This is a genomic window from Curtobacterium sp. MCBA15_007 (assembly GCF_001864905.1).
GTDB classification, from domain to species: domain Bacteria; phylum Actinomycetota; class Actinomycetes; order Actinomycetales; family Microbacteriaceae; genus Curtobacterium; species Curtobacterium poinsettiae.
In genome coordinates this window covers 94854-151650 of the sequence record NZ_MJGM01000008.1, presented here as the reverse complement: position 1 = coordinate 151650, position 56797 = coordinate 94854, and the positions used below count along the sequence as shown (strand labels likewise).

General features: G+C 71.0%; 59 protein-coding genes (1 of these 59 running past the window's edge). 37 read left to right on the top strand and 22 right to left on the bottom strand.

Features of this window, described 5'->3' with window-relative positions; all coding sequences use genetic code 11:
- The 3 genes from BIU95_RS05645 to BIU95_RS05635 all read right to left on the bottom strand — a co-directional run.
- On the bottom strand, nt 1–2301 hold the 5' end (the start) of the coding sequence (locus BIU95_RS05645; RefSeq protein WP_071250844.1) for a DUF6531 domain-containing protein. Its footprint begins 3048 nt before the window's first position; the window shows 2301 of its 5349 coding nt (coding positions 1–2301); the start codon lies at nt 2299–2301; its stop codon lies off the left edge, out of view.
- Between the two features lie 137 nt (nt 2302–2438).
- Complete coding sequence (locus BIU95_RS05640) at nt 2439–2897, bottom strand: SufE family protein (protein ID WP_056068489.1); 459 nt, start codon at nt 2895–2897, stop codon at nt 2439–2441.
- Nucleotides 2894–3805 carry a sulfurtransferase gene (locus BIU95_RS05635; protein ID WP_017886117.1) on the bottom strand — a complete coding sequence of 304 codons (912 nt, stop codon included), beginning with the start codon at nt 3803–3805 and terminating at the stop codon, nt 2894–2896. Before BIU95_RS05635 ends, BIU95_RS05640 begins: the two co-directional genes overlap by 4 nt.
- A gap of 211 nt (nt 3806–4016) precedes the next feature.
- Here BIU95_RS05635 and zapE point away from each other — a divergent pair, with 211 nt between their 5' ends.
- Together zapE and BIU95_RS05625 are read left to right on the top strand one after the other, a co-directional pair.
- A complete protein-coding gene (zapE, locus tag BIU95_RS05630; RefSeq protein WP_231564026.1) occupies nt 4017–4967 on the top strand; it encodes a cell division protein ZapE in 951 nt (316 codons plus the stop codon).
- A gap of 241 nt (nt 4968–5208) precedes the next feature.
- Nucleotides 5209–6453 carry an ammonium transporter gene (locus tag BIU95_RS05625; RefSeq protein ID WP_017886119.1) on the top strand — a complete coding sequence of 415 codons (1245 nt, stop codon included), beginning with the start codon at nt 5209–5211 and terminating at the stop codon, nt 6451–6453.
- A gap of 267 nt (nt 6454–6720) precedes the next feature.
- On the opposite strand, the gene BIU95_RS05620 is transcribed toward BIU95_RS05625, so the two are convergent.
- The gene (locus BIU95_RS05620; protein WP_031259266.1) at nt 6721–7692 is read right to left on the bottom strand and encodes an aldo/keto reductase; all 972 of its coding nucleotides are present in this window, start codon (nt 7690–7692) and stop codon (nt 6721–6723) included.
- 99 nt (nt 7693–7791) lie between these two features.
- On the opposite strand from BIU95_RS05620, the gene BIU95_RS05615 reads away from it, so the two are divergent.
- The gene (locus tag BIU95_RS05615; protein WP_042537067.1) at nt 7792–8199 is read left to right on the top strand and encodes a ChaB family protein; all 408 of its coding nucleotides are present in this window, start codon (nt 7792–7794) and stop codon (nt 8197–8199) included.
- A gap of 69 nt (nt 8200–8268) precedes the next feature.
- Entirely contained in the window at nt 8269–9237 is a 969-nt protein-coding gene (locus BIU95_RS05610; RefSeq protein ID WP_083389259.1) for a beta-ketoacyl-ACP synthase III, read from the top strand.
- Nucleotides 9238–9388: 151 nt separating this feature from the next.
- Here the strand turns inward: BIU95_RS05610 and BIU95_RS05605 are convergent, their stop codons facing one another.
- Entirely contained in the window at nt 9389–10264 is an 876-nt protein-coding gene (locus BIU95_RS05605; protein WP_175470725.1) for a hypothetical protein, read from the bottom strand.
- Between the two features lie 20 nt (nt 10265–10284).
- On the opposite strand from BIU95_RS05605, the gene BIU95_RS05600 reads away from it, so the two are divergent.
- Complete coding sequence (locus tag BIU95_RS05600) at nt 10285–10950, top strand: hypothetical protein (RefSeq protein ID WP_139179669.1); 666 nt, start codon at nt 10285–10287, stop codon at nt 10948–10950.
- 14 nt (nt 10951–10964) lie between these two features.
- Here the strand turns inward: BIU95_RS05600 and BIU95_RS05595 are convergent, their stop codons facing one another.
- The 5 genes from BIU95_RS05595 to BIU95_RS05575 all read right to left on the bottom strand — a co-directional run bounded on the left by BIU95_RS05595 (nt 10965) and on the right by BIU95_RS05575 (nt 15304).
- Nucleotides 10965–11888: a hypothetical protein gene (locus tag BIU95_RS05595; protein WP_071250840.1), complete on the bottom strand. Its 924-nt coding sequence runs from the start codon at nt 11886–11888 to the stop codon at nt 10965–10967.
- A gap of 255 nt (nt 11889–12143) precedes the next feature.
- A complete protein-coding gene (fliW, locus tag BIU95_RS05590) occupies nt 12144–12512 on the bottom strand; it encodes a flagellar assembly protein FliW (RefSeq protein WP_071250838.1) in 369 nt (122 codons plus the stop codon).
- Nucleotides 12509–13390 carry a flagellar hook-associated protein FlgL gene (flgL, locus tag BIU95_RS05585; RefSeq protein WP_071250837.1) on the bottom strand — a complete coding sequence of 294 codons (882 nt, stop codon included), beginning with the start codon at nt 13388–13390 and terminating at the stop codon, nt 12509–12511. Before flgL ends, fliW begins: the two co-directional genes overlap by 4 nt.
- Before the next feature lie 2 nt (nt 13391–13392).
- The gene (flgK, locus tag BIU95_RS05580) at nt 13393–14814 is read right to left on the bottom strand and encodes a flagellar hook-associated protein FlgK (RefSeq protein ID WP_071250835.1); all 1422 of its coding nucleotides are present in this window, start codon (nt 14812–14814) and stop codon (nt 13393–13395) included.
- A 4-nt stretch (nt 14815–14818) separates the two neighbouring features.
- Entirely contained in the window at nt 14819–15304 is a 486-nt protein-coding gene (locus BIU95_RS05575; RefSeq protein WP_017886129.1) for a flagellar protein FlgN, read from the bottom strand.
- A gap of 442 nt (nt 15305–15746) precedes the next feature.
- Between BIU95_RS05575 and BIU95_RS05570 the strand changes: the two genes are divergently transcribed.
- The 20 genes from BIU95_RS05570 to BIU95_RS05480 all read left to right on the top strand — a co-directional run bounded on the left by BIU95_RS05570 (nt 15747) and on the right by BIU95_RS05480 (nt 31532).
- Nucleotides 15747–16562, top strand: coding sequence for a sigma-70 family RNA polymerase sigma factor (locus tag BIU95_RS05570; protein WP_040419087.1), 816 nt, complete (start codon nt 15747–15749; stop codon nt 16560–16562).
- A gap of 118 nt (nt 16563–16680) precedes the next feature.
- Nucleotides 16681–17520: a flagellin gene (locus tag BIU95_RS05565; RefSeq protein WP_031259268.1), complete on the top strand. Its 840-nt coding sequence runs from the start codon at nt 16681–16683 to the stop codon at nt 17518–17520.
- Nucleotides 17521–17624: 104 nt separating this feature from the next.
- Nucleotides 17625–19013 carry a flagellar filament capping protein FliD gene (gene fliD / locus BIU95_RS05560; RefSeq protein ID WP_254783276.1) on the top strand — a complete coding sequence of 463 codons (1389 nt, stop codon included), beginning with the start codon at nt 17625–17627 and terminating at the stop codon, nt 19011–19013.
- A gap of 11 nt (nt 19014–19024) precedes the next feature.
- Nucleotides 19025–19498, top strand: a complete 474-nt coding sequence (fliS, locus tag BIU95_RS05555; protein WP_017886133.1) for a flagellar export chaperone FliS — start codon at nt 19025–19027, stop codon at nt 19496–19498.
- Nucleotides 19488–19790, top strand: coding sequence for a hypothetical protein (locus tag BIU95_RS05550; protein WP_071250828.1), 303 nt, complete (start codon nt 19488–19490; stop codon nt 19788–19790). Before fliS ends, BIU95_RS05550 begins: the two co-directional genes overlap by 11 nt.
- Nucleotides 19791–20037: 247 nt before the next feature.
- Nucleotides 20038–20382, top strand: coding sequence for a flagellar basal body protein (locus BIU95_RS05545; RefSeq protein WP_017886135.1), 345 nt, complete (start codon nt 20038–20040; stop codon nt 20380–20382).
- Entirely contained in the window at nt 20379–20774 is a 396-nt protein-coding gene (locus BIU95_RS05540) for a flagellar basal body rod protein FlgC (RefSeq protein WP_017886136.1), read from the top strand. The genes BIU95_RS05545 and BIU95_RS05540 overlap by 4 nt, the downstream gene beginning before the upstream one ends.
- A gap of 38 nt (nt 20775–20812) precedes the next feature.
- Nucleotides 20813–21109 (top strand): flagellar hook-basal body complex protein FliE, encoded by a 297-nt coding sequence (gene fliE, locus BIU95_RS05535; RefSeq protein ID WP_139179673.1) that lies wholly within the window; start codon nt 20813–20815, stop codon nt 21107–21109.
- Nucleotides 21109–22779 (top strand): flagellar basal-body MS-ring/collar protein FliF, encoded by a 1671-nt coding sequence (gene fliF, locus BIU95_RS05530; RefSeq protein WP_017886138.1) that lies wholly within the window; start codon nt 21109–21111, stop codon nt 22777–22779. Before fliE ends, fliF begins: the two co-directional genes overlap by 1 nt.
- Nucleotides 22780–22787: 8 nt before the next feature.
- On the top strand, nt 22788–23828 hold the full coding sequence (gene fliG, locus BIU95_RS05525; protein WP_042537259.1) for a flagellar motor switch protein FliG: 1041 nt from the start codon (nt 22788–22790) through the stop codon (nt 23826–23828).
- Nucleotides 23821–24495, top strand: coding sequence for a hypothetical protein (locus tag BIU95_RS05520; RefSeq protein WP_071250827.1), 675 nt, complete (start codon nt 23821–23823; stop codon nt 24493–24495). The genes fliG and BIU95_RS05520 overlap by 8 nt, the downstream gene beginning before the upstream one ends.
- On the top strand, nt 24492–25835 hold the full coding sequence (locus BIU95_RS05515) for a FliI/YscN family ATPase (RefSeq protein WP_071250826.1): 1344 nt from the start codon (nt 24492–24494) through the stop codon (nt 25833–25835). The genes BIU95_RS05520 and BIU95_RS05515 overlap by 4 nt, the downstream gene beginning before the upstream one ends.
- Complete coding sequence (locus BIU95_RS05510; protein ID WP_056068510.1) at nt 25835–26266, top strand: flagellar FliJ family protein; 432 nt, start codon at nt 25835–25837, stop codon at nt 26264–26266. The genes BIU95_RS05515 and BIU95_RS05510 overlap by 1 nt, the downstream gene beginning before the upstream one ends.
- The gene (locus BIU95_RS05505) at nt 26263–27000 is read left to right on the top strand and encodes a C40 family peptidase (protein ID WP_083389257.1); all 738 of its coding nucleotides are present in this window, start codon (nt 26263–26265) and stop codon (nt 26998–27000) included. The genes BIU95_RS05510 and BIU95_RS05505 overlap by 4 nt, the downstream gene beginning before the upstream one ends.
- The gene (locus tag BIU95_RS05500) at nt 26997–28385 is read left to right on the top strand and encodes a flagellar hook-length control protein FliK (RefSeq protein ID WP_071250825.1); all 1389 of its coding nucleotides are present in this window, start codon (nt 26997–26999) and stop codon (nt 28383–28385) included. The genes BIU95_RS05505 and BIU95_RS05500 overlap by 4 nt, the downstream gene beginning before the upstream one ends.
- Before the next feature lie 25 nt (nt 28386–28410).
- On the top strand, nt 28411–28854 hold the full coding sequence (locus BIU95_RS05495; RefSeq protein WP_042537086.1) for a flagellar hook assembly protein FlgD: 444 nt from the start codon (nt 28411–28413) through the stop codon (nt 28852–28854).
- A 50-nt stretch (nt 28855–28904) separates the two neighbouring features.
- Entirely contained in the window at nt 28905–30080 is a 1176-nt protein-coding gene (locus BIU95_RS05490) for a flagellar hook protein FlgE (protein ID WP_017887465.1), read from the top strand.
- Between the two features lie 175 nt (nt 30081–30255).
- Nucleotides 30256–30429: a hypothetical protein gene (locus tag BIU95_RS18570; RefSeq protein WP_161598065.1), complete on the top strand. Its 174-nt coding sequence runs from the start codon at nt 30256–30258 to the stop codon at nt 30427–30429.
- Nucleotides 30430–30507: 78 nt separating this feature from the next.
- Nucleotides 30508–30861: a helix-turn-helix transcriptional regulator gene (locus BIU95_RS05485; protein ID WP_071250824.1), complete on the top strand. Its 354-nt coding sequence runs from the start codon at nt 30508–30510 to the stop codon at nt 30859–30861.
- A complete protein-coding gene (locus BIU95_RS05480; RefSeq protein WP_017887462.1) occupies nt 30858–31532 on the top strand; it encodes a cation transporter in 675 nt (224 codons plus the stop codon). Before BIU95_RS05485 ends, BIU95_RS05480 begins: the two co-directional genes overlap by 4 nt.
- A 25-nt stretch (nt 31533–31557) precedes the next feature.
- On the opposite strand, the gene BIU95_RS05475 is transcribed toward BIU95_RS05480, so the two are convergent.
- From BIU95_RS05475 to BIU95_RS05440, 8 genes are all read right to left on the bottom strand, one after another.
- Nucleotides 31558–31854 (bottom strand): helix-turn-helix transcriptional regulator, encoded by a 297-nt coding sequence (locus tag BIU95_RS05475; protein ID WP_017887461.1) that lies wholly within the window; start codon nt 31852–31854, stop codon nt 31558–31560.
- A 120-nt stretch (nt 31855–31974) separates the two neighbouring features.
- Entirely contained in the window at nt 31975–32130 is a 156-nt protein-coding gene (locus BIU95_RS05470) for a hypothetical protein (protein WP_017887460.1), read from the bottom strand.
- An 89-nt stretch (nt 32131–32219) separates the two neighbouring features.
- Nucleotides 32220–33092 carry a pentapeptide repeat-containing protein gene (locus BIU95_RS05465; protein WP_017887459.1) on the bottom strand — a complete coding sequence of 291 codons (873 nt, stop codon included), beginning with the start codon at nt 33090–33092 and terminating at the stop codon, nt 32220–32222.
- A 265-nt stretch (nt 33093–33357) separates the two neighbouring features.
- Nucleotides 33358–34959, bottom strand: a complete 1602-nt coding sequence (locus BIU95_RS05460; RefSeq protein ID WP_031259878.1) for a Na+/H+ antiporter — start codon at nt 34957–34959, stop codon at nt 33358–33360.
- A gap of 149 nt (nt 34960–35108) precedes the next feature.
- A complete protein-coding gene (locus tag BIU95_RS05455; RefSeq protein WP_017887457.1) occupies nt 35109–36242 on the bottom strand; it encodes a DUF475 domain-containing protein in 1134 nt (377 codons plus the stop codon).
- A gap of 214 nt (nt 36243–36456) precedes the next feature.
- Complete coding sequence (locus tag BIU95_RS05450) at nt 36457–38025, bottom strand: UDP-N-acetylglucosamine 1-carboxyvinyltransferase (RefSeq protein ID WP_017887456.1); 1569 nt, start codon at nt 38023–38025, stop codon at nt 36457–36459.
- Nucleotides 38026–38133: 108 nt separating this feature from the next.
- Entirely contained in the window at nt 38134–38808 is a 675-nt protein-coding gene (locus BIU95_RS05445; RefSeq protein WP_017887455.1) for an ABC transporter ATP-binding protein, read from the bottom strand.
- Nucleotides 38805–39890 carry an FtsX-like permease family protein gene (locus BIU95_RS05440; RefSeq protein WP_017887454.1) on the bottom strand — a complete coding sequence of 362 codons (1086 nt, stop codon included), beginning with the start codon at nt 39888–39890 and terminating at the stop codon, nt 38805–38807. Before BIU95_RS05440 ends, BIU95_RS05445 begins: the two co-directional genes overlap by 4 nt.
- Nucleotides 39891–40041: 151 nt before the next feature.
- Between BIU95_RS05440 and BIU95_RS05435 the strand changes: the two genes are divergently transcribed.
- Together BIU95_RS05435 and BIU95_RS05430 are read left to right on the top strand one after the other, a co-directional pair.
- A complete protein-coding gene (locus BIU95_RS05435; protein ID WP_017887453.1) occupies nt 40042–41220 on the top strand; it encodes a sensor histidine kinase in 1179 nt (392 codons plus the stop codon).
- On the top strand, nt 41217–41837 hold the full coding sequence (locus BIU95_RS05430; RefSeq protein ID WP_042537093.1) for a response regulator transcription factor: 621 nt from the start codon (nt 41217–41219) through the stop codon (nt 41835–41837). Before BIU95_RS05435 ends, BIU95_RS05430 begins: the two co-directional genes overlap by 4 nt.
- Nucleotides 41838–41922: 85 nt before the next feature.
- On the opposite strand, the gene BIU95_RS05425 is transcribed toward BIU95_RS05430, so the two are convergent.
- Both BIU95_RS05425 and BIU95_RS05420 read right to left on the bottom strand, forming a co-directional pair.
- The gene (locus BIU95_RS05425; protein ID WP_071250823.1) at nt 41923–43395 is read right to left on the bottom strand and encodes a GH32 C-terminal domain-containing protein; all 1473 of its coding nucleotides are present in this window, start codon (nt 43393–43395) and stop codon (nt 41923–41925) included.
- A complete protein-coding gene (locus BIU95_RS05420; protein WP_071250820.1) occupies nt 43396–44439 on the bottom strand; it encodes a LacI family DNA-binding transcriptional regulator in 1044 nt (347 codons plus the stop codon).
- Between the two features lie 137 nt (nt 44440–44576).
- Here BIU95_RS05420 and BIU95_RS05415 point away from each other — a divergent pair, with 137 nt between their 5' ends.
- The 7 genes from BIU95_RS05415 (at nt 44577) to BIU95_RS05385 (ending at nt 52748) form a co-directional block, all read left to right on the top strand.
- Nucleotides 44577–45980: a sugar ABC transporter substrate-binding protein gene (locus tag BIU95_RS05415; RefSeq protein WP_017887449.1), complete on the top strand. Its 1404-nt coding sequence runs from the start codon at nt 44577–44579 to the stop codon at nt 45978–45980.
- Nucleotides 45980–46927 (top strand): carbohydrate ABC transporter permease, encoded by a 948-nt coding sequence (locus tag BIU95_RS05410; RefSeq protein WP_017887448.1) that lies wholly within the window; start codon nt 45980–45982, stop codon nt 46925–46927. Before BIU95_RS05415 ends, BIU95_RS05410 begins: the two co-directional genes overlap by 1 nt.
- 41 nt (nt 46928–46968) lie before the next feature.
- Nucleotides 46969–47832, top strand: coding sequence for a carbohydrate ABC transporter permease (locus BIU95_RS05405; protein ID WP_231564022.1), 864 nt, complete (start codon nt 46969–46971; stop codon nt 47830–47832).
- Nucleotides 47829–49166: a glycoside hydrolase family 32 protein gene (locus tag BIU95_RS05400; protein ID WP_071250814.1), complete on the top strand. Its 1338-nt coding sequence runs from the start codon at nt 47829–47831 to the stop codon at nt 49164–49166. Before BIU95_RS05405 ends, BIU95_RS05400 begins: the two co-directional genes overlap by 4 nt.
- Nucleotides 49163–50122, top strand: coding sequence for a carbohydrate kinase (locus BIU95_RS05395; RefSeq protein WP_083389255.1), 960 nt, complete (start codon nt 49163–49165; stop codon nt 50120–50122). Before BIU95_RS05400 ends, BIU95_RS05395 begins: the two co-directional genes overlap by 4 nt.
- Nucleotides 50112–51716 (top strand): glycoside hydrolase family 32 protein, encoded by a 1605-nt coding sequence (locus BIU95_RS05390; protein ID WP_071250813.1) that lies wholly within the window; start codon nt 50112–50114, stop codon nt 51714–51716. The genes BIU95_RS05395 and BIU95_RS05390 overlap by 11 nt, the downstream gene beginning before the upstream one ends.
- 189 nt (nt 51717–51905) lie before the next feature.
- The gene (locus BIU95_RS05385) at nt 51906–52748 is read left to right on the top strand and encodes an alpha/beta hydrolase (RefSeq protein ID WP_071250812.1); all 843 of its coding nucleotides are present in this window, start codon (nt 51906–51908) and stop codon (nt 52746–52748) included.
- Nucleotides 52749–52761: 13 nt separating this feature from the next.
- Here the strand turns inward: BIU95_RS05385 and BIU95_RS05380 are convergent, their stop codons facing one another.
- Nucleotides 52762–52959 carry a hypothetical protein gene (locus BIU95_RS05380; protein WP_139179668.1) on the bottom strand — a complete coding sequence of 66 codons (198 nt, stop codon included), beginning with the start codon at nt 52957–52959 and terminating at the stop codon, nt 52762–52764.
- A gap of 560 nt (nt 52960–53519) precedes the next feature.
- A complete protein-coding gene (locus BIU95_RS05375; RefSeq protein ID WP_071250807.1) occupies nt 53520–54599 on the bottom strand; it encodes a hypothetical protein in 1080 nt (359 codons plus the stop codon).
- Between the two features lie 128 nt (nt 54600–54727).
- On the opposite strand from BIU95_RS05375, the gene BIU95_RS05370 reads away from it, so the two are divergent.
- Genes BIU95_RS05370 through BIU95_RS05360 form a run of 3 tightly spaced genes read left to right on the top strand, consistent with a single transcriptional unit; the run spans nt 54728 to nt 56797 of the window.
- Nucleotides 54728–55030: a flagellar FlbD family protein gene (locus BIU95_RS05370; RefSeq protein WP_042537105.1), complete on the top strand. Its 303-nt coding sequence runs from the start codon at nt 54728–54730 to the stop codon at nt 55028–55030.
- Nucleotide 55031: 1 nt separating this feature from the next.
- Entirely contained in the window at nt 55032–55865 is an 834-nt protein-coding gene (locus BIU95_RS05365; protein WP_042537107.1) for a motility protein A, read from the top strand.
- Between the two features lie 2 nt (nt 55866–55867).
- On the top strand, nt 55868–56797 hold the full coding sequence (locus BIU95_RS05360) for a flagellar motor protein MotB (RefSeq protein WP_017887438.1): 930 nt from the start codon (nt 55868–55870) through the stop codon (nt 56795–56797).

Below are 56797 nucleotides of genomic sequence, written 5' to 3'. Positions count from 1 at the left end.
CGTGGTGGACACGATCTCGCCGTGCTGGCCGTAGGTGACCTCGGTGCGCGCACCGGTCGGGTCGATCGTCGCCGTGACCCGACCGCCGTCGCCGTGCTCGAACCGCCACAGCCCGCCGTCCGGGTCCTCACGCGCGGTGAGCAGTCCGGCGGCGTCGTAGCGGTACCGGGTCCGGTTGCCGAGCGGTGTGACCGCCTCGATGATCCGGCCTCCAGGGTCGCGGACCAACTGCGCGGTGTCACCGACGGCGTTCTCGACCCCGATGAGCTCACCGGACGCATCGTGGTGGAAGGAGACGACCACGCCCATCGGATCGGTCGTCCCCACGAGCAGGCCGTCCCGCCACTCGAGCAGCGTGCGACCGCCGACAGGGTCGATGACGACGGAGGGGTTCCGGTCCTCGCCCGCGTACTCGTACTCGACCACCCCGCCGTTCGCGGTGACCACCGTGGTCATGCGGTCCTGCTCGTCGTACCCGAAGGTCAGGTCGGCGCCCTCCGGTGTCACGGTCCGGGCGCGCCGTCCCCGCTCGTCGTACCCATGGACGGTCACCTGGCCGTCGCGCTCGGTCACCGAGACGAGGTTGCCGTGCGGGTCGTACGACATCGACTGGCGCTGCCCGTCGGTGTCGATGATCCCGACGACGCGGCCCTTCCGGTCGGCGATCCAGGTGTTCGCGTGGGCCCCGTCGACGTCCGCCACCGAGGTGACCCGCCCCCGCAGGTACGTGAACCGGACCTGTCGACCGAACGGTGTGCGCTGCTCGACGACCCGGCCGCGGTCGTCGTAGGTGTTCTCGCACTCGACGACCCCCGTCGCCGCGGTCACTCGGTCGATCAGCCCGTCCGCGTTCCAGCGGTACACGCGACTGCCGACGGCATCGGTCGTCCGGACCAGCCGGCGGGCGTCGTCGTAGTGGTACTCGACGCGTCGCCCGTCCGACGCCGTCACCGACGCCACCCGGTCGCCGCGGTACTCGATGTCGACGAACCGCCCGAACACGTGCGAGAGCCGGGTGATCCGGTCGTGCTCGTCGCGTCGCACGGTCACGGCGGTGCCCGCTCCACGCGCACAGCTCAGCCACAGTCCGGACGGCGTGAACGCCCACCGACCGCCGGCGTTGTCCCGCACGACGAGCGAGTCCTGCTCGGCCCGGAGCCACAGGTCCTCGTCGACGCCGCGGCCCCACCCGTCCCCCTGTCGCGGGAAGTCGACCTGCCGACCGTCGTCGAGCACGACCGAAGCAACATCGTCGCTGACCTCGAGCCGGATGTCGAGGATCGAGGACCAGCCGAGCCCGAACACCCCGATGCGGCCGTCGAGCGAGTTGTACATCCGGGTGAGCCGGAGCGACGCAGCCTGCCCCGCGAAGGACAGGTCGGTCTCGGGCTCGAGGAAGTTCCCTGTCGCGGTGTTCACGGGGTCGTCGGCGAACCCGTTGGTCGGGGGCGTTCCCATCGCCGAGAAGGGTCCGATGGTGAAGTCGTCACGTCCGGCGTCGATCCCCGCCGAGGACAGGGCGGCCGCGATCGCCGCGTCCGACAGCGTCGCGGGCCCGGCACCACCACCGGCGGCCTCGAACTGCGCGGCGACGGTGCCCGCCCAGTCGGCGTCCTGCCCGTTCGCCGTGAGCCAGTCGTTCACCGCGGTCAGCAGCGACTGGGCGTTCAGGGTGCCCCAGCAGGGGTTGCACTCGGCCTCGTAGTCGCTCAGGGCGTTGCGGAACGTGGAGACGGCGCTCGACAGGTCCGAGTCGAGCGTCCGGGTGTTCGCCTCGAAGGAGCGGAGGTCTTCGGGGACGGCCGACGACGTCCCACCGCTGGTCCCACCACCCGCGGGGATCTCGCGGCCCTTGACGCTGACCTCCTCCGCCTGCAGTCGCGGCTCCGGCTCGGGCTCCGGCGGCTTCGGGTCGTCGCCCCCGCCGAACCACGTCGAGACCTCGTGCCCGGCAGCGACGAGGAGGTTCTCCTCGCGTTCACGCTTGCGGGCGTCCCACGCCTTCGCCTGCTTCCGCCGGTCGTCCTCGTCCTTCGCGGCGTCGCGGAGCTCCTGCACGAACCCCGACAGGCTCTGCAACGACTCGACGAGCTTCGTCGCGCTGCGCGCACCGATGTCGGCGTTGTCCGCGAAGACCTCGGAGAAGTACCCCCGGAACTCTGCACTCGCGGTCGTCACCGACGACGACCGCGATCCGGACTGGCCGCCGATCGACGACGCGAGCGCCGTCGAAGCCGATTTGAGCGTGTCCGCCGCGCCGTACGAGTAGCCGGTCGGATCGTTCCCGTGGATCTTCGCCATCGTCAATTCCCCCCATGGTGCTGACCGGCCCATCCTGGCACGGCCAGCGACTGAAATGCCAGAGGACTGGCTGAACCGACGGACGGGAGGCCCGTGGCGGTGTCGCCACGGGCCTCCCGTCCGTCAGTGGGTCGCGTCTACGCGACCGCAGCCTGCACCTGCCGCTGGACGCGACCGAGCATGCCCACCATGCCGCGGATCCGCAGCGGGCTGACCGCCTCGGACAGGCCGATGGTCAACGGGTAGTCCGTCGGGACGGCGAGCACCTGCTCGACGGTCAGGCCGGACAGGCCCTGCGCCAGGATCGAGGCGAAGCCGCGGGTGGTCGGTGCCTCGCGCGGTGCGGTGGCGTGCATCCGGACGACGTCCGGGTCGTCGCCGTCCTCGCCCACCGTCACGGTGATGAAGACGGGGGACTGGCACTCCTCGACGCGTTCGAGTTCGTCCTCGTGCCCCTGCAGGCGCTCGGGCAGCGCCGGCAGCTCGTTCGAGAACTCCAGGAGGAGCTGCAGGCGGTCCTTCTGGCCCAGGGCGAGGAAGTCGTCGCGGATCTCGGCGAGGGTGGCGGGGAGTGTGGCGTCGGTGCTGGCGTTCATCGGTTCGGAACCGTACCCGGCTCGGATCCCTGCACGATGGGGACGCGGACGGCGCTGCCCCACTCGGTCCACGAACCGTCGTAGTTGCGGACGTCGGCGTAGCCGAGCAGGTGCTGCAGGACGAACCAGGTGTGGCTCGAACGCTCACCGATGCGGCAGTACGCGATGACCTGGTCGGCGTCACCGATGCCGGCGCCCTCGCGGTAGATCGCGTCGAGTTCAGCGCGCGACCGGAAGGTGCCGTCGGGCGCCGCCGCCGTGGCCCAGGGGATGTTCACCGCGGTGGGGACGTGCCCGCCGCGCAGCGCGCCCTCTTCCGGGTAGTCGGGCGCGGTCGTGCGCTCCCCGCTGTACTCCGGGGCGCTCCGGACGTCGATGAGCGGCTTGCCGAGGTGCGCGAGGACGTCGTCCTTGAAGGCACGGACGGGCTCGTCGTGGCGCTCGACGACGGGGTAGTCGACGGGCGTCACGGGGGTCTCGTCGGTGGTCAGGGCGCGGTCCTCGGCGATCCACTTGGCGCGGCCGCCGTCGAGCAGGCGGACGTCCTGGTGGCCGAACAGGGTGAACACCCAGAGGGCGTACGCGGCCCACCAGTTGTTCTTGTCGCCGTAGATCACGACGGTGGTGTCGCGGCCGATGCCCTTGCCGCCGAGGAGCTCGGCGAACGCGGCGCCGTCGATGTAGTCGCGCTGCACCGGGTCGTTGAGGTCGGTGTGCCAGTCGACCTTCACAGCGCCGGGGATGTGTCCGGTCTCGTAGAGCAGGACGTCCTCGTCGGACTCGACGACCACCAGGTCGGGCGCGCCGGCACCGGCGTCCAGTTGCTCCTGCAGCCACTCGGTGGAGACGAGGCGCTCCGGGTGCGCGTAGGCGGCGAACTGCTCGGACGGGTCGACCGGTGCGGTCATCGGGGGTACCTCCAGGGGTGCGGGGGAGCGTGGTGCTGGGGAGCGTGCTGCTGGCGCCGGACTAGGATCGGGCGTCGGTGCCTGTGGGCAACGGTACGCGGACGTACCGTGCCCCTGACGCAACGTGACACCCCACGACATGCTTCCCGGAAGGGTCCCCCGATTGCCCGCTCACCTCGTCGACCGTGATCCCCGGGTGACCCCGCAGCAGATGGCCGCGGCGCTCGTGCCCCCGCCGCAGTTCACGGACGCGTCGTTCGACTCGTACCGGCCGGACCCGGACTACGCCTCGCAGGCCTCGGTCCGCGATGCCGTCGCCGCCTTCGTGACCGCAGGGCCCGCCGAGGCCCCACGGCGCGGGCTGTTCGGGAGGCGCAAGCAGTCGGCGGAACCGTCGGCCAAGTCCGGGGTCTACCTGGACGGCGGCTTCGGTGTCGGCAAGACCCACCTGCTCGCGGCGGCGTACCACGCGGCCACCGGGCGGAAGACCTTCGGCACCTTCATCGAGTACACCGCGCTCGTCGGGGCACTGGGGTTCCAGGGGACGGTCGACCTGCTCCGCGGCACCGACCTGGTGTGCATCGACGAGTTCGAGCTCGACGACCCGGGCGACACGATGGTGATGACCCGGCTCATCAAGGAACTGACCGAGACGGGCACCCGCTTCGCCGCGACGTCGAACACGCCGCCGGGGGCGCTCGGCGAAGGACGCTTCGCCGCGCAGGACTTCCTGCGCGAGATCCAGGCGATGTCCGACCGCTTCGACACCATGCGCATCGACGGCCTCGACTACCGCCGACGTGCGGTGGACGAGTCCGCTGCCGTCGTCGACGACGTCGCCGGGTTGCTGCCCACGGGCGCGGTCACGCTCGACGACTTCGGAGCGGTGGTGGCGCACCTGGGTTCCGTGCACCCGTCGAAGTACGTCGCGCTGGTCGAGGACCTGGACGCCGTCGGACTGACCGACGTCCGGGCGTTCACCGACCAGACCGACGCGCTGCGCTGGGTCGCCCTGGTGGACCGGCTGTACGACGCGCAGGTGCGGATCGTCGCCTCGGGGACCCCGCTCGACCAGGTGTACCCCGACGTGATGCTCGAGGGCGGCTACCGCAAGAAGTACCTGCGCGCGGCGTCCCGCGTCGTGGCGCTCACCCGCGCCTGAACGTCGCTCCCTGCCCGGACCGATCTGTCCACGGCGGTCTCCTGCCCCTCGCGCAGGGGACATCGGGCCGCTGGAAACACGACGTTTACAAACGGCGCGGTCGCGTTACATCCGCGAAACAGTTCGTGCTCCCTCGTGAAACCTCGCCTCGCCAGACTCGGTGACACCCGAGGCGGTCCAAGAGCCGCTCGTGCAATCGAGAGGTGAACAGATGCTTGATCAGGGCCAGACAGGCTTCATCATGATCATGGCTGCGCTGGTGTTGTTCATGACACCCGGCCTGGCCTTCTTCTACGGCGGTTTGGTGAAGGCGAAGTCCGTCATCTCCATGATGATGATGTCCTTCGGTGCGATCGCGCTCGTCGGCGTCCTCTGGGTGCTGTACGGCTACGCGATCGCCTTCGCCAACACGGGGCCGCACACGGCCGTCAGCGGCGTCGTCGGGTTCTTCAGCATCGACTGGAACCAGATCGGCCTCGGCCAGGCGTTCGAACAGTCCCAGGCCACCACGCTCGCCGCCACCTACCCCGACCTCGCCTTCGTCGGCTTCCAGGCCACCTTCGCGATCATCACCGTCGCGCTCATCTCCGGCGCCATCGCCGACCGCGCCAAGTTCGGCGCGTGGATGGTCTTCGCCGGCATCTGGGTCACGGTCGTCTACTTCCCGGTCGCCTCGTGGGTCTTCAACCTGACCTCCGGTTGGGCCGCCACGTGGGGCGTCATCGACTTCGCCGGTGGCACCGCGGTGCACATCAACGCCGGTGCGGCGGGTCTCGCCCTGGCGATCGTCCTCGGCAAGCGCGTCGGCTTCGCCAAGGGCGCGCACAAGCCGCACAACCCGCCCTTCGTCCTGCTCGGTGCCGCCATCCTGTGGTTCGGCTGGTTCGGCTTCAACGCCGGCTCCGCCGGTGCCGCGAACGGCGTCGCGTCGCTCGCCTGGATCAACACGCTCGCCGCTCCCGCAGCCGCGGTCCTCGGCTGGTTGCTCGTCGAGAAGCTCAAGGACGGCAAGGCCACCTCTGTCGGTGCCGCCTCGGGTGCCGTCACCGGCCTGGTCGCGATCACCCCGGCCTGTGCCAACCTGACCCCGGGCTGGGGCATCCTGCTCGGCTTCCTCGCCGGCATCGTCTGCTGCTTCGCCATCGACTGGAAGTACCGCCTGGGCTTCGACGACTCGCTCGACGTGGTCGGCGTGCACCTGGTCGGCGGCATCTTCGGCACCCTGTTCCTCGGGTTCTTCGCCAACGACACCGGCCTGATCTACTCCGGCTCGTTCGAGCAGCTCGGCAAGCAGGCGGCCGCAGCCGGTGCCGTCGGCGCCTACTCGTTCGTCCTGGCCTTCCTCATCGGCTGGATCATCGAGAAGACCATGGGCTTCCGCGTCAAGACCGAGGACGAGGTCGCGGGCATCGACACCGCCGTCCACGGCGAGGAGGGCTACGTCCTGTACGAGCAGACCGACGACAGCCCGGTCAGCGTCCGCTAGTCACCAGGCACTACCCGTACGACGACGGGCCCCGCGCACACAGCAGCGCGGGGCCCGTCGTCGTGTCGCTGGGTCGCGTGTTCGACGTGACCACGGACGGGAGGCTCTCCACCGGTCACGGTCGGTCCGCCGCTGGCGCGTCGGCACGGAAGCGGCTTCGGAGGCGCGGTGCGGGTCGGACCCGCACCGCGCCTCCAGGCAGCTGGTCGCGTCAGCGACCCGTTGGTTCCGTTGGTTCCGCCGGTTCGGTTGGTTCCGCCGGCGACGTCACCAGGCGTAGTCCTCCGGCGAGGTCGTGTGCCCCGGGAAGATCTCGTCGAGCCGGTCGAGTGCACGCTGGTCGAGGCGGATGTCGACAGCGCGGACCGCGGACTCCCACTGCTCCATCGTGCGCGGGCCGGTGATCGGCGCGGTGACGCCGGGCTGGTGCAGCAGCCAAGCGAGGGCGAGCTCCCCGGGGGTGTGCCCGAGTTCCTTCGCGAAGGACTCGTACGCGGTGAGCTGGTCACGGTGCGAATCGACGTACTCGGCGCTGCGGCCGGACAGGCGACGCGAGCCGTTCTCCGTCTTCTCGATGACGCCGCCGAGCAGGCCGCCCTGCAGCGGCGACCACGGGATCACGCCGAGGCCGTACGCACGGGCGGCGGGCAGGACCTCGCGCTCGACGTCGCGGACCACGAGGTTGTAGATCGACTGCTCGCTGACCAGGCCGAAGGTGTTGCGGCGCTTCGCGGCCTCCTGCGCCTGGGCGATGTGCCAGCCGGCGAAGTTCGACGAGCCGACGTAGAGCACCTTGCCCTGCTGCACGGCGACGTCGATCGCCTGCCAGATCTCGTCCCACGGCGTCGCACGGTCGACGTGGTGGAACTGGTACAGGTCGATGTGGTCGGTCTGCAGCCGCTGCAGACTCGCGTCGAGCGACTGCCGGATGTTCAGGGCGCTGAGCTTGCCGCCGTTCGGCCAGTCGATCATCTCGCCGTAGACCTTCGTGGCGAGGACGGTCTTCTCGCGACGCCCGCCGCCCTCGGCGAACCAGCGGCCGATGATCTCCTCGGTGGCACCCTTGCCCACCGAGCCGCCGTACCCGTTGGCGGTGTCGAAGAAGTTGACGCCGAGCTCGTGGGCCCGGTCCATGATCGCGTGCGAGTCGTCCTCGCTGGTCTCCGGGCCGAAGTTCATCGTGCCGAGCACTGCTCGTGAAACCGACAGCCCTGTCCGTCCGAGGTGTGTGTAGTCCATGAGACGGGTCTACTCGTGACGCGCTGGTGGCGCCAGGCCCTGGGAGTACCGGTCGAGGGGTGGGGAGTAGTCAGGGAGGACCACTCGAGAGGAGCAGCCATGCCAGCCAAGGACGAGATCCCCAGCACCCTGCAGCGGTCCCCGGAGCACGCGCAGGAGATCTTCGAGAAGGCGCTCGACTCGGCGAACGAGTCGTACGGACCGGGCGAGCGCGCGCACCGCACCGCGTTCGCCGCGGTGAAGCACGAGTACGAGAAGGTCGGCGACCACTGGGAGGAGAAGGAGTCCTCCGGCCCGTCCGACTCCGGTGCCGCGGGTTCGCGTGGTGCTGGCTCGGACTCATCCGGGAAGACCGAGGGCGGTGTCGACGCGAACGCCTCGAAGGCACACCTGATGGACGTCGCGAAGCGGCTCGACGTGCGCGGCCGGTCGAAGATGAACAAGGACGAGCTGGTCGACGCGATCGGCAAGGCCAACGACCGTGCGACCGCCGCCGCGCGGAAGTGACGGTGCGAGGCGGGGCCTGCATTCCTCGGCAGGCATGCTGGCTCGGGGCGAGGGGGTAACGTGCCGACGGTGAACATCCCAGCACTCCGTGGCAGCCGGATCCTCGGGTTCGGACACCACCAGCCCGAACGCATCCTGACCAACGACGAACTGTCGACGATGGTCGACACGAACGACGAGTGGATCCGCACCCGCACCGGCATCCAGACCCGACGGATCGCCGGGCCCGACGACACCGTCACGTCGATGGCGATCGAGGCCGGCCGCCGTGCCCTCGCCGACGCCGGGGTGTCGCCCTCGGCCGTCGGACTCGTCATCGTCGCGTCCACCACGCACCAGGACCGCGCTCCGTACACGGCCGGCCGGGTCGCCGCCGCACTCGGCATGACGAACGGCCCAGCGCCGATCGACATCAACACCGCGTGCAGTGGCTTCGAGTACGCGCTCGGGCTCGCCGACCAGTCCATCCGGACCGGCTCGGCCGACGTCGCGCTCGTGATCGGGTCCGAGGTGCTGTCCGGCATCGCCGACTGGACCGACCGGTCGACCTGTGTGCTCGTCGGTGACGGAGCCGGCGCCGCCGTGCTCGGTGTCGCCGAGACGCCCGAGATCGGGCCGGTGTCGTGGGGGAGCGTGCCGCACCTGCTCGATGCCGTCCGCGTGGAGGGGTCGCCGGGGCGCTTCAACCAGGAGGGCCGCTCGATCTACCGCTGGGCCATCACCGAGGCGGAGGGACACGCCCGCAAGGTCGTCCAAGCCGCGGGGCTCTCGATGGACGACATCGAGGTGTTCGCGTTCCACCAGGCGAACCTGCGGATCATCGAGCCGCTCGTGACCGCGCTCGGCGGGGAGTCCAAGTTCGTCATCCGCGACGTCGTCGAGTCCGGGAACACCTCGGCGGCGAGTGTGCCGCTCGGGCTGTCGAAGGCGTGGGAGCGTGGTGACCTGCCCGAGGGCGTGCCGGCGCTGCTGTTCGGCTTCGGGGGCGGGTTCGCGCACGCTGGACAGGTCGTGACGACGCCCGTGCGGTCCTTCTAGGACACGGCCTGCAACAGACACAGACACAGACGCAGGAACGGCCCGGGCACGCTGCCCGGGCCGTTCCGGTGTCAGTGCTTGGTGCCCTGGTCCGGCGCTTCGTGCCGGGGTTCAGGGCGTCGTGCCGGGGGTGAGCGCGTCGTGCCGGGGTTCAGCGTTTCGTGCCGTGGTCGTCGTTGCCCGGCTCGGTCCAGAGGTCCTGGTCCTTGCCCGCGCCACGCTTCCACGGCAGGGCACACCGGGTCTTCTCGGCCGCGGGGGTCACGGTCAGGACGATCGGGAACTGCGCCGGCGGCATGCCGAAGCCCGTCCGCGACGCCTGGATGACCTTGCGACCCAGCGCGTGGTTGCCGAGGCCACCGACGGCCGCGCCGATGCCGAACGGCAGGGCCCGACCGAGCACCGACCCGCCCTGTCGGATGGCGAAGCGCTTGATGAACTGGTCTCGGACCTGTCCGCCGATGCCGTTCACCATCTGCTTCGGGAGGGACGAGGTCACCATCTCGCCCCAGAACGCGGTCCGGACCTGGCCACCGGCGATCTGTCCACCGAGTTGCTTGATCAGCTGCGTCCCCGGGGCGCCGAGGATCATCGCCATCACCAGGGTGCGAGCGCGCTCGGGGTCGTCCAGGGCGATCCCGTGCACCTCGGTCACCGACTGGGCGAACAGCGCCGTGGTCTCGAGGAACCCGATCGTCTCCGCACCGCTCAGTCCGAGCGCGGCAACCATCCCGACGCCCGGGATCACGGCGCTCGCACCGACCGCGGCACCACCGGTCGTCACGGCCGTGAGGTACTGCCGCTCGAGGATCTGGATGACCTCGGCCGGCGTGGCGTCGGGCTTGCGGCGGCGGATCGCCTTGACGTGCGCCACGACCGCCGGCCGCTGCACACTGATGGCGCGGTCGAGCAACTTGACCCATCCTGCGGGTTGGTGCGGTTGCGGGGTTCTGGAGTCGTCTGACGTGGGGGAGACCTGGGCGTTCGGCAGCGGCACGATCGCCTGGTCCTTCGGGGAGCGGGCCATGCGCTCACCGTACGCCGGGCATGTGGGAGGCTCGCTGGATGGACGGCGACCGGACAGCGCGACCCCTCGACGCCGTTCGCCGCGCGGCCGGGTTCCTGCCCGTCCACGAGGTCACCGCCCTCGCACCGGACGTCCGCGTGCTCGACCCCGGGTCCGTCCTGATCGGGGCGGGCGTGACCGTCCTGCCCGGAGCCGTGCTGTACCCGTCCACGACCCTGGAGACCCGCGACGGCGGCCTGATCTCGGTCGCTTCCGGAGCACGACTCGGCCCCGGGCCGGTGACCATCGTCGCGTCCGCGGCGACCGTGCACGTCGGCGAGGACGCCGAACTCGGGCCCGGACCGGTGACGATCATCGCGACGGGATCCGACGTGGTGGTGGGTGGTCGCGCTCGCCTGACGGCCGGGTGTCTCGTCGAGGGGCCGGCGTGCATCGGCTCCGGCGCGCAGGTGCTCGGGCCGGTGTCTGTCCGGGATGTCGAACTGGCAGACGGCGGCGACCACCGCGAACCCGACCCGGACCACCGCGGCGGTGTGGTCAAGGGCGCGGGGCCCGTCCGTGGTGTGCGCGTGGGGGTCGGCGAGGTCGTGGTCGGCGGGGTGCTGAACGGCCGCGGAGTCTCCGGTTCGCCGACGGTGGAGCGCCAGCGGGAGTACCACCCCGAGGCACCGCACCGCCCGCGCTGACCGTCCGTGGTGGGTCACCCGCACGGCACACCTGCGCGCCGGAGCGCAGCCCGCACCCGGTCGGGCTGCATCAGGTCGGACCAGGAGAGCCGGATGACCGCGCGGACACCGGGGCACGACCGGATGAAGTCCTCACGTCGTTTCTCGCGCCAGTGCACATCGGCGGTCGAACGCCCGTCGAGCATCACCGGGTCCTCGTACTTCGCGCGGCCGTCGACCTCGACCACGACGCCCTGGTCCGGGAACCAGAAGTCCACCACCGCCGTCTCCGATCCTGCCCGGGCGAACACGTGCTGCTGCACCGGCTCGGGCACGCCGAGCTCGCGGAACCGAACCCGGCACACCGACTCCGCCGGCGACCCCGACAGTGCCGACCCCATCGCGATCGCGATGCCCGCCTTGCTGCGGGCTGCTGTCAGCGCTGCGAACTCCGCCTCGAGGGTCGCGCGATCGCTGAGCCGACGCGAGAGCACGGAGTCGACGACGGGCAGCGCCTCGAACAACGCGCGCGTCGCAGCGACGTCGATCGCGGTCCTCGCCGGGGTCGTCGTGGGTATCGAGTCCTCGTCGATCCTGACCGCGGGCGGCCGCATCTGCGAGCCGTGCCGGACGAACCACGCGGTGACACGAGTGTGCGTCGTGGTCGGATCGGAGAGGTGCACCTTCGGCGGTGCCGCTGCGACCAACGGCAGACCGAGGACGGCGCAGGCAGACTGGTGTGAGACGACGTCCGTGTCACGGATCCGGTGCGCCGAGGCCCGGACGAGCACGTGGTGCTGCTCGCCGGGGTGCAGCCCGGCGAGGGCACCCGGGTGGACGAGGACGCCCGGACGGAGGCGTTCGAAGCGTCCGCGGCGAACGTCGCGTTCGAGGGCACGGCGTTCGGCGGAGGTCGCGCCCGATGTGCGGATCAGTTCGACGTCGTTCGCTCTGGACATGACACCAGGCTCGCCGAACGCGGAGATCCAGCACGCTCCGGACGCCGATCTGTGGAGACTCTGGCGGGGGCGACGCCCTGTGGAGGACTGACCGCCTGCAGTGCGTGTGCATGTTCCGACGATCCACGCGTCGAACGACTCGTGTGTTGTCGCCTGATGTGCGCACAACTACTGCGTGTGCATGTTCCGACGATGCACGACGCGAACGACTGGTGGAATGTCGCAGAACGGGTGCGCCCGGCGCGACCGCGCGCGCTACACCCGCGCGAGCTCCGCCCGCAGCGGCAGGTCCTGCTCCTCGAGGATGACCTGCGCGCCCACGGCGGTGCGGGCGTTCACGACGATCGGCGCGAGCAGGTTGACCGTGGTGCCGGACGCGCCGGGGTTCGCGACCACCAGCAGCATCGCGTCCGCGGGGTCGGTCAGCCCGAGCGCGGCGGCCTGCTCGTCGGTCAGCTCGGGCGCGTACGACGGCAGGTGCACCGCGGCGTCGAGCAGGAACAGTCGCGCGTCGTCGCCGACGAGCGTGAACAGCCCCTCGGCACCGTCGACGGGCGACAGGGCGAAGGCCGGCGCGGCAGCGAGTCCGAACAGCGGGACGGCGAAGGTCAGGGAGATGCTCATCGGAGGTAGTCCATCAGGGTCGGCTGCAGGACCTTCGCGGTGACGGCGAGGGCTGCCTGGTAGTTGGTCTGCTGCACCTGCAGGTCGAGGACGGCCTTGGCGAGGTCGACGTCCTCGATGCCGGCGCGGCGGCTCTCGAGCGAGACGGTCGCGGACTTCAGCGAGTCCTGCGCCGCGAGCGCGGCGGCGTGCCGGACCCCGACGTCGGCCTGGGCGCCGCGGACGGTCCCGAGCGCGCCGTCCACGTCGTTGATCCGCGCGTTCACGTTCACCCCGTTCTGCAGGTCGCTGACGATGGAGTCGATCACGGCGAACACCGAGTCGTCACCGGATCCGAAGACCGCGGTGCCGGTGGTGTCGACGCGGACGGTCGTGCCGTCACCGATCCGCCGGGACACGTCGGTGCCCGAGGCCGCCCAGCCCGTGGCCGGGTCGTGGGCGGCAGCGGCGGTCGACGACCCCGCGAACACCGAACGGGTGCCGTAGGTGGTGTTGGCTCGTGCCTCGAGGTCGGCCTTGAGCGACCGGAACTGCGTGACGAAGGCGTCGCGGTTCGTCTCGCTCATGGTTCCCGAGTTCGCGGCCTGCACCGTGAGGTCTCGGACGTTGTTGAGCACCGAGTACACGCTCGACAGCGCACTGTCGGTGGTCGCGAGCCACGCCGCGGCGTCGTCGGCGTTCCGCGAGTACTGCGCCGCAGCGGCCTGCTCCTTGCGCACCTGCATCGACGATGCGGTGCCGACCGGGTCGTCTGACGGCTTCTGGATGGCGCGCAGCGTCGTGGCCTGGTCGGTGAGCTCGGCGACCTTCGCGGCACCGGCCTGCAGCCGGGCCGAGGCGGCCGCCATCGACATCTGGGTGGTCACTCGGGTGATCACGATCAGCCCCTCCCGACGAGTCCGACTCGGTTGATGATGGTGTCGAGCATCTCGTCGACGGCGGTCAGGACGCGCGCGGCGCCCTGGTACGCGTGCTGGTAGCTCAGCAGGTTCACGTTCTCCTCGTCGAGGTCGACGCCGGCGCTCGACTGCTGCTGAGTGCGTGCGTTGGTGAGCGCGAGTCCGGTCAGCGTCGATTCCGACGTCGCCGACCGGGAGGCGGTGCCCACCCCCGTCACGAACGTCGCCCAGACCTGGTCGGCACCGTCGGACGACGCCCCGAGTCGCGCGAGCGCGTCGGCGAACGAGTCGTCGAGTTCGCCCGCCGCGTTCCGCGTCGCCAGGTCGCCGGCGTCCGTGGGGACGACGCCGAGCGCCTGGGCGGCGGGCACACCGGTCGCCAGCGAGAAGAATGGTGCGCCCGTGGTGCCGGCCGGGGTGGTCCCGGTGGTGTGCAAGGCGTTCACGGTGGTGGCGAGTCGGGTGGCCACGGCGTCGTAGGACGCGGACGCCTCGGCGAGTGCCCCGCCGGTGCCGGTGCCGGAGGCGGGCGCCAGGACGGCGAGGGCTCCGCCGATCGACCCGCCGCTCAGCCCGACGGCCCCGGCCGTGCCGGTGGTCCAGGTCAGGGTGGCCGCGGTTCCGTCGGCCAGACGCTCGCCGCCGCCGAGGGCGACCGAGCGGGCGTCGGTGCCCTGCACGAGCGGGTTGCCACCGAGGAGCACGTCGACCGTGCCGTCGGCGTTGGTCCGGGTGGTGCCGCCGGCGAGCGTCGCGATCTGCTGCGTGAGCTGGTCGCGCTGGTCGAGCAGCTCGTTGGCGGTGCCGCCCGACGCCAGTGCGGTGCGGATCCGGCCGTTCAGGTCCGCGACCTGCTCCGCGGCGCCGTTCAGCTGGGCGACCTGGCCGGTCAGGGAGCCGCGCACCGACGACCACTGCGCATCGACGGCCTTCGATCCGGCGGCCAGGGCGGAGACGACGGTGCCCGCGGCTCCGAGCACCGCGCTCGCGGCGCCGGGGTCGTCGGGGTGGCTGGCGAGCTCGCTCCAGGACGACCAGAACGCGTCCAGCTTGGCGCTCAGACCGTCCTTGCCGGGCTCGTGCAATCCGGTCTCGAGGGCGGAGAGTGCGCTGGCGCGGGCGTCGGCGTACGCCGACGAACCGGCGGCGACGCGGACGCCGGCGTCGAGCGTCAGGGACGCCAGGCGGGCGATGCCGTCGACGGAGATGCCCTGGCCGGCGAGGGCAGCGGTGCCCCGCATGAAGCCGGTCTGGGTCGCGGGGACCGAGTTCTGCGTGACGCGCTGCCGCGTGTACCCGGCGGTGCCGGCGTTGGCGATGTTCTGGCCGGTGACGTCGATGCCGGCCCGGGCCGCGGCGAGGCCGGAGTACGCCGTCGCGAGGGATCCGAAGGTGCTGACCACGGTGTTACAGCGTCCCCTCGAACAGGCGCGCGCCGTCCGCGCCGGCACCCGACGTGCCGGTGGCGTCGTAGGTGGCGGCGCCGGTGACGGTCCCGGCCAGGGTCTCCTCGGTGGCCTGGGCGGCGGCACGGAGGAACCGGTCGTTCTCGTCGCGCAGCGCGCCGATCTGGGTGGTCAGCTCGACCATCGCGGTGAGGTGCGACGACAGGATCTCGCCCCACGGGCCGTTCGGCGCCGCGGCGACGACGTCCCGCAGGGGAGCGTCGGCGGGCACGCCCCACTCCTCGGCGACCTCGGCACTCTGCGCGGCGCGCTCGAGTCCGGTGCTGCGGAGCCGGTCGAGGACCTGCTCGACCTCGCGGCTGGCGTGCGACACCCAGCGGGAGCGGCCCGCGGTGAGCAGGAGCTGCTCCTCCTCGAGCTTGAAGGTGAGCAGTTCGAGCAGCTCGCGTTCGCGCCAGAGCACGGCGGACAGGTCGTTCACGCTCATCAGCTCCTCCCAGGTGGTGGTTCGTCGGGGTGGCCCCCGGTCCGTCATCCTGCGGACACCGGGACCTATCGACTCGGTGGTCGCGACCGTAAGCCCCGGCGGCCGAGTGCCGACTCCGTACTCGCCGAGACTGTGACCCGATGAGCCCTGTCGGGGGACAAGAACGGTCGTTCCCCACCCGGAGTCCCCAGAAATGCCGACCGGATCCGGGCCCTGACACCCCCGCACTGGGGACGCATGTGGACCCACTCAGCCCATTGCCAGCCGATACATTCAGAACGCACCCCGGGGGACGCCCGGAACCGCTCGGGAACGACACGGGGTGCTCCGCTCGGAGGGACCCGGGCGGTTCTTCGGCGTACGCACCGGCCATCCGAGGCCGGCGTTCGTCGCGCCCACGGACGGGTGAGCCGACACACGTCAGGTCGACCAGGGGATGAGCATGGACCGCACCGAACGCAACGCGATGATCGTGGAGCACCTCCCGCTCGTGGGCTACATCGTGGCCGACGTCCGCTCCCGGGCGACGCACCTGGACCGCGACGACCTCGCCGCCGTCGGGTCCCTCGCCCTCGTCGCCGCGGCCGATGCGTTCGACCCCACCCTCGGCGTCCCGTTCGGCGCCTACGCCCGCACCCGGATCACCGGGGCACTGGCCGACGACATGCGCTCGGCCGACTGGGCCTCCCGCGGCACCCGCAAGCGCATCCGCGAGACCCTGGCCACGCAGGAGGCCCTGTCGGCGCGACTCGGCCGGACCGTCGGTGCGCAGGAGATCGCCGACGCGATGGGCGTCGACAAGCAGACCGCGGTGGACGCGATGAGCGACGCCGCCCGCACCGTCGCGCCCCTCGACGAGACCGTGCACGACCTGGTCGCGGCCGACCTGCCGCTCCCGGGGGACGACCTGCTCGAGACCGAGAAACGCCGGTACCTCCGCGCCGCGGTCGAGGCCCTGCCCGAGCGGATGCGCTTCATCGTCGAGGCCGTGTACTTCGGCGACCGATCGGTCACCGACGTCGCCGCCGAGCTCGGCATCACGCACTCCGCCGTCTCGCAGCAGCGCTCCGAGGCGATGCGCCTGCTCCACGACGGTCTCGCCGCCCACTACGGCGACGGCACCACCGTCGAGCCCGCCAGCCGCACCACCGCGGCCCGTCGCAGTGCGTACCTGGCCCGTGTCGCCACGAACGCCGCCGCCGGTGTCGCCCGCGCGGTGCACGACGCTGCAGCAGGACCGGCCGTCGCGGCGAGTTGAGACGTCGGCGGAAACTTCTCCGCCGATCCCCTAACGACTCCCGGCGACCGGCCGAGAGTCATCCATGTCAGCCCACGGACGGGCAGACGCACGACCCACGTTCACGGAGGAAACCACCATGGGTATGTCCATCAACACCAACCTCTCGGCACTCAACACGTACCGGAACCTGAACTCGACGCAGAACGACCTGTCGAAGTCCCTCGAGAAGCTCTCGAGCGGCCTCCGCATCAACCGTGCTGCCGACGACGCTTCCGGTCTGACGATCTCCGAGGGGCTGAAGTCCCAGGTCGGTGGCCTCACGGTCGCCGCCCGCAACGCGCAGGACGGCATCTCCGTCGTGCAGACCGCTGAAGGTGGCCTCACCGAGACCCACTCGATCCTCCAGCGCATGCGCGACCTGGCCGTCCAGGCCGGCAACGACTCGAACAACGAGGACTCGCGGAAGGCGATCACCACCGAGGTCGGCGAGCTCACCAAGGAGCTCACCCGCATCTCGGCGTCGACCAACTTCAACGGCATCAAGCTGCTCGACGGCTCCGCCGGCGCCGCAGGGGTGCTGAAGTTCCAGGTCGGCGCGAACGGTGACGCGGCGAGCCAGATCGACGTGGACCTGTCGAAGTCGAACGTGGAGTCCGTGTCGACCGCGGTCGGCGCGCTCACCTTCGACTCGGCCACGAACGCTCAGGCTGCCATCACCGCGATCGACGAGCAGATCAAGTACGTCTCCTCCGCTCGTTCGACCATCGGTGCCATCCAGAACCGCTTCGACCACGCCATCAACGTGACGAACGTGGCCAAGGAGAACCTGACGGCTGCCGGTTCGCGCATCACCGACGTCGACATGGCACAGGAGATGGTCAAGTACACGCGCGACAACATCCTGAGCCAGGCCGGCACCTCGATGCTCGCGCAGGCGAACCAGAGCACCCAGGGCGTGCTCTCGCTCCTGCGCTAGCCATCACGCGGTCCGCCCTCCGGGCCCCCTGCGGGCACGGAGGGCGGACCTCGCCGTCCTGACCACCTCCACGACGCCAGGGAGTGTCGACGATGTCCTCGTCCGTGTCCTCGAGCACCAGCCTCGCGATCGACGGTCTGGTCAGCGGTCTCAAGACGACCGACCTCATCAACTCGCTGATGAGCGTCGAGGGCGTCCCGCAGACCCTGCTCAAGAACAAGCTCACCACCACCAACTCGTTCATCTCGTCACTGCAGACGCTCAACGGGTTGATCCAGGGGCTCGCCACCAAGGCCGCGGACGCCGCGAAGGCCTCGTCGCTGGACCTCTTCGCCGCGACGAGCAGCGCTGCCGGCGTCACGGCCCTCACCGGCACCGGCGCGACCGCCGGGTCCATCAGCTTCACCGTCGGATCGACCGCCTCGGCCCAGGTCGGTGTCACGGCTGCGATGTCGACGTGGGCCAGCGATGCGCAGCCGATCACGATCGTCGGCGCGGACGGCCAGTCGACCACGGTGACGCCGGCGTCCGGCTCCCTCGACGACGTCGTGTCCGCCCTGAACAAGGCCGGTGCGGGCGTCACCGCGACGAAGGTCTCCGCCGGTACCGACGCCGACGGCACCAAGCTCTCCCGCCTGCAGCTCACGTCCGCGAAGACCGGGGCGGCCGGCGGGTTCCAGGTGTACCGGGGTGGCGCGGACGCCGTGGCAGCAGGCACCGCGACGAACGTCCTGACCGAGACCGGTGCCGCGGTCGTGACCGCGGCGACCGATGCCAGTGTCACCCTCTGGGCCGGCACCGCCGCCGCGCAGACGGTCACGAGCGCCACCAACACCTTCACGGGCCTCGTCCCCGGGGTCGACGTCACGGTGTCGAAGACCACCGCCGAGCCGGTCACCGTCACCGTCGCGCAGGACACCACGAAGGCCCAGTCCGTGGCCTCCGGGCTCGTTGACGCCATGAACGCGATCGCGGCCTACTACAAGACCAACACCACGGTGTCGAGCACGACCAGTGCCACGTCCGGCACCACGACGACCAAAGCCGGTGTCCTGACCGGCGACGGCGCCTCCCGCGACGCGGTGCAGCGCCTGACGAGCACGATGTCCGCCCCCGTCGACGGCAAGTCGCCGTCGACGATCGGCATCGTGATCATGAAGGACGGCACCTTCACCTTCGACCCCGAGGTCTTCCAGAAGGCCCTCGCGACCGACCCGAAGGCCACCCAGACGATGCTCTCCGGCGTGGCCGCCAACGTCGGCGCCGCAGCCACCGCCGCGTCCGACAAGTACGACGGCTCCGTCACGACCTCCATCACCGGCCAGCAGGCCGTCGCGAAGGACCTGACCACCCAGATCGACAGCTGGACCGACCGGTTGGCGATGCGCCGGGCCTCGCTGCAGACCCTCTACGCATCACTCGAGACCAGCCTCAGCAAGCTCCAGTCGCAGTCGAGCTGGCTCGCCAGCCAGCTCGCCTCGACGTCGAGCTGACGGGAACGACCATGACCTTCGACTTCCAGGCCGCCGCCTTCCGCCAGGCCGCCCAGCCCCGCACCGTCACCGACCAGCGACGTGCCCAGTACACGAACGAGGCCGTGCTCTCGGCGACCCCGGCCCAGCTCGTGACGATGCTCTACGACCGACTGCTGCTCGACCTGCACCGGGCCGAGGCTGCGCAGGTCGCCGCCGACTGGGCGGCGGCACGCGAACAGCTCCTGCACGCCCAGGCCATCGTGGGGGAGCTGTCCAGCACGCTCCGGATCGACGTCTGGGACGGCGGCGAGGGCCTGCTCGCCGTGTACAACTACGCGTCCACCTCGCTCATCACCGCCAACGTGCACCGCGACGTGCAGGCGACCCGCGACTGCATCCGGATCCTCGAGCCGCTGCGTCAGTCGTGGCACGAGGCGGCCGCGTCGCTGCCCGCGACGCCCGCCACGCAGCAGCCGACCGGGGGAGCCCTCGGTGTCGCCTGAGCAGCCCGACGGGCGAGCCGCCTGGGAGGCCCTGCTCACGTCCCTGGAACGCGACGCCGCCGGGCAGGCGGCCGGTTCCACGGCCGTGGCCGGGTGGTCGGAGCCAGCCGGGCTGGGACCGCTGCCGCGCGACCTGGTGGGACGGGCCTCCCGGCTGCTCGCCGCGCAGCGGGACCGCATGACGACGCTCGAGGCGGACCGCCGCTCGACGCTGGAGCACCTCGGTGCCCTGCGCGCCGTCGACGCCACGCGCGAGCCCCGCGGATCCGTGTACCTCGACGCGTCCGCCTGACCCGCGCCCCCGCACCAGTTCTGCGACAGAGCACCCGTCGACCGACGGGTGCTCTGTCGCATCTCGGGTGCTCCGCCCCGTGCAGCGCCGCCCGCCCCCCGTTCGGGGCGACGCCTAACGCGGCCGACGACGGGCTCCGATAGCGCCCCACGAGCACGGATCGCTCACCAGTTCGGCCAGGGATCGGCCACCACCGCACGGCGACGTCGTCAGCACGACGACACGCCCTGACGAGGGGGACCCTTCCGTGTTCGATTCCGTGACGAGCGTCGCGCTGCAGAGTGCACTCGACGGCCTGTCGATGCGCCAGAAGGTGATCGCGAACAACATCGCGAACATCAACACGACGAACTACCACGCCGAGAAGGTCCAGTTCGAGGACGCCCTGGCGAAGTCGATCGTGGACGGCGACGGCGCCACCACGCCGACGATGGCGCGCAGCCTCGAGCCGACGAACACGAACGGCAACAACGTCAACCTCGACGAGGAGACGCTGTCGAACATCGACACGGTGCTGCGGTACCAGTTCGCGACGCAGGCGATGAACTCCGAACTCACCAGCGTCCGTGCGGCGATGCGGACGAACTCGTGACGACCTTCGACGCGATCGGCATCGCGAGCACCGGTCTGACCGTGCACCGGAAGTGGCTCGACGCCGTCTCGGACAACATCGCCAACGCGAACACCGTGAAGTCGATGGACGACACCGCGTTCCAGGCGCGGTACGTCGAGGTGCAGGAAGGCGCCGGCGTCTCCGGTGCCTACGTCAAGGGCGCCGCGTTCGGCAGCGCCGCCGGCCGTGTCACCTACGACCCGGACAACCCGCTCGCGAACGAGGAGGGCTACGTCCGCATGCCCGACATCGACCTCGGCACGCAGATGGCGGACCTCATCATGGCCCAGCGCGGCTACCAGGCGAACGCCGCCGTGGTCGACCGTGCCAAGACCGCCTACGAGGCGGCACTGCAGATCGGGAAGAACTGATGCCCATCGACGCCGTCAACGGTGTGACCACCAACGCGATGACGAACGCACTGACCGGTGTGTCCGGCACGTCCGGCGACGTCGCCGGCGCTGCGGGCGCGACGAGCACCGACGGCAGCGGGTTCGCCGCGAGCCTCGGCAACGCCGTCGACGGGCTGCAGTCGCTGCAGAGCGACTCGAAGACCCTCGCGCTCAAGGCCGTCACCGGCAACCTCGACGACATCCACGACGCCACGATCGCCGCCACCCGCGCGCAGGTCACGCTCGAGCTCGTCTCCGCCGTCCGCAACAAGGGCGTCGACGCCTTCAACGAGATCATGAGGATGCAGGCCTGATGCCCGTCGCCGTCAAGAACGTCCTCGCGCGCCTGTCCGCGTACGTCAAGGGCTTCTCCGCCGCCCAGCGCACCATCGCGATCCTGGCGATCGCGGCACTCGTGCTCGGCGGGATCGCCCTGGCGTCCTGGCTCGGCAAGGCGTCCTACGCGCCGCTCTTCACCGGGCTCGCCGCGGCCGACGCGAGCTCCATCACAGATCAGCTGCAGACCGACGGCGTGCCGTTCCAGCTCACCGACGGCGGTGCGACGATCCTCGTGCCGCAGGCGCAGGTGTACTCCGAGCGGCTCAAGGCGGCGTCGAACGGCCTGCCGTCGTCGAACGAGGGCGGCTACTCGCTGCTCGACAAGATGGGCGTGACGAGCTCGGAGTTCCAGCAGGACGTCACGTACAAGCGTGCGATGGAGGGCGAGCTCGCCAAGACCATCGGCGCGATGGACGGCGTGCAGACCGCCACCGTGCAGCTCGCGATCCCGGAGAAGTCCGTGTTCGTGTCCGAGGAGAAGGACCCGACCGCGTCGGTGTTCATCGCGACCGAGAACGGCACGCAGCTCAGCACCGACCAGGTGCAGGCCGTCGTGCACCTGACGAGCGCCTCGGTCGAGGGCATGCAGCCCACCGACGTCTCCGTCGTCGACGCGAAGGGCCAGACCCTGTCGGCCGTGGGCACCGGTGCGACCGGCAGCGGCGCGGACCAGGCCGCCGACTACGACGCGGCGACGAGCAAGAAGATCCAGGACCTGCTCGACACCACGCTCGGGGCCGGCAACGCGACCGTCGTGGTCTCGGGGACGATGAACCAGGAGTCCGGCACCCGGACGTCGGAGAGCTACACGAGCCCGACCTCGGGCCCGGTCGCGCTGAACGAGTCGAGCACCACCGAGGAGTACGGCGCCGGTGCCGGCGCAGGGAACGGTGCCACCGGCGTCCTCGGCCCGGACAACATCGCCGTCCCGAACGGCACCGCCACGAGCGGCGCCGGCGACGACGGGTACAAGAACGAGTCGGCGACGAAGAACAACGCCGTCGACCACACCACCGAGACCACGCAGATCCCCTCGGGCGGGCTCGACCGGCAGACCATCTCGGTCGCGCTGAACTCGAAGGCCGACGCCGTGCAGAACGCGAACCTGCAGAGCATCAACGACCTGGTGTCCGCCGCTGCAGGAGTCGACCAGGCCCGTGGCGACCAGGTCAAGGTGGCGATGATGGACTTCGACACGAGTGCCTCCGACCAGGCCGCGAAGGCGCTCGAGGAGCAGCAGAAGGCCGACCAGCAGGAAGCACTGTGGTCGTCGATCCGCACCGCCGGCATCGTGATCGGCATCGTCCTGGCCGTCATCGCGATCATGTTCTTCGTCGCCCGCCGCAACCGCAAGCAGGAGCGCGAGGCCGTCGACCTCGGCGAGCTCGACGCCTTCGCCGGCGAGACGTTCCAGCTGCCCCTCGCGATGGACGGGCTCGACGACCGGGCGACGCTCGGTGCCGGTGACGCCCCGACCGCCGTGCTCTCGGCGATGCCCGCCGGGGACGCCCCGACCGAGGTGCTGACCACCGAGGAGATCACGGCCGAGCGCCGCCGTCAGGACATCTCCGCCCTGGCCGAGCGCGACCCGAAGCGCACCGCCGAGCTCCTGCGCGGGCTGCTGGACGACCGGGCGCCGGTGTGAGCGCGCTGATGCCGAGCCCCGGCGGCGGAACCGGCCCGAGCGACCGTGCCCTGACCGGCGCACAGAAGGTCGCGCTCATCCTCATGCAGATGGAGACCGAGCGCGCGAGCGCGGTGATGAAGCAGTTCACCGAGATGGAGGCCGAGGAGATCTCCGCCGAGATCGTCCGGATGCGCCGCCTCGAGGACACCGTCGTCGACCAGACCATGAGCGAGTTCCACCGCCTCACGATGAGCGGCCGCACGCAGAAGCGCGGCGGCAAGGAGACCGCCCTCGGGCTGCTCGAGGCGTCGTTCGGCGCCGAGCGGGCCGCCGGCGTGATGGACCGTCTGGCCTCGAACCTCGCCGGGCAGTCGTTCGACTTCCTCGACGACGCCGAACCCGGCCAGGTCGTCACCCTGCTCGAGGGCGAGCTACCGCAGACCATCGCCCTCGTGCTGGCGCACCTGGGCCCGGGGCAGGCCAGCGCCGTGCTCGCCGGCGTCGACGAGCGTGTCCGCACCGACGTCGCCCAGGCGTTCGCCACCATGGGCAGCGCGACGCCCGAGGCCGTCGGCATCGTGGCCGGGGTGCTGCGCCAGCGTGCCGGTGCGGTCGTCTCGCCGCGCGAGAGCGTCGAGGTCGTCGGCGGCATCGCACCCCTGGTCGACATCATCAACCGCTCCGACGTCGCGACCGAGAAGGCCGTGCTCGAGGGACTCGAGGCCCGCGACCCGGAGCTCGCCGAGGACATCCGCTCCCGCATGCTCACCTTCGAGGACATCGTGAAGCTCGAGTCCCGCGACATCCAGCAGGTGCTGCGCGGCATCGACTCCAAGATCCTCGCGACCGCCATGAAGGGCGCCGCCGGGCCGGTCGTCGAGACCATCCGCGCGAACGTGTCCGAGCGCAACCGCGAACTGCTCGACGACGAGCTGCAGGCCATGGGCCCGGTGCGGGTCTCGCAGGTCGAGGAAGCGCGTGCCGAGGTCGTCCGTTCCGTGCGGGAACTCGAGGCCCAGGGCATCGTCACCGTGCACCGCGCCGAGGAGGACGAGCTCGTTGACTGACACCGTCGTGCACCGCGTCGCCTTCCCGGCGATCACCGCCACCGCCGGACGCGACCGCGCGTCGAGCGCCGACGTCCGCGGGCACGCGGCCGGCTACACCGCCGGGCTGCGTGCTGCGCAGGCCGAGACGGACGCCCTGCGCGCCCGGCTCGAAGCCGAGCACGCCGCCCGGGTCACCGCGTCGCAGGCCGACACGGCACGCCGGATCGCGGTCCTCGACGCCGCCACGAACGCCCTGCTGTCCACGGTCGCACCCGTCCTGGCGGACGCCGAGGCATCGGTCGCGAGCGCGGCAGTCGACCTGGCCGAGGCGATCGTCGGCAACGTGGTCCGCGCCTCCAGGCCCGCACACGACGCGACCGTCCTCGACGGTCCGGACGGACCGGGCAGCCGGGAGGCCCGGATCACCTCCGGTGCCGAGGCCACCGTCCGGCGGGCGCTCGCGTCCGTCGACCGCACGGTCCCGGTGGCCGTCCGGCTCAGCCCGGCGGACGCTGCGCGCGTCGCTGGACTCGAACTGCCGATCCCGGTGATGGCGGACGGCACCCTGCTCGACGGCGACGCAGTCGTCGACCTGCCGGACGGCATCCTCGACGCGCGCATCGCGACGGCGCTCGACCGCGCACGCACGGCGCTCGGTGTCGACGCGACGGGAGCCGACCGGTGACCGCCACCCTGCTCCGCCCGCGCGGCCTCGACGAGGCGCTGCTGCGCGCCGCACCCCAGCGGGTGGGCGTCGTGACGAGCGCCGTCGGCCTGGGGCTGACGATCGCCGGGCTCGACGCCCGCGTCGGCGACGTCGTCACGGTGGGCGCCGAGGACGGCGAACAGACCGCGGTCGAGGTCGTCGCCACCGATGCCTCGGGCATCCGCTGCATGCCGCTCGGACGTCTGATCGGGGTCACCGCCGGCACACCGGCGCGTCCGACCGGCCGCCCGGTGCTCGTGCCGACCGGTTCCGGACTGTTCGGCCGGGTGCTCGACGGGCTCGGCCGGCCGATCGACGACCGCGGCCCGCTCGAAGGCCCCCGGGGCGAACCCGTCACCTGGGTCCCGCTCGACCACGACACCCCGAGCGCGATGGCGCGGACCCGCATCGACACGCCCATGCAGCTCGGCGTGCGGGTCCTCGACACCCTGACCACGGTCGGCCGTGGGCAGCGCATGGGCCTGTTCGCCGGGTCCGGCGTGGGCAAGTCCTCGCTGCTCTCGATGATCGCGCGGGGCAGCGACGCGGCCGTCAACGTCATCGCCCTGGTGGGGGAGCGCGGCCGCGAGGTCCGGGAGTTCCTGGAGGACGACCTGGGACCCGAGGGGCTCGCCCGCTCGATCGTCGTCGTGTCGACCTCGGACGAAACCGCGCTCATGCGCCTGCGTGCCGCGTTCGTGGCCACCCGCATCGCGGAGTCGTTCCGCGACGCCGGCCAGGACGTCGTGCTCATGATGGACTCACTCACGCGCGTCGCCATGGCGCAGCGCGAGATCGGCCTGTCGGTGGGGGAGCCGCCGGCCACCCGGGGCTACCCGCCGTCGACGTTCTCGGTGCTCGCCGGCCTGCTCGAGCGCGCCGGGACCGACCGCGTCGGCAGCATCACCGGCATGTACACCGTGCTGGTCGACGGCGACGACCACAACGAGCCGATCGCGGACGCCGCCCGCAGCATCCTGGACGGTCACGTCGTGCTCGACCGCAAGCTCGCGATCACCGGGCACTTCCCGTCGGTCGACGCAATCGGCTCGGTCTCCCGTGTCGCCTCGAAGGTCACCCGACCCGAGCAGCGAGCCGCGGCCACCGTGCTGCGGAAGGTGATGGCCGCGCGCGCCGGTGCCCAGGACCTGCTCGACGTCGGCGCCTACCAGCGCGGATCGAACCCCCTGGTGGACGCCGCGGTCGACCACCAGGGATCGATCGACGCCTTCCTGCGCCAGGGCATGGACGAGCGTGCCACCGCAGATGCGTCCTGGCAGCGCCTCGGCGGCCTCGTGCAGCAGCTGGGGGTGTCGTGATGGCCCGCCGTTTCCCGCTCGCCGGGCTCCTGCGCCTGCGGCACACCCAGCAGGACCGTGCCGCCGCCACGCTCGCCACCGCGAACGAGCGTGTGCGTGACGCGGCCGACGCCCGGATCGCCGCACGCCGGAGCCTCGCCGACAGCGAGGACGCCCAACCGATCCAGGACGCCGCCACCCTGAGCGCCGTCGCCGCAGCACGTGCCGCGACGCGCGGGATGCTCGAGGAGCTCGACGCCGTCGTGCAGAACCGCCGCGCGGACGCCGACCGGGCGCAGCAGGACTACACCGCCGCCCGCCGTGCCGCCGTCGGACTCGAGAAGCTCGAGGGCAAGCACACCGAGCAGCAGGCGGCCGAGGAACTCCGGACCGAACAGAACGCCCTCGACGAGATCGCGGCACGACGCCGCACGGAAGGTGGTGCCCGATGAGTGTCGAAGCGGTGCTCTCCCGGATCTCGGAGATCCGGTCCCAGATCGACACGCTGCGCGGCGGGACGGCCACGGATGCCCCGAGCGCCTCCGCCGCCAGCGGTGCCGCGGGGTCCGCGGCCTTCGCGGACGCCCTCGCCACCGCCGACGGCACGACCGGCGCCGCGACCGCTGCCGGTGCGACGGCCTCGGCCACCCCGACGGCCACCCGTGCCCCCGCGACCTCGGTAGACGCCGGGGCCGGCACCCTCGCCACCGGCAGCGGTGCCACCGGGGCTGACGTCGTGGCCGACGCGAAGAAGTACCTCGGCGTGCCGTACGTGTTCGGCGGGGAGACGACCGCGGGCATGGACTGCTCGGGCCTGGTGCAGACGGTCTTCAAGGACCTCGGGGTCACGATGCCCCGGGTCGTGCCGGACCAGGCGAAGATGGGCGTCGAGGTCGGCTCCCTCAAGGACGCCCAGCCCGGGGACCTGATCATCCCGAAGGGCGAGGGCCACGTCGTCATCTACGTCGGCGACGGCAAGGTGCTGCACGCGCCGCGCCCCGGCAAGGACGTCCGGATCGTCGACAACTGGTACTCCGACGGCGACATCGCGACCATCCGGCGGATCGTCCCCGCGCAGGCGGCCCCGGCGGCCGTCACCCCGCCGAGCGCCTCGGCTGCGCGTTCCGCGACCGACCTGCAGACCGCCGCGCTGCTGTCCATGATGCGGTCCGGGAGCGCCGCATGAGCCTGACCATCGCCACCCAGTCGTCCGTGCCCACCGCACCGAGCCCCACCCGGGGTGCGCCGTCCGACCCAGCTGCTGCCGGGTCCTTCGGTGCGGCACTGACCGCCGCCGTCGCGACCGAGCGGCGAGCCGGCGACGGCGCTGCCGAGCGGGACGACACCGAGGGCCGCACGGCGGACGGGTCAGCTGCGACGCCGGGCACGGCCGCCACACCGTCGACCTCGACCTCGGCCTCGGCGTCGGACCAGTCGGTGCCGGCGACCGATCCCACGTCCGTCGACGCGCAGTCGCTGCTCGCCGTCGGGCTCACGGCCACGCCAGCCGCGCCGGCCGCTCCGGCTGCCGTCGCCACGAGCACGACGCTGGGCCAGGCCGCCGTCCGCACGGGGGAGCCGTCCGTGGCGGGCCCGCACGCAACCGACGGGACCGCTGCGATCCCGACGACCACACCGAAGCGGATGCCGGTGCCGGCCGCGGACACGGCGTCACAGACCTCGTCCGCCCCGACGCCGACGAGCGGAACCGCTTCCGTCGCCCCGCAGCAGGCACCGGCGACGGTGCCGGCCGTGCCCGCGGTGACGGCGACCGCTCCGTCGGCGCCCGCGGTGCCGCCGAGGGGCACCGCGTCGCCGGCAGCTGCCTCCGAGGCCGCTCCGGGCACCGCCCCCGCGCCGACCGCGGTCGCCGGCGCCACCGTCGCTGTCCCGGCGGCGGCGATCCCGGCCGCGGCACCGACGCGGACCGACGAAGCCACCTCCACCGGCACCCCGGCCCCGCTGCCGGCCGTCGCAGCGGGTGCCGCCCCGGCAGCCGGCACCGGCTCCCGAGCCGGCCACGGGACCCAGCAGCAGGCGTCGACGCCGGGCGATCCGGGCCTCCCGGCCGTCGTCCCCAGCCGCGGTGGCGAGACCCCGTTCGTCATGTCGACGACGCCGACCGCCGCGCCCGCCGCGGCGACCGCGCCGGCCCCGGCGCCGCTCGCCCAGCAGCTGGCGCGACCGGTGTTCACGCTCGCACAGGCCGGCCCCGGCGAGCACGTCGTCACCGTGCAGGTCGTGCCGGACAGCCTCGGCCCGGTCACGGTGCGCGCGCACGTCACCGCGCACGGCATGCACGTCGAGCTGTTCGCCGCGTCGGACGCCGGCCGCGAGGCCGTCCGCCAGGTGCTGCCGGACCTGCGACGCGACGCCGGCGGCACCGGTGTGAGCACCACGCTCGACCTGTCGTCGCAGAACCAGCCGCAGGACGCGCCGGGTCGCGACGAGCGCCCGGCCGCACGTGTGCTGCCTGGCGACCCCGGACTGGAGGCGCGGGGCACCCCGCGCACGCAGCCCGCCACCCACACGCCCTCCATCCGCACCGCGGGACTCGACGTCCTCGCCTGATCCGGCTCACGAACAGGAACGCACCATGCCCATCGACGGCATCACCGGCAGCGTGGACCCGACCGCGCAGGCCGCGGCCCTCGCCGCGAACTCCACCGCACAGAAGTCCCAGACGATGGACTCCGAGGTCTTCATGAAGCTGCTCGTCACGCAGCTGCGCAACCAGGACCCGTCGTCGCCGATGGACACCAACCAGATGATCGGCCAGCAGACGCAGCTCGCGATGATGGAGCAGATCACCAACCAGACCACGACGGGGAACGAGAACTTCTCGCTCCAGATGCGCATCGCCGCGGCGAACCTCGTCGGCAAGCAGGTCAGTTACACCGACGCCGACTCGGGCGGGTCCGTCACCGGGACCGCCTCGGCCGTGTCGTACGCGAAGAGCGTGCCCACGGTCACCGTGAACGGGAAGGAGGTCGCTCTCGACGTGATCTCCGGCATCACCACCACCGCTCCGGCGTCCTGACGCCCGTTCTTTCCTTCCTCGATCTTCCTGCCTCTCCGAAAGGACGCACCATGCTCCGCTCGCTCTACTCCGGGATCTCCGGCCTCCGCTCCCACCAGCAGATGCTCGACGTCACCGGCAACAACATCGCCAACGTCAACACCGTCGGCTTCAAGTCGTCGACCACGGTCTTCCAGGACACCCTGTCGCAGATGACCCAGGGTGCCGGCGGACCGCAGACCGGCATCGGCGGCACGAACCCGGCCCAGATCGGCCTGGGCGTGCAGGTCGCCGGGGTCTCCACGAACTTCTCGCAGGGCTCGGCGCAGGCCACCGGCAAGGCCACCGACCTGATGATCTCGGGCGACGGGTTCTTCGTCACCCGCCTGGGCAACGACACCGTCTACACCCGCGCCGGGGCGTTCGACTTCGACGCGAACGGCCGCCTGGTCACCGCCGACGGCAAGATCGTGCAGGGCTACCCGGCCACGAACGGCGTCGTCAACGAGAACGGGCAGCTGTCCGACATCACGCTGCCGCTCGAAGCAGCAGCCCCGGCGGTCCGCACCACCGCCGCCACCGTCGCGGGCAACCTGCCGTCCGAGACCGCCGTCGGCCAGACCATCACGCGCGAGGCCACCGTGTACGACGCCTCCGGTGCCAAGCACACGATGTCGCTCGCCTACACGCGCACCGCCGGCGGCTGGGACGTCACCGGGCGCAACGGACAGGGCACCACGGCGACAACCTCGCTGACCTTCGGCACCGACGGCAAGCTGACCGCCGGCGGGACCCTCGCTGTCGGCGGCATCCGGGTCGACATGGGTGACCTGACCGGGTTCGCCTCGCTCAACACCGCGGCGATCGGCTCGCAGAACGGCCGCGAGGCCGGGGCGCTGCAGGGCTACTCGATCTCGAAGGACGGCACCGTGACCGGCACGTTCTCGAACGGTGCGTCGCTCGCGCTCGGCCGCATCGCGCTGGCCACGTTCGCCAACCCCGCCGGCCTCGAGAAGACCGGGGCGTCGGGCTACCGCGCGACCGCGAACTCGGGCGGTGCGACGGTCGGGGGCCCCGGTTCGGCCGGCGTCGGTTCGCTCGCGGCAGGGACGCTCGAGATGTCGAACGTCGACCTGTCGCAGGAGTTCACGAACCTGATCGTGGCGCAGCGTGGGTTCCAGGCGAACGCCCGCATCATCACGACCTCGGACGAGGTGCTGCAGGAGCTCACGAACCTCAAGCGCTAGGCGCTAGGCGCGGGGTCGCGGGCGCGGGCTTCGCTCGCGTCGCGAGCGGTTGGTGAGCAGGAACGGTCGGGTGCTGAAGGGGGACTCGACCGTTCCTGCTCACCATCGTTCGTGGTGCAGGGAGTTCGGCGCCGGTTCGTGACGAAACGCTGCGTCGTGACGTCTCATCGGTGCGATGCACGAGAACCACGACACCGACCACCGACCCGACCACCGCTGCTGCAGCGTCTTCGACCGCTGGCGCTGCGATCGACCGAGCGGCCACGACGGCGTGCACGAGTCGCGTGCTGCCGGCGGACGCACGAGCTGGAACGACGGGCTGACCGGGCGGCGGCTCGGGGACGTCTGAGCTCGCGCGATGTCCGAGGGCGAGACGTGTCGTCCGGACTTGTGGTGGTCTGGGCGCGGCCCGATGTATGGTCAGCGCATGCTGACCATTGCCCCGCGGCTCGACGTCCTGAACCGGCTCGGACGGGCACTGTCCGACCCGACCCGAGCGCGGATCCTGCTCCGACTACTCGACGACCCCGGCTACCCGGCGCGGCTGTCCGAGGAACTCGAGCTGACCCGGACCAACGTGTCGAACCACCTGGCGTGCCTGCGCGGCTGCGGGATCGTCGTCGCCGTGCCCGAGGGACGGCGGACCCGCTACGAGATCGCGGACGGCAACATCACCCGCGCGCTCGAGTCCCTGGTCGACGTGGTGCTGGCAGTCGACGTCGACGGCGATGGTGACGGTGACAGCTGCGCCGTGGACGTCGGCTGCGGGGCCGAGCGGTGACCGCCGCCGTGGTTTCGCTCACGCCGGTCCGTGCTGGCGTCCTCCGGCGACGGATCCGCTGGATCGTCGCGGCGACCATCGCCTACAACGTGCTCGAGGCCGTCGTGGCGATCGCCGCCGGTTCGGTGGCGTCGTCCACCGCGCTGATCGGCTTCGGGCTCGACTCGATCGTCGAGGTCCTGTCGGCAGCGGCCGTCGCGTGGCAGTTCGCCGCGCGGGACCCGGAGGCGCGGGAGCGGACGGCGCTCCGGGTGATCGCGGTCTCGTTCTTCGGGCTCGCTGCCGTGGTCAGCATCGACGCCGTCCTGACGTTCACGGGTGTCCGCTCACCGGAGCACAGCCCGGTCGGCATCGTCCTCGCCGCGGTGAGCCTGGCGGTCATGCCGTTCCTGAGCCTCGTCGAACGGCGGACCGGACGTGAGCTCGGTTCGGCCTCCGCGATCGCCGACTCGAAGCAGACGCTGATATGCAGTTACCTGTCGGCGGCGGTGCTGCTCGGCCTGCTGGCGAACACGCTGTTCGGCTGGTGGTGGGCCGATCCGCTCGCCGGCCTCGTCGTGGTCGGGTTCGCCGTGCGTGAGGGGCTCGAAGCCTGGCGCGGCGACGCGTGCAAGCAGCCCGTCGCCGCGCTGACGGGGGAGCGTGCAGCTGTCGGTTGCGAGTGCTGCTGAGCGGTGTCTGGCAGCAGCAGCCGGTTCAGTCGGTGTCGGTTCCGGCTTCGCTGACGTGACTGACCGCGTCGCCGACGATGTGGGCGATGTGCTCGTCGTGGAGCGAGTAGACGGCGTTCCGCCCGATGCGCTCGACCTGCACGATGCCTGCGAGCCGCAGCGTGCGCAGGTGCTGGGAGACGAGCGGCTGCGAGAGCTCGGTCGCGTCGGCGAGCGAGCCGACGTCGGACGGTCCGGCGATCAACGCGGAGAGGATCCGCAGTCGCGCCGGCGAGGAGAGCGCCTTGAAGAGGTCCGCCGCTGCTTCGATCCCGTCTGACATGGACTCATGTAAGCGCACGCGCATACGTGCATGCAACACGACGGCCCCGGCGCGGTGCGTCGGGGCCGTCGTGCAGGTCCGTTGATCGGTGCTGATCACGGGCCTGCGCTGATCAGGAGATCAGTGCTCGTCGTAGTGGTCGCCGTGCTGGGCGTGCTTGTGGCCGTCGTGGACGAAGTCCACGTGGTCCTCGTGCTGGACCGTCTCGTGGCCGCAGCCGTCCTGGTGGGTGTGCTCGGCGACGGTGTGCTCTGCGCTGTTCTCGTGCTCGGCCATGGTGACCTCCTGCTGATCGACGGTTGGGATACCCTCAGCGTAGGCCACGCATGCAGAAGTTGCAATACATTTATAGATGAGAACGGATGTCAGTTCCGGGGGATCCGGTGCACGGTCCGCTCGACCACCACCGATACCCAGTGCGACGGTCGGTCGATCCCGTCGGGCAGCATCGTGGCGGTGTCACCGCCTGCCGCGTTCACCTGCGCCTGCGTGAGGAACAGCGCGGTGGACAGATCCGCTCCGTCGAGCCGGGCGTCCCGCAGATCGACCCCGAGCAAGTCGACGCCGGACAGGTCCACGCCGCGCAGGTCCGCCCCGATCGCGGTGGCACCCCGCAGGTCGGCGCCGGCCATCGGCCGGCCCCGCAGATCACGACCGGCGAGGTCGGCCCCCGGTCGCAGCAGTCCGGCCCGTGAATCGTCCTGGCCGGCGCGGTACCTGGCCCGGACCTCGCCGCTCACCTCGACCAGGACGTCCCGGACGCGTTCGTGCAGCGGCTCGACGTCGAGCGCCAGGAGCGTCGGGCGACCTGCGACGAGCACGCGCCGGATCTCCCGCGTCAGGAGCCCGGCGTCCTCCGCCGAGTCGGGCGTGACCGCACGGTCCTGCGCCTCGGCGAGGTGCCAGAGCATCTCGTGCAGCAGGCGGACGATCGGGAACACCCGGAACATCTCCGCGCGGGAGTCAGGGTGGTCACGCCAACTGACCCCGTCGTAGAGGGTCTGCGACACGTACTGGCCCGCACCGGAGCAGTCGAAGACGGTGCACCCCCGGAACCCCCGCGGCCGGAGCGTCTGGTGGATGGTGCAGGAGAAGTCGTCAGCGAGGTTCCCGCACGGGGTGCCGGCGGGCTTGTCGATCGGGAAGTCGGCGGAACGCTGGAACCCGAAGGCGGTGCAGCAGAGCGCGAAGCAGTTGCCGCAGTCCGCGCGCAGGGCGGACCGGTCGGTGGTCGTCATGGAGTGGTCTTCCTCTGGTGGTCTGGATGGTGTGCCGGGTGTGGGGGAGCTCCTGATGGAGTTCCCCGTCCGGGCGCACGAGACCACCCCCGCGCGTCGGCGGGGCGAACCGGTGGTGCTGGGCGACCAGTGGGTCACCGAGAGAGACGGAGGATCACTGTGGCCAGGCTAGCGTTCCCGCTGCGACGGGAACCGGAAACGGGCGTCCCTGGTGAGCACAACAGACCGGGTACGCCGGCTTCGACCAGGTGTGCCCGGGGGCGCCCTACGACGACGCGGGCGGTGACGCCACCGACTCGATGCCGTCCAACCGCGCCTCCTCCGCGTCGTACCCGGCGCGCACCTGTCGCAGCACCAGGTCGTCGATCTCGTCGGCGTCGCGCAGGCGCAGCAGGGTCTTCGCCTTGTGCTGCACCAGTGCGAGCTCGAGGGCGACCGCGTTGTCGTGCCGCTGGAGTGCGGGGTGGTCGTCGTCGTCCCCCTCGCGGGCCTCGATCACGTCGAGGTGGGCCTCGTAGTCCTTCCGCAGACGAGCGACCGTCGCACGGTCGGCGCCCGTCGACCGTGCGAGGCGGGGGAGTGCGTCGAGGGCCTCCTCGATCGCGGTGCGTTCGGCGTAGCGACGTTCGTCGCTGACCGACTCGTCCTCGGGCAGTGCGGCGCGGCGCAGGACGGCGGGCAGCACCAGGGCCTGCCCGACGATCGTGACGATGACCACCCCCGCGGTGACGAAGACGATGAGGTCGCGCTCGGGGAAGCCCCCGCCGGACTCGAGGGTGCGCGGCACGGCCACGGCCATGGCGAGCGACACGGCGCCGCGGAACCCGGCGAAGCCGCTGACCAGCCGGTCACGGTGTCCCTCACGGGGTTCTCCGCCGGTGCGTCGAGTGACGAGCCAGATCGTCCCACCCGCAGCGTTCAGGAACGCGAAGCGCACGATCACCAGCAGCACCGCGACCGCGAAGACGATCCCCGTCCCGCGCAGCAGGTCCGCGGGGTCGAGCGCGCGTGCGGCGACCATCGCCTCGATGCCGACCAGGACGAACAGTGCCCCGTTGAGCAGGAAGGTCAGGAACGACCAGAAGGCCCGGACCTGCTGCCGGGTCTCGGCGCGGTCGAGCTTCGGCCCGACCTGGCTGACGACGATGCCCGCTGCGACGACGGCGAGCACGCCGGAGGCGCCGATCGCCTCGGCGGCCAGGAAGGCCGCGAACGGCACGAGCAGGGTGACGAGGTTCTCGAGCACGACGGTGTCGACCCGGCGCAGCACCATCGTGCCGATCCAGGCGGCGGCGAGCCCGGCGGCGACCCCGCCGACGTACGACAGCGCGAGCATGCCGGAAACACCCCAGAACGTGAGCTCCTGCGTGCCGACGGTGACGGCCACCGCGATGCCGTAGACCACCAGCGTCGTGCCGTCGTTCACCAGGCTCTCGGCGCGGAGCACCGTGACGTTCCGGCGCGGCAGCATCTTGGTGAGCACGCCGACCGCGGTCGCGTCGGTCGGCGCGACCGCGGCGCCGAGCACCCATGCGGGGCCCCAGGGCATGCCGAGCAGGTGCAGCAGGGTGGCGACGGCACCGGCGGTGACCACGACGAGCAGGGTGCCCATCAGGACGATGCCGCGCAGGTTCTTCCGGATCTCGCGGAGCGACGTCGTCAGGCTCTCCCAGTACAGCAGCGCCGGCAGGAACAGCAGCAGGACCGCCTCGGCGGGGAGCTCGACGTCCGCGAACTCGGGGACGAGCCCCAGCAGTGCGCCGAAGACCAGGAGCAGCACGGGCGGCGCGATCCGGATCCGGTCGGCGACCGCCGCCGTCAGCGCGATGGCGAGGCCGAGCACGACCACCAGTTCCGGTCCCAGCACGTGCACTCCGATCGTCGTCCGACCCGCAAGTCAACGCCGATCCACGGTGGATCCTTCCAGAACAGCCGGACGACGCGCCGCACCGCTGCGCGGTACCGATCGCACCGGGACGGGACGGGACGACGCGCTCAGAGCCAGCCGCGTCCGCGTCAGACCGTCCGCGGCCGACGCACCACCCGTCGCCACCACGCGCGCCACGGCAGGCTGCTCACCAGCGCGGACCCGATCACGACGGTCCCGAACCACCCGACGACCACGCCCGGGATCGGCACGAGCAGGCTCGCCCAGAGCAGGACCGACAGCACCCCGAGGACGTACGCCGCCCCGGCCTTCAGGTACCGCAACCGCTTCAGCCCCGCGGCCTGGTCGACCCGCGACGTCAGGCGGGCCAGGAACACCGCGCCGACACCGATCGCCCCGACCGCCACGGCGGCCTGCTCGAGCGCCCCGAGCCCGTCCGACCCGAGCGGCCCGGACCCCGACAGGCTGTACACGCCGTCGAGGATCTCGAAGAGCATGAACACCACGAGCCCCCGCTCGAACACGACGGTCGACGCGTACAGGTGGATCCGCCAGGCACCGCGGCCGATCCCGATCGACTCCGTGTCCGACGTGCCACCCCCGGACCCGGGGCGCAGCGCCCACGCCGCGGTCCACTTCGACACGAGGTACGCGGCGATCCCGGCAGCCCCGCCGATCGCGACCGGCAACAGCACACCGGGCGCCCACCCGGCACGCGACCCGACGAGGACGGACGTGACGACGACCCCCGTCGTGGCGGTGACCAGCGACCAGACGCGCGGTCGCGCGACGGAGGCGAGTCGCGCCTCCAGGCTGCCCAGCCACGACCTGCGGGACGCGCGGTCGGTGTTGAACAGGTACTCGGCGAAGACCTGCCAGATGAACGCGGCGCCGAAGGCGGCCAGGGCGGGACGCACCTCGGCCAGGTGCGCGGAGAACGAGCCGGGTGCGAAGACGGCCTCCTCGACGGAGCTCGCCGGGTCGGTCGCGTCACCGACCGCGACGGCGGCCGGCGGCAGCAGCAGCCGCATCGCGAGCACGCCCGCGACGATCCCGAGCGACAGGAACAGCCGGCGGGCGGGGGAGTGCAGGCGTCCGGCGATGCCGGCCATCGGCACGGACGAGTCCGCAGCCATCGCGATCTCGAGGAACGCGAGGGCGACGAAGGCGAGCGCGCCGGCGGGGCCGAGCACCAGCCAGGCCGCCGCGGCGGCCGCGACGGTGATGAGCAGGGGGACGGTCAGGAGCGATCTCGTGGCCATCTGCCCATCCAGCCCGTCCGGGCTGGGCGGCGCATGGAGCGCTCCTGGGCATCGGCCTGGAGGCCCGTGGGGACCCCGTCAGACGGGTGACGGCCCGTCCCCACTTGCGGGGACGGGCCGTCAGGTCGGGCTCGCAGAACACCGGTGTTCGCGTGCCGAACCGCGTTCTGCGCGTGTTCGACCGGCGAACACCGGTGTCTTGCGGGGGCCCGCGTCAGTCGTGGAACGTCTCGATGGACGCACCGAGCGAGTTGAGGCGCTCCTGCAGCTGCTCGTAGCCACGGGCGATGATGCCCACGTTGCGCAGGACGCTCTCACCCTTGGCCGCGAGCATCGCCAGCAGGATCACGACGGCGGGCCGCAGTGCCGGCGGGCAGCTGATCTCGGCGCCGGAGAAGTGCGTCGGACCGGTCACGTCGAGGCGGTGCGGGTCACGCAGGGTGACGCTGGCGCCCAGGCGGGTGAGGTCGAGCAGGTGGATCGCCCGGCCCTCGTACACCCAGTCGTGCACGAGCGTGGTGCCCTCGGCCATGGCCGCGATCACGACGAAGAAGGGCAGGTTGTCGATGTTCAGGCCCGGGAACGGCATCGCGTGGATCTTGTCGATCGGCGCGTGCAGTTCGGACGGGTGGACCGTGATGTCGACGAGGCGGGTGCGACCGTTGGCGGCGGCGTACTCCTCGGTGACGTCGAAGCGCAGGCCCATCTCGGCCAGGGTCGCGAGCTCGATCTCGAGGAACTCGATCGGCGCCCGGGTCACGGTGAGGGTCGAGGCGGTGACGATGCCGGCGGTCAGCAGGCTCATGGCCTCGACCGGGTCCTCGCTCGGCCAGTAGTCCACGACCTCGTCGATGCGGCTCTTGCCCGTGATGCGGAGCGTGGTGGTGCCGATGCCCTCGATCTGCACCCCGAGCAGCTCGAGGAAGAAGCAGAGGTCCTGCACCATGTAGTTGGGGCTGGCGTTCCGGATGACGGTCTCACCGTCGCGGGCGGCGGCGGCGAGGATCGCGTTCTCGGTCACGGTGTCGCCGCGCTCGGTCAGCACGACCGACTTGGTGGGGACGGCCTGGTTGGCGACGTCGACCTCGTACCAGCCGGACGTCGCTTCGACGTCGACGCCGAACGGACGCAGCGCGATGAGGTGCGGCTCGACCGTGCGGGTGCCGAGGTCACAACCGCCGGCGTAGGGCAGGCGGAAGGACTCGAACCGGCCGCTGAGCGGGCCGAGGAACATGAGCACGCTGCGGGTGCGACGGGCGGCGTCGGCGTCGATCGCGTCGAGGCGCAGGTCCTCGGGGGCGACGATCTCGAGGGTCTCACCGTCCTCGGACCACGTGACGCTCGCGCCGAGGCTGCGGAGCACGTCGATGATGCGGTCGACCTCGACGATCCGGGCGACCTTGTGCAGACGGGTCACGCCGCGGTTCAGCAGCGAGGCGCAGAGCAGTGCCACGGCGGCGTTCTTGCTCGAGTTCACCGCGATGGAGCCACTGAGCTTCCGGCCGCCCTGCACCCGAAGGTGGGCACGCTGCGGAGCGCCGCCGATCGAGACGATCTGCTGGTCGAGGGCGTCGCTGATGCGGGTGAGCATCTCGAGGGACAGGTTCTGCCCACCCTGCTCGATGCGGTTGATCGCGCTCTGGCTGGTGCCGACGCGTTCGGCGAGCTGGGCCTGCGTCATGCTGCGGCCCTTGCGGGCGCCCCGGATCAGGGCGCCGACCTCACGGAGGGGTGCTGCGGTCGCCGGAGATGCCGGCGAGACGACGGTGGTGGTGTCGGTCATGTGCGCCACGCTAACACGCTCATGAGATAAACCAGTGGAAGATCGGCACCCTTTGCGCGCCTCGAGGTCTCGAATACGTCACAGTTGGGAATTTCGGGGGACGAACGCTCAGGCATCGGTCAGGCGGCCGTCGACGACGGTGACCAGGCGGTCGAGCGCGTCGCGGTGGACGAGGTCGTGCGTGACGAGCATCGTCGCCGTGCCCTGCTCGTGCGTGAGACGCGCGATCAGCGCCATGATCTCGGCGCCCCGCTCCTGGTCGAGTGCGCTGGTGGGTTCGTCGACCAGCAGGACGGACGGGGTGTTCACCAGGGCGCGGGCGATGGCGACCCGTTGCCGCTGGCCACCGGAGAGCTGCGCGGGACGTTTGCCGCGGTGCTCGGCGAGACCGACCGCTGCCAGCAGCGCATCGGCACGGGTGTGCACCGCGGTCCGGTCTCGGCGGCCGCCACCGAGCTCCGCCATGACGAGCAGCTGTTCCCGCGCGGTGAGCGACTCGATGAGGTTCGACTGCTGGAACACGATGCCGACCTGGTCGCGGCGGAGCGTCGTCGCCTCGTTCCGGCTCAGGGTCGCTGCGTCGACGTCGTCGATCCACACGTGCCCGGAGTCCGGGCGGATCAGGGTCGCAGCGACGGCGAGGAGCGAGGACTTCCCGGAGCCGGAGGGCCCGGTGATGCCCGTGACCACGCCGTTCGGAGCGGTCAGGGACACGCGGTCCACCGCCGTGATGCGGGAGTCGCCGTCGGGGAAGGTGAGGGTGACGTCGTCGAGGGTGATCATCGGTTGCTCCCGAGTGCGGTGAGGGGGTCGGCCTTGGTGACGGTGCGGAGTGCGACAGCGGCACCGGCGAGGCCGAGGACGACCATCACGGCGGCCGGCAGCAGGGTGGTGAGCGGGCTGAGCAGGAACGGCAGGACATCGTTCGCGAGCGTCCCCAGGACCGACACGAGACCGATCCCGACCCCGACGCCCACGGCCAGGACGACGAGTGCCTGGCCGAGGGCATCGCCGACGAGCGACGCGTCGGAGGCCCCGAGGGCCTTCAGGACGGCGATGTCGTCGGCACGCTGCAGCGTCCACACGGTGAAGAACGCCCCGACGACGAGTGCGGAGACTCCGAAGAGCATCACGATCATGAGTCCGAGCGACCCGACCTCCGACTTGAACGTGTCGAGCGCGGTGAGGCTGGCGAGCGGCGACGCGGCGACGGTGTGCGTGCGGTCCGCCGTGCTGCCCCAGTCCGGCGCACCGGAGACGGCGAGCACGGTCGCTTCGCCGTCCCCGCCGAGGCGCCGGTCGGTCGACGCCCACGCCGTCGGGGAGAGCGCGACGACGGGGGTGTGGCTGTACCAGGCGTCTCCGCCGACGGTGGCGACCCGGTAGGTCCTTGCGGCGATCGTGACGGCGTCCCCGACGGCGACGTCGAGGTCCTTCGCTGCGCCGGCGGACAGGCCCACCGTGTCGTCGGACCGCGGAGCCAGGTCGGTGACCGTCGACGCGGGGGCTCCCCGCGGCACGCCGAACAGGGCGACGGCCACCGCTGGTGCGGTCTCGGCGTGCGCTTCGGCCCGCCCCTGTGCGATCCCGATCGGCGTGACGTGCTCGACGCCCGAGGACTGCCGCCACGCGGAGACCGTCGCGGCGTCGATCGTCGACTGCGAGAACGACGGCTGTCCGGTCGAGGGCTCCTGCAGGACGAGGCGGTTCCCGGGGAGGCCGAGGACCGCGGACACGTCCTGTGCGCCGAGCCCTCCGGTCAGACCGGCGAGGAAACCGACGAGCAGGGTGATCAACGACACCACGGACCCGATCAGCACGAACCTGCCACGGGCGGCTCGGAGGTCACGCCAAGCGACGAACACGATGGTTCCTTCCCGACAGCAGGGACGCTCCCCGCCGTCCAGACGAGCCTCGCCGTCGCCGGTCGCGGTGCCATCGCCGGGAGGTTGACTGCTCTCGTCCGACTTCTGGTTGATGCCAGGTGGGCCGTGGCCGCCGTACGCTGCAACGGACATGGCACACAGCACCCTCACGCCCGTGTTCGTCGGGCTCCGCACCGGACTGCACGTGCTGTTCGCCGCGCTCGTGGCGCTCGTGGTCGTCCGCGTCCTCGTCGTCCGCGACCCGACCATGTGGGCGGCGATCGCCCTGGTGGTCGGGTTCGCGGTCCTCTACCTGCTCGGTGCCGGTGTCGCCGCCGCGCCGGAGACACGCCGAGCCGTGGTGGGTGCGGCTTGGATCACCGCCTTGACCGCCGTGTGGGTGGCCTTGCTCGTCCTGGTGCCGGAAGCGGCGTACCTGGTGTTCCCGCTGTTCTTCCTCTACCTGCACGTCCTGCCAAGGATCGTCGGGCCGGCCGCAGTGGTCGCAGCCACCCTGATCGCGGTCCTCGCCCTGGGCCTGCACGGCGGATTCACCGTGGGCGGGGTGATCGGCCCCCTCGTCGGTGCCGGGGTCGCGTTGCTCATCGGCCTCGGCTACCGCGCGCTCGCCCGTGAGTCCGTCGAGCGGGAGGCACTCCTGGCGGAACTGCTCGCCACCCGCGACCGACTCGCCGCGACCGAACGGCAGCAGGGTGTCCTCACCGAACGCGCCCGCCTGGCACGCGAGATCCACGACACCGTCGCGCAGGACCTCTCGAGCATCCAGATGCTCCTCCACGCCGCCGAAGCAGCCGACAGCGACCGCCCGGGCATCGAGCACATCCGCCTCGCACGCGCCACCGCGGCCGACGGTCTCGCAGACACCCGGCGGTTCATCCGGGAGCTCGCACCGCCGTCCCTCGACGCGGGACTCCCCGCGGCGCTGCGCCGCCTCAGCGACCAGTGGCACCGCGAGGGACTCGGCATCACCGTGACCGCAGCACCCGAATCGTCGGAGTTGACGATGGACGTGCAGACCGCTCTGCTGCGCATCGCCCAGGGTGCCGTGGCGAACGTCGCCCAGCACGCCGGCGCCACGACCGTCGACATCACCCTCGACGTCACCGCGACGCACGCGTCCCTGCGGGTGCAGGACGACGGCACCGGGTTCGACCCCGACCACACCGGCACCCGCTCCGGCACGTCCGACGCGTTCGGGCTCCGCGCGATGGGTGAACGCGTCGACCAGCTCGGTGGCCGTCTCACAATCGACAGCGCACCCGGGCACGGCACCACCATCACCGCGACCGTGGAGGTCGGTGAGCCGTGATCCGACTCCTCATCGCCGATGACCACCCCGTCGTCCGCGCCGGCCTGCGCGCACTCCTCGACGGGGCCGTCGACATCGACGTCGTCGGGGAGGCCGCGACCCCCGACGAAGCCGCCGCCCTCGTGGCGTCCGTGGACCCGGACCTCGTGCTCATGGACCTGCAGTTCGGGCAGGACCGCACCGGTGCCGACGCCACCCGGCAGATCCGGTCGACCGACGCCGCGCCGTACGTCCTGGTCCTCACCAACTACGACAGCGACGGCGACATCCTGGGCGCCGTCGAAGCGGGGGCCAGCGGGTACCTGCTCAAGGACACGCCACCCGACGAGTTGCTCGCCGCGATCCGCGCCGCAGCCGCCGGTGAGAGCGCCCTCGCACCGGCGGTCGCGAGCCGCCTGATGGCACGGATGCGTGCGCCAAGGGTCAGCCTGTCCGCTCGCGAGATCGAGGTCCTCGGGCTCGTCGCCGAGGGCGCCTCGAACGTCGATGTTGCGGCACGCCTGCACATCACCGACGCCACCGTGAAGTCACACCTGGTGCACGTGTTCTCCAAGCTCGGCGTCGGTTCCCGCACCGCCGCGGTGTCCGAGGCCCGGGCGCTCGGCATCCTGCGCTGACGGCCCGTGCTGGTGCTGGTGCTGGTGCTGGTGCCGGTGCCCGCTGGTTCCGGTGCTGGTGCGCGCTCCGGTGCTCGTGCCGGGGTCAGCGCGTCCGGATCGTCAACCGCTCGAGGGTGAAGGCGCCGTCCTGCACGAACAGCCCCACCCGACCGGCGGGCCGGTCGTAGAGCCGCGTGCTCAGAGCGACGCTGCCGTCCACCACGGCCACGCAGACGTCGCCGTCGAGGTGGACGTCGACCCGGTGCGTGCCCGGGGCGAGCTGCACGGCACGTTCCAGTTCCACGGCGTGCGGCACGTCACCGAGGATCTGCCACTGCTCGGTGCCGGTGCTGCCGCGCGGCCACCGGTCCAGGACGAGCCGGTTCCGATCGGGTTCGAGACGCAGTGCGTAGCCGTCCTCGGTGTCGTCGCTGGTGCGCAGGAGCAGTCCGAGCGACTTCGTGTCCGCCGCGAGGTCGATGTCCATGCTGACCAGCGCCTCCGTGGGGAGTTCCGGACCGACCCACGACGCGTACCGCGTGGCGGCGCCGGCACCGACCGTCGGATCTGAGCCGTTGCGCGGTTGGAAGGCCGAGGTCACGTCGACCTCGTCGGAGTACGCGGCCTTCACGGCTTCGGGCAGGTCGAAGCGCAACGACCCGTCCACCCGCTGGTGTGCCTGGAGGGTGGCCATGGTCCCGGCCCACTGCCAGGCCCCGTCGTCGCGGTCGCCCTCCTTCGACGCGATCCAACCGACGAAGTACCGCTCGCCGTCGAGCGCCAGCGTCTTCGAGGCGTAGAACGCGCGCCCGTCGACGGTGTCGTCCGCCGGAGCGAGCCACGGCCCGTCCGGGGACGTCGCGATGCGGTAGCGCGTGCAGAACGCGTCCGAGAACTCCGAGTACACGAGGTACCACCATCCGCCCCACTGGAAGACGTCGGGGCACTCCTGGGTGATGAAGCGGTGGGGTTCCCAGAGCGGTGACGCGTCGCGCCAGGTCACGAGGTCGTCGGACTCGAGTCGCGCGACCAGACCGGATCGTCGGTACGGTTCGTCGCGTCGACGCGCTGCCAGGAGCATCTGCCACGGCCCCTCGGCAGACGGACGGAACACGAAGGGGTCGCGCCAGTCCTCGGGCGAGTACCCGGCGCGTGCGGGGAGATCCCATCCGGGGTGCTTCGTCCAGTCCGTGAGATCACCCGAGGACGTCGCGTGGCAGACGACCTGGGCATCCTTGGTGACGCCGTCGACCTCGGTCGTGATCCGCGGGTTGTGCCCGGTGTAGAACAGGTGCAGGGTGCCGGCGTCGTCCTGCACGACGCTTCCGGTGTAGCAGTCGAAGTCGCTGGCATCGGCGCCGCCCGAAGGCAGGACCACGCCCTTGCTCTCGAACCCGACGAAGTCGGTCGTGGTCACGGCTCCCCACGGCATCCCGGTCGCTCGCTCGAGCGGGGGGACACCCGGACGCTCGTCGAGCAGGTAGAACAACCACGCCGTGCCGTCGTGCTCGAACGGGATCACGTCCCCGACGAAGCCGTTCGGGGGCCGGAAGTGCGTGCTGGGTGTGGCGGCCAATCAGGTTCCTTCGGGTCGGGGAGCTTGGAGTGAGCTCCGAGGGACGTACCCGCACGGCACGAGGTGCCGACCGGGCTGCTCCGTCTCCGCCAGCAGCAGGGTTCCGGCGTCGAAACCCATCTGCTGGTGGGGGAGCGCGACGGTGGTCAACGGTGGGTGCATCTGATCGGCGAGGTCCGGCTGGTCGTCGAACCCCACGATGCTGACGTCCTCGGGACAGCGCATGCCGAGCGACTGCGCCGCCATCAGTGCGCCGACCGCCATGCGGTCGTTCCCGCAGATGATCCCGGTCGGCCGCTCGGTCGTCAGGACCTCCATCGCGAGGTCGTAGCCCGAACCCACCTGGAAGGTCCCGAACTCGACGCGGATGGAGTCCGGAGCGATCCCTGCATCCGCGGCGGCGCGCTCGAGGCCACGCTTGCGCTCCTGGCAGGCGTAGTCGTCCTCAGGGCCTCCGAGGAACGCGACCCTGGTGTGGCCGGCGGCGAAGACCGCGGCGGCGACGTCACGGCCGCCTTGGAACTCGTCGGCCAGGACGGTCACGGCGTCGGTGTCGCCGGGCGGGAAGCAGTTGACGAACACGGTGGGCACACGGTCGAGACCTGCGACCGGGGTGACGTACTCCGGTCCGGGCGCCGCGTAGACGAGGCCGGCGACACCCTGCCGGACGAGGTTCTCGACCGCTGCCTTGCCGCCGTCGGTGGTCTGGGCGGTCTCGACCACGAAGCAGACGTACCCGGCCTCCTGCACCGCCTGCTGCACACCGAGCACGATGTGCCCGGCGTACGGCTGGGACACGAGCCGGTCAGCGATGACGCCGACCGTGTACGAGCGGTTCGAGCGCAACGACTGCGCAGCCCGGTTCGGTTGGAAGTCCAGTTCCTTCGCGGCCTGGAGCACACGGGCACGGGTCTCGTCAGCGATCGAGACGTCCCGACGGTCGTTGAGCACGAACGACACGGTCGGCTGCGACACCCCTGCACGGCGTGCGACGTCCTTCATCGTGACGCGGTGCGACTGCGCTGTGCGTTCTCGGCTCGCCATCGGATCTCCTTCGTCCCGCTCATCATGCCAGAAGCAAATACGTATTGCCTCCCCGGTGCCCGCTGTGTACGATCGCCTCACAAATACGTATTGGCCCGGCGTGGAGCGGGGTCATCATCGCTCAGAGAGGAGCGACCGTGACGAATGGATTCAGCACTCCCATCAACCGGCGCACGCTGTTCAAGTTCGGTGGGGCCGGGCTCGCGCTGGCCGGCATCGGGTCGTTGGCGGCGTGCTCGACGGCTGGCGGAGGCAGCGACACGGGGACGGTGAAGATGCTCTACTTCGGGGAGCAGAGCGCCGCCACAGCGCTGCAGAAGGCGATCGAGCCGAAGATCAAGCAACTGGACAAGAAGGCGAGTCTCGAGGTCACGGCGATCAACGGCACGGACTGGAACGACTTCCTCGCCAAGGTGCTGACGCAGGTCGCGTCGGGCGACGTCCCGGACATCGTCAGCGTGGCGACCGAAGGCCAGCAGCTCCTGGCGTCGAAGAACCTGCTCGCCCCGCTCGACGACCTCGTCACGAAGAACCTGTCGGATCTGCACGCGTACTTCAGCGGTGCCCATCCGGCGCTGATCGAGTCGACGATGTACCAGGGCCACCTCTACACGCTCCCCGACAGTTTCAACGCGGGCAGCATGTTCTACTCGACCGAACTCTTCGACAAGGCCGGCCTCGCGCGCCCCGCGGCCGACTGGTCGATGGACGACTTCCACTCCTCCGCAGAACGGCTCGCGAAGATCGGTTCCGGCACGTACGCGTTCGACTGGGTCGTGCGCCTCTGGGGCAGCTGGACCTCGTTCCTGTACGCCAACGACGGCAACCTGCTGCAGGAGGGCAAGTACTCCGGTGGCGACTGGTTGTGGAAGAGCAAGGCGTTCGCCGACAACCCGCTCGGCGTCACCGGTCGCAAGGGCGGCTGGAAGTGGGGTGACCCGACCGCCAACTCCGACGCAGCGGTCGAAGCACTCGAGTACGTCATCGAGCTGCAGAAGTCCGGCGCGTCCCCTTCGCCGGACGTCGGCGGTGGTGCCACCCTCCAGGGCCTGATGTCCTCCGGCCGGATCGGCATGACGATCGGCGGCGGCTTCTGGGCCGGCGGTCTCCACAACGCAGGGATGCGGAACGGCAGCTTCGACGTCGTCGAGTTCCCGACCTGGAAGAGCAACAAGTCGCTCTTCGGCGCCGGCGGGTACGGCATCTTCAACTCGTCGAAGCAGAAGGACCTCGCGTTCGAGGTCATCAAGCTCATGGTGCAGCCGGAGAGCTTCGACGCGCTGTGGCCGGGCAACGTGACCACACCCGCGCAGAAGTCGCTGATGACCGCGGAGCGGTACTCCACGACGGGGCCGGAGCACTGGTCGGTGTTCTACGACCAGCTCGACAACTCGGTGCCCATCTCCGCACCGCCGTACTACAACGCCCTCGCGACGGCCCTCAACCAGCGGACCACGCAGGCCATCTCGTCGGGGAACGCGAAGAAGGCGCTCGACGGTCTACAGGCTGACATCGAGCAGGCCGCAGCGCAGGCATCGTGATGACCGCAACGACAGAACGACGCACCCAGCGCGCGGCCGAGGTCGCAGCCCGCCGGCCGGCGGCGAAACGTGCCCGTCGGCGTGAGTCCACGTTCGGCTTCCTCATGATCGGGCTCGCGGTGGTGTTCGTCGCCGTGTTCACCCTCGTCCCGATCCTCGCCTCACTCGGCCTGTCGTTCACCTCGTGGGACGTGATCAGCAGTCCCGAGTGGGTCGGCCTGGACAACTACGTCCGACTGTTCACCGACGGGCCGGTCCTCGCGTCCTTCGGGGTCACCATCGGACTCGCTCTCGCCATCGTCGTCCTGCAGATCTCGCTCGGCTTGCTGCTGGCGGTGCTGGCGAACAACCGGAAGCGCAACACCACCCGCGTGTTCTTCCGCACCGCGTTCTACCTGCCGCTGCTGGCGTCCACAGCAGCAGTGTCGATCTTCATGGGCTACATCTTCGACACGAAGTTCGGCCTCATCAACTACTACCTCAACGAGATCGGCCTCCCCGGGGCGCACTGGCTGAACGACCCGTTCTGGGCCAAGGTCACGATCGTGATGGTCGTGGTCTGGCAACAGGTCGGCTTCACGTTCGTGTTGTTCGTCGCCGCGCTGCTGGCGGTCCCGGTGGACGTCCAGGAAGCCGCCTCGATCGACGGCGCCGGCCCGTGGCGGACACTCTTCCAGATCAAGATCCCCCTGATCAGCCCGACGATCCTGTTCGCGACCGTCATCGCGATGATCAACGCCATGCAGCTGTTCGACCAACCGTTCATCATGACCAAGGGCGGGCCCGGTACAGCGACGACGACGGCCACCATCTCGATGTACCAGGCCGGGTTCCAGAACCTGCAGTTCGGATTCGCCTCCGCCATCGCGATCCTGCTGCTGGTCATCATCGGGATCATCACCGCCGTCCAGTTCATCGCCGCACGAAAGCTGGTGTTCTACCAATGACGACCACACAGACGTTCGATCCACTGCACAGCCCGGAAACCGTGGCACAACCGAGCATCGACCACATCGTGCGCCGGCGACGTCCGGTCGCCACCGTCGGGAGCATCGTCGGCCTGGTCATCCTGATCGTCGCTGCCGTGTTCGCCCTCGGGCCGCTGCTGTGGACGCTCACGACGTCCCTCCGAACGCCGGCTGAGTCCTTCGACAACCCGCCGCAGTGGCTCCCGCTGTCCTGGGACTTCAGCAACTACGCGGCCGTCTTCGACCAGATCCCGATCGGCCAGTTCTTCCTCAACAGCGTCGTCGTCACACTGCTGATCGTCGTCGGCCAGACCGTCACCTGCACCCTGTCCGGCTACGCGTTCGCCATGATCAGCTTCCCGGGGAAGAACACCGTCTTCGGGATCTTCCTCGCCACGATGATGGTCCCGATCCAGACGATCATCATCCCGGTCTTCGTCATCCTCAAGGACATCGGGCTGACGGGGTCGATCGCGTCCCTGATCGTCCCCGCCCTCGGGAGCGCGTTCGGCACGTTCCTGATGCGGCAGTACTTCATGCAGATGCCCAAGGAGCTCGGCGAAGCAGCGCGCATCGACGGTGCCAGCCAGTTCGGCGTGTTCTGGCACGTCTACTCCAGGATGGCCAGCCCCGCGATCGCGACGCTCGCGATCCTGAACTTCTCCGGCTTCTGGGCCGAGTACTACCGGCCGTTGATCTTCCTCAACCAGCAGGACACGTTCACCCTGCCGCTGGGGTTGGTCGGTCTGCAGGGCAACCTCGGGACCGGGTCCATCTCGGTCGTCCTCGCGGGCGTGGTGCTGACGATGATCCCGAGTGTCCTGCTCTTCGTCTTCGCCCAGCGGTACTTCATCGAGGGCGTCACGGCTGGGTCCTCCCGATGACCGACCACCACCTCCCGCAGTTCCACGTCCGGCTGCCCCGTGGCTACCTCAACGACCCGAACGGACCGATCGACATCGGCGGACGGGCGCACCTGTACTTCCAGTCGAGGCCGCTCGTCGACCTCGAGATCCCGGTCGAGTGGGGACACGCCACCAGCGAGGACCTGGTGCACTGGAGCCTGCACCGGCCCGCGATCGTCCCCGTCCCCGGGGGCGCGGACTCCGGGGGCGCGTGGTCGGGCAACACGGTGCTCCACGACGACGTCGTCCGCGCGTACTACTCCGGCAAGGTCGACCACAGCCCGTTCCAGTCGGTGCTCCTCGCCGAGTCCTCCGACGGCGGCACCAGCTTCGGTCCACCCGTCCCGGTCGTGGCAGACCCGGCGGCCGACGAGGGGATCACGATGTTCCGCGACCCGTTCGTCTGGCAGGACGAGGACGGCTGGTCGATGGTTGTCGGAGCAGCGGCTGCGAACCAGACCGCGGCGGTCCGTCACTACCGATCCGCCGACGGCGTCACCTGGGCGTCCGCCGGCGACCTGGTCGCGATGACCCGTGCCACGGTCGAGGGCATCGACACCGGCGCAGGCTGGGAGTGCCCGCAGATCCTCACGGTCGACGGCACCGACGTCGCCCTCATGGCGTCCTGGTCACACGAGGACGGACCGGGCGAGGTCATCGCGGTCCCGTTGACCGGCACGCTGCACCCCGACCGGGTCGACCACGGGCAGCACTTCTACGCGCCGTCCGTGATGCGGACCGGGTCGTGGGGTGCGGTGCTCTTCGGGTGGGTCACGGAAGGTCGTCCTCTGGAGGCGACCGCGCAGGCGGGCTGGTCCGGTGCCGTCTCCCTGCCCAGGAGGGTGTGGCTCACCGACGGACGACTCGCGAGTGCACCGCACCCCGCGGTGGAGTCACTGCGAGCAGGCACGTCGCGTCCGGGCCACGGGGCGACGATCGGCGCGCAGGTGGAGATCGTGCTCCCGACCCCGGTCACCGGCGTCGTCCGTCTCCGGTTCTCGGAGGCCGAGTACCTCGACGTCCGTGTCGACCTGGAGGCCGACACCCTCACCGTCGATCGGAGTCGTGCCAGCGGGGACACTCGCGCGGACACGAGCCCTGCCGTGGTCCGGGCGCCGTTCGGACCGCGGAGCGAGCTGCCGGCGGTGCGGGTGTTCGTGGACGGGTCCGTCGTCGAGGTCTTCACCAGCGCCGGCCGATCCGTCACGACGCGCGTCTACCCCGAGCAGGCACCACCCTGGACTGTGGAAGCTCCTCCCGAGGCGTCGGTCTGGGACCTGCGGAGCGCTGTGACGGTGGCGGGTCCGAGATGACCCGGCCCCTGATCACCGTTGCCGGCGAGTCGTTGGTCGACGTCGTGCACGACGGATCACAGCGTGAGGTACCCGGTGGGAGCCCGGCGAACGTGGCACTCGGGTTGGGGAGGCTCGGTGCACCGGTCGAGTTCGCGACGTGGCTCGGGGACGACGTCCGAGGACACCGCATCGCCGATCACCTCCGGGCCTCCGGCGTCCGACTCGTCGACGGGACGTTCCGAGCCAGCCGGACGTCCTCCGCCTCTGTCCGGCTCGACGCGGACGGCCAGCCGACGTACGAGTTCGACGTCGAGTGGGACCTGCCGGAGCTGCCACGCACGCCGAGCTGGCTGCACGTCGGATCGATCGGCGTCTTCCTCGAACCCGGGGCGAGCAAGGTGTCGGAACTCGCGCGACGCACCGCGGCGGCCGGGGGAGTCGTCTCGTTCGACCCGAACATCCGTCCCGCGCTCCTCGGCGCGGCTGCCGACGAGCGACTCACCTTCGAGCACCGTGCAGCGACGGCGAACGTCGTGAAGCTCTCCGACGAAGACGGTGCGTGGCTCTACCCGGGGCTGTCCGAGGACGCCGTCCTCGATCGCGTGCTCGGCTGCGGCGCCCAGCTCGCGGTCCTCACCACGGGCGCCACCGGCTCGCTCCTGGCGACCGCGACCGAGCGGGTACGGGTCCCCGGTGAACGCGTCGACGTCGTCGACACCGTCGGAGCGGGCGACACCTACATGGCAACGCTCGTCTGGCAGCTGCGGGACCACGCCACCGTTCTCGACTCGCTCGGCGAACCGACCCTCACGGAACTCGGACGTGTCTGCACCCGTGCCGCGGCGATCACCGTCGCCCGGCGGGGAGCCGATCTGCCGAGTGCCACCGACCTGATCCCCGTGCGGGGAGCGACTCCCGAAGAGCACGATCCGACGCAATCCCGACCTCGAACCGGAGTGGACCATGACCTCTGAATTCCGACGACGCGCACTCCTCCAGGGTGCAGGCATCAGTGCGCTCGCACTGTTCGCCGCGACCGCGCCAGGCGAAGCAGCACGCGCCGCATCACTGTCCCGACCCGGGGCTCCGTCCGCAGCATCCGCAGTGACCGGCACCTCGCTCCGTGCCAGGTACCACATGACACCGCCTGCCGGATGGCTGTCCGATCCGCAGCGTCCGGTGTTCACCAGGGGCGCGTACCAGCTGTACTACCTGCACTCCGACGTGGACAACGGCGACGGCGGCTGGGACCACGTCTCCACCACCGACGGTGTCGACTTCACCTTCGAGGGAACGGTCATCCCGCTGCAGACCAACCTGCCCACGTGGACGGGTTGCACCCTGATCGACACCGACGACACCGCCGGCTACGGTGCCGGTGCCGTCATCGCCCTCGCGACCCGCCCGACAGGGGGCGTGCGGAAGTACCAGGAGCAGTACCTGTTCTTCTCCACCGACGGCGGCTTCACCTTCACCGCCCGACCGGATCCCGTCATCGTCAACACCGACGGCCGCGCAGCGACCACCGACGCAGAGGTCTCGAACGCCGAGTGGTTCCGTGACCCGAAGGTCGCCTGGGACGCCGCCCGCAGCGAATGGGTCTGCGTCATCGGGCGGCAGCGGTACGCCGCGTTCTACACGTCGAAGAACCTCGTCGACTGGACCCTGCAACGGAACTTCGACTACCCCGACCACGACCTCGGAGGCATCGAGTGCCCCGACCTGTTCCAGATCACCGCCGACGACGGGACGACGCACTGGGTCCTGGCCGGCAGCATGGACGCCTACAACGTGGGTCTGCCCTGCACCTACGCCTACTGGACCGGCTCGTGGGACGGCACCTTCTTCACCGCTAACGACCTCACACCGCAGTGGCTCGACTGGGGCTGGGACTGGTACGCGGCCGTCACCTGGCCTGCGGTCGAAGCGCCGGACACGAAGCGCTACGGCATCGGTTGGATGAACAACTGGAAGTACGCCGACCGGCAGGTCCCGACCGACGCCTCGGACGGGTACAACGGTCAGAACTCGATCGTCCGCGAGATCACGCTGCGCCGTCGGTCCGCTGGCGGCTACGCGCTCATCAGCGAGCCCGTCGCAGCGCTCCGGAGCGCGGCGACCCGGACCGTCCCGATCGCTGACCAGTCGGTCAACGGATCCACGGTCCTGCCCTACGACGGGCGGGCCTACGAGATCGAACTCGACGTGACGTGGTCCGACGCCACGAACGTCGGGGTGTCGGTCGGACGCTCCGCTGACGCCACTCGGTCCACGAACATCGGCACGGCCGGTGGCGACCTCTACGTCGACCGCGCGCGCTCCGATCGTGCCGGGTTCGCGCTCTCGCCGTACACCCGCGCCGCGGCTCCCGTCGATCCTGCGACACGGTCCTCGCACCTGCGGATCCTCGTGGACACGCAGAGCGTGGAGGTGTTCGTCGACGACGGCGCGACGGTCCTCTCGAACCAGGTGAACTTCGACACGGGCGACACGGGCATCTCGTTGTTCTCCGACGGCGGCACCGCGACCTTCTCCGGCATCACCATCCGCGAGTACGGGGGCGAGTAGGCACGCAGGTCCGTGAGCTGCGACAGTGCCGGGCGTCGGCGCGGATGGCGGGCGAACGGAGGGCCAACGGGGGCGGTCGGACGGCGGTCGGAGGTTCGTCCGAGGGAGATGGTGTGTCCTGGCACCCGGACCGGACGACCGAGCAGCCAGCGGTCGCCGCGGTTCTCCGACTCGACCCGAACGGACCGCATGACACACTCCTCCACCGTCGCGCTCGGCAGTCCCACGCACTGCTTCGTGGAGCAGTACACGGACCTCGTGTACTCGCAGTTCCGCGACGGAGCCCTGTTCCCGGGCGGACGACAGCTGCACTTCGACCTCCTGAAGCCCGTGACCGCGACACCGACGCCCCTGGTCGTCTTCATCAAGGGCGGCGGGTTCCGGAACGTCCACCGAGCCCGGTACGTCCCCGCGCTGGTGGCCCTGGCCGAGCGCGGGGTCGCCGTCGCCAGTGTCGAGTACCGGACCAGCAACGAGGCGCGGTTCCCTGCCCCGGTCGACGACGTGCGGGAAGCGCTCCGTTTCCTCCGCGCACACGCGGACGCGTTCAACCTGGATCCGGGTGCGGTCGCGCTCTGGGGCAACTCCGCCGGCGCGACCATCGCGACGATCGTCGGCGCCTCCGCTCCCTCGGAACCGGAGCGGGTGTGCGCGGTCGCCAGCTGGTACGGCATGCACGATCCGCTCCGCTCACCGGAGCTCCGTGCCCCCGGGGCGCCCCTGTACACCGCGTTCGGGGCACCCGGTGCGGACGGCAGTCGGTGGTTCCGACCCGCAGACCACATCACGGCCGAGTCTGCGCCGACGTTCCTCCTCCACGGGACCGACGACCGGGTCGTGCCCGTCGAGCAGAGCGTGTCCCTCGCCGCGACGCTCGCAGAACAGGGTGTTCCCCACGAGTTCATGCTCGTCGACGGTGGCCACCACGACTTCGCCGAGATGAGCACGCGGACCGATGCCCTCACCAGGACCTACGACTTCCTCCACGGGCACCTGCTCGCGCGCGTCGAGCGACACGGCACGTCCGAGTGACCGCACGGTCCGGTCAGGTCAGGGATCGCTGAGGGTGCCACGGACGATCGAGTCGCCGGAGCGCGCATTCGAGTTCGGCGCGGCCGGTCGTCCCGGACGAGCGGGGCGGCGCGGCGACGGTCTCGGCGTCACCGCGGGGGAGTCCGGGCACGACACCGGTCGCCACACCGACGCCGAGGACCACGGCGAGCACGCCGACGCCAGCGAGCACGACCGCGAGCGGACGGCGACGACGCGGACGGCGAGGCACCGCACGGCGCTGCGCCTGGGACCCTGGCGCGCCGCTCGTGTGCCCCCGGCGCTCGCCCTGCTCCGGGTCCGGGTTCGGTGGCCCGCGCTGCCTGTTGCGGCGTCCGTGCGATCTCGGCCGCGATCCATTCCCACACGTGCTCCGGGGGCGCGATCAGCCCGACGCCCTCGGACGCCCGGGTCACCGCGGCGACCCGCTGCAGCGCGGCCACCTCGTCGCGGCACCGGTCGCAGGACGCCAGGTGCTCGGCGACCCCGTCCGAGGCCACCTGATCGGAGACCGCGAGCATCGCCAGCGTCTCGTCGTCGACGTGCTTCATTCGATCACCTCGAGACGTGTTCGGAGCCGAGCGAGGCTTCGGTGGATGTGGCTCTCGAGCCGTTCGGCGATCTCACGATGGTTGAGGTCGTCGGAGGACGGCAGTCGTGCGACCGCGGTGGAGTTGCCACCGGCGTCGTCCTCGACGTCGCACCCCCACTACCGGTGGAGCACCTCGATCGGATGCAGCGGTTTGCTGGGGATCAGCTGAGACGGCGCCAGACCCCGGCGTTGCCGGGACGCGACCAGGTCTCCGGATCGCCCGTGACGGCGTCGTCCCCGGCGCCCCGGTCGGTGAGCCGGTACGCGGAGTCCGGCGTCCACCCGGCGACGACACTCGCCCGGTCGTCGTCGACCCGCACCGCGAGCCCGGACGTGCGGAACCAACCAGCGACGGTCAGGTGCACGACGTCGAACTCGGTGGCCACCGCGGACCAGTCCGGCAGCACCCAGTCGCCCTGCCGTCCGGTCGCCAGGGCCCAGTCGTTCCGCCGGGTGGTCCGTGTCACGTCGAGCGGCCAGCGGCGGCACAGCGCAGCCCAGTCGTCGGGCCCGTCGACGGTGCACACCCGCGCGGCGACATCTGCGGGCACGGCCGAGACGACGGCGCGTTCCTGCCCGAAGGAGTCCTCGACTGCCCAGAGCGCCAGCGGCCCGGCGGACGGGAACGGCGCTCGCGTGTGCTGCGCGAGCGGCCACGGCGGAGTCGTCCACCACACCCCGCTGGTCACCCCCGGGTTCCCCTCGGCGTCCTCGCGGCGCAGCTCCCGGGACCAGTCGGCGAGCGCCTCTGCCGCTCCCGGGCGTCGGGGCTGCTCGTCCTGGTCGAACTCGACGGTCCATGCTCCGCCCTGCGGGTCGAAGAGCCGGCGCACGACCGGGCTGTCGACCGCCCACCGAGCGAGCCGCCGGAGCGCGGCCTGCAGTTCCGTCCGAGCGAGGAGCGCGTCCAGCGCATCGGGTTGCTGCCACCACAGCGCGCTGTCCGCAGTCGACTCGAGCGCGACCACGACGTCGTCCTCGCCCACGGACGGCAGGGGCACCGCCGCGAGTGCGCTCGCCACCGCTGCCAGGTCCGGAGCCGGCTCGGGTTCGATCGCGGCACCGATGCCGAAGAGCGTTCGGTCGTCGCCGCGTTCGACGCCGAGGTGGTAGTCCGCCCAGAAGAGCAGGTGGCCGAGCTGCACGGCGGCCGGGTCGTCGGAGTCCTGGACACCGCTGACGAGCTCGAGGCAGAAACGCCAGCCACGCGGGTGCGCGAGCAGGTCCGAGGCATCGATCACGGAACCAGGCTACTGACGGCCACTAACGCACGCGCCGCATCCGCCGATAGCCCTGGGTGCAGGCCCACGGACGGGCCCGCATCCCGCCCCACGGACGGCGGCGGGACGATCGAGAACCAGGACGGGCCATGATCGTCGTCACACGACTGAACGGCAGCGGATTCGCTGTGAACCCCGATCTCGTGGAGCGCATCCAGGAGACGCCGGACACGACGCTGATCATGGTCGACGGTGCGAAGTACATCGTGCGGGAGTCGATGGCCGACGTCATCGACCTGATCGCCGCGTACCGCGCACGCATCGTGGGCATGGCCTACGGCACCGACCTGGCCCCGCGCGCGAGCACGAACACCGGTTCGCAGCCGACGCTCGCCCCGGTCGCCGCCATCCGCTCCACGCAGCACGGTCGCGCGCTGGACGGGGGTCGCTGACGTGGACATCGCAACGATCGTCGGGATCCTGCTCGCCTTCGGCGCCCTGTTCGGCATGGTCCAGATGGAGCACGTCGAGCTCGGTGGGCTCTTCCTGCCCGCTCCGATGCTGCTCGTGTTCGGTGCCACCATCGGCTGCGGCATCGCCAGCACCACGCTGAAGGACGCGATCGCCAGCTTCAAGGCCGTGCCGAAGGCGTTCACCGGCAAGGTCACCCCGCCGGCGTCGGTCATCGACGACGTCGTGGGGCTCGCCGAGACGGCGCGTGCGAACGGCCTGCTCGCCCTCGAGCAGGAGGCCGACAAGCACGACGATCCGTTCATGAAGAAGGCGCTGCAGAACATCGCGGACGGCACCGACGGTGACGAGTTGCGGATCCTGCTCGAGGACGAGATCGAGTCGAACGCGGCCCCGACCCGGAGCGCGAGCGCGTTCTTCATGGGCCTGGGCGGCTTCGCTCCGACCGTCGGCATCATCGGCACCGTCGTCTCGCTGACCCACGTGCTCGCGAACCTCGGCAAGCCCGACGAGCTCGGACCCCTGATCGCCAGCGCGTTCGTCGCCACCCTGTGGGGCCTGCTCACCGCGAACTTCATGTGGTTGCCGATCGGCGGCAAGCTCCGCAAGCTCGCCCAGCTCGAGTCGGACCGCCAGACGCTCCTGATGGAGGGGCTGCTCGCGGTGCAGGCGGGCAGCCAGCCTCGTCTGCTCGGTGAGCGCCTGAAGGCCATGGTGCCGCCCGGCGCCCGCGCCGACACCGGCGGCAAGGGCGGCAAGGGCGCCAAGGCCGGTGGCAAGGCCGACGCGGCCGACGACCAGCAGCTGGCGGCCTGACGGTGAGCGCCAACCCCCGTGGCCGCGGCCGAGGTCGCGCGAAGAAGTCCCACGACGAGGCTGAGCACCCCGACGAGCGCTGGATGGCGTCGTACATGGACATGATCACGGTGCTGATGTGCATGTTCCTCGTGCTGTTCGCGATGTCCACCGTCGACCAGCAGAAGTACATCCAGCTGAAGCAGTCGCTCGCTACCGGCTTCGGCGAGGTCGACTCGCAGAAGATCGACACCGCGAGCGGCACCGTCGTGACGAAGGACCAGGTCGAGGACGGCTCCGGCTACTCGACCGACAAGTCGCAGGCCGACCACTCCACCGCCTCGTCGGGCACGAAGGACACGAACGTCGATCCCGCGTCGACCGTGGTGCCGACGACCGCGTCGAAGCGGGACCTCACCGAGGCGAAGCGTGAGCTCGACGACCTGACGGCGATCAAGAGCGCGATCCAGGAGAACCTGACCGAGGCCGGCCAGACCGCCAACGTGCAGTTCACCGTCGATGCCCGCGGTCTGATCGTCCGGCTGGTCGGCAGCGAGACCTACTTCGGGACGAACAGCGCCGACCTGTCCGACCAGGCGCGCCGGATCATGGACGCGATCGCCCCGGTCCTGCGGACGAGCCACCACGACGTCAGCGTCGAGGGGCACGCCGACCAGCGGAACTCGACCGCCCCGTACGCGACGAACTGGGAGCTCAGCGCGGCACGGGCGACCGGGGTCCTGCGCGACCTGGTCGAGCGGGGCGGGATGCCCGGCGACCACGTGCAGAGCGTCGGGTTCGGGTCGAGCCGGCCGCTGGCGAAGGGCGGCACCGACCAGGACCTCGCCCTGAACCGGCGGGTCGACATCGTGGTCCTGTCGAACGCCGACCAGGACGTCAGCGCCCTGATGCCGGCGCTGGCGAAGGCGCAGGACGGAGCGCAGCAGGGCTGA

Coding starts and splice junctions, on each gene's coding strand:
- BIU95_RS05620 (WP_031259266.1), bottom strand. CDS start 7,692: ATGGACTACACACACCTCGGACGGACAGGGCTGTCGGTTTCACGAGCA.
- BIU95_RS05495 (WP_042537086.1), top strand. CDS start 28,411: ATGCCCATCGACGGCATCACCGGCAGCGTGGACCCGACCGCGCAGGCC.
- BIU95_RS05635 (WP_017886117.1), bottom strand. CDS start 3,805: ATGACCGCACCGGTCGACCCGTCCGAGCAGTTCGCCGCCTACGCGCAC.
- fliE (WP_139179673.1), top strand. CDS start 20,813: ATGACGAACGCACTGACCGGTGTGTCCGGCACGTCCGGCGACGTCGCC.
- BIU95_RS05485 (WP_071250824.1), top strand. CDS start 30,508: ATGCTGACCATTGCCCCGCGGCTCGACGTCCTGAACCGGCTCGGACGG.
- BIU95_RS05390 (WP_071250813.1), top strand. CDS start 50,112: ATGACCTCTGAATTCCGACGACGCGCACTCCTCCAGGGTGCAGGCATC.
- BIU95_RS05420 (WP_071250820.1), bottom strand. CDS start 44,439: ATGGCGAGCCGAGAACGCACAGCGCAGTCGCACCGCGTCACGATGAAG.
- BIU95_RS05455 (WP_017887457.1), bottom strand. CDS start 36,242: ATGGCCACGAGATCGCTCCTGACCGTCCCCCTGCTCATCACCGTCGCG.
- BIU95_RS05370 (WP_042537105.1), top strand. CDS start 54,728: ATGATCGTCGTCACACGACTGAACGGCAGCGGATTCGCTGTGAACCCC.
- BIU95_RS05470 (WP_017887460.1), bottom strand. CDS start 32,130: ATGGCCGAGCACGAGAACAGCGCAGAGCACACCGTCGCCGAGCACACC.
- fliG (WP_042537259.1), top strand. CDS start 22,788: ATGCCGAGCCCCGGCGGCGGAACCGGCCCGAGCGACCGTGCCCTGACC.
- BIU95_RS05400 (WP_071250814.1), top strand. CDS start 47,829: ATGACCGACCACCACCTCCCGCAGTTCCACGTCCGGCTGCCCCGTGGC.
- BIU95_RS05510 (WP_056068510.1), top strand. CDS start 25,835: ATGGCCCGCCGTTTCCCGCTCGCCGGGCTCCTGCGCCTGCGGCACACC.
- BIU95_RS05605 (WP_175470725.1), bottom strand. CDS start 10,264: ATGGCCCGCTCCCCGAAGGACCAGGCGATCGTGCCGCTGCCGAACGCC.
- BIU95_RS05570 (WP_040419087.1), top strand. CDS start 15,747: ATGGACCGCACCGAACGCAACGCGATGATCGTGGAGCACCTCCCGCTC.
- BIU95_RS05500 (WP_071250825.1), top strand. CDS start 26,997: ATGAGCCTGACCATCGCCACCCAGTCGTCCGTGCCCACCGCACCGAGC.
- BIU95_RS05435 (WP_017887453.1), top strand. CDS start 40,042: ATGGCACACAGCACCCTCACGCCCGTGTTCGTCGGGCTCCGCACCGGA.
- BIU95_RS05625 (WP_017886119.1), top strand. CDS start 5,209: ATGATCATGGCTGCGCTGGTGTTGTTCATGACACCCGGCCTGGCCTTC.
- BIU95_RS05640 (WP_056068489.1), bottom strand. CDS start 2,897: ATGAACGCCAGCACCGACGCCACACTCCCCGCCACCCTCGCCGAGATC.
- BIU95_RS05565 (WP_031259268.1), top strand. CDS start 16,681: ATGGGTATGTCCATCAACACCAACCTCTCGGCACTCAACACGTACCGG.
- fliW (WP_071250838.1), bottom strand. CDS start 12,512: ATGAGCATCTCCCTGACCTTCGCCGTCCCGCTGTTCGGACTCGCTGCC.
- fliS (WP_017886133.1), top strand. CDS start 19,025: ATGACCTTCGACTTCCAGGCCGCCGCCTTCCGCCAGGCCGCCCAGCCC.
- BIU95_RS05490 (WP_017887465.1), top strand. CDS start 28,905: ATGCTCCGCTCGCTCTACTCCGGGATCTCCGGCCTCCGCTCCCACCAG.
- zapE (WP_231564026.1), top strand. CDS start 4,017: ATGGCCGCGGCGCTCGTGCCCCCGCCGCAGTTCACGGACGCGTCGTTC.
- BIU95_RS05595 (WP_071250840.1), bottom strand. CDS start 11,888: ATGTCCAGAGCGAACGACGTCGAACTGATCCGCACATCGGGCGCGACC.
- BIU95_RS05450 (WP_017887456.1), bottom strand. CDS start 38,025: ATGACCGACACCACCACCGTCGTCTCGCCGGCATCTCCGGCGACCGCA.
- BIU95_RS05410 (WP_017887448.1), top strand. CDS start 45,980: ATGACCGCAACGACAGAACGACGCACCCAGCGCGCGGCCGAGGTCGCA.
- BIU95_RS18570 (WP_161598065.1), top strand. CDS start 30,256: ATGCACGAGAACCACGACACCGACCACCGACCCGACCACCGCTGCTGC.
- BIU95_RS05505 (WP_083389257.1), top strand. CDS start 26,263: ATGAGTGTCGAAGCGGTGCTCTCCCGGATCTCGGAGATCCGGTCCCAG.
- BIU95_RS05395 (WP_083389255.1), top strand. CDS start 49,163: ATGACCCGGCCCCTGATCACCGTTGCCGGCGAGTCGTTGGTCGACGTC.
- BIU95_RS05615 (WP_042537067.1), top strand. CDS start 7,792: ATGCCAGCCAAGGACGAGATCCCCAGCACCCTGCAGCGGTCCCCGGAG.
- fliF (WP_017886138.1), top strand. CDS start 21,109: ATGCCCGTCGCCGTCAAGAACGTCCTCGCGCGCCTGTCCGCGTACGTC.
- BIU95_RS05445 (WP_017887455.1), bottom strand. CDS start 38,808: ATGATCACCCTCGACGACGTCACCCTCACCTTCCCCGACGGCGACTCC.
- BIU95_RS05475 (WP_017887461.1), bottom strand. CDS start 31,854: ATGTCAGACGGGATCGAAGCAGCGGCGGACCTCTTCAAGGCGCTCTCC.
- BIU95_RS05385 (WP_071250812.1), top strand. CDS start 51,906: ATGACACACTCCTCCACCGTCGCGCTCGGCAGTCCCACGCACTGCTTC.
- BIU95_RS05600 (WP_139179669.1), top strand. CDS start 10,285: ATGTGGGAGGCTCGCTGGATGGACGGCGACCGGACAGCGCGACCCCTC.
- BIU95_RS05575 (WP_017886129.1), bottom strand. CDS start 15,304: ATGAGCGTGAACGACCTGTCCGCCGTGCTCTGGCGCGAACGCGAGCTG.
- BIU95_RS05465 (WP_017887459.1), bottom strand. CDS start 33,092: ATGACGACCACCGACCGGTCCGCCCTGCGCGCGGACTGCGGCAACTGC.